Here is a 54,962-nt window from a genome sequence, read left to right on the forward strand (position 1 = left end):
AGGCAACGGCGGTAACGGCGGCAGCGGCGGTGCCGGTGGCAGCGCAACCGGCGGCGGCAACGGCGGCAACGGCGGCAACGCCACCGCGGGCGGCATTGGCGGCAACGGTGGTACAGGTGGCACTGGCTTCGACGATGGCGCGGGCGGTAACGGCGGCGATGGCGGTGACGGCGGAAACGGAGGCGCACCGGGCGGTAGCGGCGGCGACGGCGCCGATGGCGCCGATGGCGGTACCGGCGTCCCCGTAGGAAGCACCGGAGACCCGGGTAGCCCCGGATCACCAGGGTGATACGCCCGCTATTTCGTGTCGCCGAACGTGGGCCCCACGCACGAAAACCACGCCACCGGCGTCCCTAGCCCCCACCCTCGCCGCGCCCCCCTGCCGAACGTGGGGCTTATGGACGGACAACGTTGGACGGCAAGCACATCAGCCCCACGTTCAACGTCCCTAGGCTGCGGCCGCGACGCGTTTCAGCATTCGCCGCACCACCAGCCGATGTGCCCGCGTTCCGATGACCAGCGCGCGGTACACCTTGCCGTGCCAACCGGGAAACTTCGCGTAGGTAAGTGCGCGCAACCGGACACGATGCGCGGGCACGCCGGGTGCATCAACCTCGAAAACCAAGCGGTAGACGGCAAATAGGTGCCTACCCTTCATGACCAGGCGCCGCGGCGGCGTCGCCTCATCGAGCTTGAAGCCGATCGGGACCGTGGCCGGATTCTCGGGATCGCGACATACGGTCCTCAGCAACGCCGACCAGGCTTCGGGTGCCGAAGCATCGATAGAGATGGCATGCTCATCGATATAGGGTATTTGTTCCATATAGAAGGATCGTACTAGATCATGGCCCCTCCGCGAAAGCACGAAACCGACGCGATTCTGGACGCGACCCGTGCGCTGGTGCTCGCCGACGGTCCGCGGGCGGCAAGCGTGGCGGCGATCGCCAAAGCCAGTGGCGCGCCGGCCGGAACGCTCTATCACCGGTTCGGCAATCGCGACGGTGTGGTGATCGCGGCCTGGTTGCGAGCACTCGAGAGGTTCCAGACGCGGGCGCTGGCGGCCGCCTCGGAAACCGGCCCCGCTTTGGACACGGCGACATCGATCGCGGTGGCGGCCATTGGCTTCGCTCGTGAATTTTGCGACGACGCGCGTCTGCTGTTGACGATGCGGCCAGGCGATCTGGTCGACGGCCCCTCCGACGCGGAGTTCCAGCAACAGGTCGCCGCGATGAATGCGCCGCTGCTCGTCCGGGTGCGCGACTTGGCGACACAGCTGTATGGCAATAGCGAACCGCGCGCGGTCGCCGCGGTCAATCGTGCCGTAGCGGACCTGCCGTACGCCGTAGTGCGGCGACACGCGTACGACGATCCACTGCCCGAATGGCTGGAGGCCGATGTCGCGGCCGCTGTTCGCGCGGTGCTGCAGAGCTATGCTGGGTCCGTCTAAGGGGAAGACATGGAACACCGACCGGTGGAATTGGGGATGTTCCCGCTCGAGTCAGTGCTGCTGCCGGGCGAAATCCTGCCGCTGCGCATCTTTGAGCCGCGCTACTCGGCGTTGGTTCGGGATTGTCTGCGCGATGACGAGCCACGCTTCGGCGTGGTGCTGATCTCGCGTGGTCGCGAGGTCGGGGGCGGAGACGCGCGTTGCGATGTCGCAACGCTGGCCACGATCATCGACTGCGTCGCCGCCGGGGCCGGGCGGTACGCACTGCGCTGCCGGATGGCTGAACGCATCCGGGTCACCGAGTGGCTGCCCGACGATCCCTATCCTCGTGCGCGGGTTGAACCCTGGCCTGATGAGCCGGGATCGGCGGTGACCACCGCGCGGTTCCGCGACGTCGAGGATCGGGTGTTCGCGCTGTTCGAGCGGATGGCAGCGGCGCGCGACGTGGAGTTGCCCGATCGTGAAGCGCTGCTCGACTACCCGTCCGAAGCGGCCGATGATTACGCGAAGTTGCTGTTCGCGTTGGCATCTCGTGTTCCGATGGGGCCGGCGGACCGCTATGCGGTGTTGTCAGCGCCGTCGCCCGCGGATCGGCTGGTTGCGTTGCTCGAGGCGGTGGACTCGGTGGCGGCGATGATCGAGTTTCAACTGTCGGAGTAGTCCGGCCTCGGGCAAATGGACCGGCCGCGAGTGTGACGGCGTTGCGAGATTTCGCGCGCAAGCAGCCTGGTTACGGCGCGTCGACGCAGCCTAAATGTCAAGCTCGGCGACCAGCGCATCGACCACCGCGCGCAGGTCGCCGTCGTGCTCCTCGGCCACCCGCCGCTGACGCTGATACGACGCGCCCCGGCGCGGGATATCGGCCACCGCGGCCAACTCGTCGGAGCAGTGCAGAGACTTGGCTATCGGCTCCAGCCGGTTCAGCACGTCGTCGAGATCCTCAGTCACCAGTCGTTCGTTGCTCTCGGCGTCCAGAATGATTACCGCATCCAGCCCGTACCGGGCGGCGCGCCACTTGTTTTCCTGAACATGCCAGGGCGGCATGGTCGGCAGCGGGTCTTCGGCGTCGAGGCGACGGTCCAAGTCGACGATCAGGCAGTGCGTCAACGCAACCAAGGCACCAAGCTCACGCAAATTGGAGACACCGTCGCAGATCCGTACCTCGAGCGTACCGAGACGCGGGGAAGGCCTGATGTCCCAACGCACTTCGTCGACTTCGTCGATGATGCCGGTCTTCTTCTGGTCGTAGACGAAGCCTTCGAACTCCGACCATTTCTGAAAGTGAAAGGGCAACCCGGCGGTCGGCAACTGCTGAAACATCATCGACCGGTTGCTCGCATACCCGGTGTCATCGCCACCCCACCACGGTGACGAGGCTGACAACGCAAGCAGATGCGGGTAGTGGTTGAGCAGCGACGACATGATCGGCATGACCTTGTTGGCCGACGAGATCCCGACGTGCACGTGCACACCCCAGATCAGCATCTGCCGCCCCCACCACTGGGTGCGCTTGATCAACTCGGCGTAACGCGGTGCGTCAGTGAGCTTTTGGCTGGACCACTGAGCGAACGGGTGCGTCCCGGCGCAGAACAGTTCCATGCCGCGGTCCCGCACGATCCGCCGGGCCGGGCCCAGGGTGTCGCGCAGGTCCTGCATGGCTTCGGCAGAGTTCTCGCAGATGCCGCTGACGACTTCGACGGTGTTGCGCAGCAATTCCTTATGCACGCGCGGGTTTTCGCCGATCTCGGCGATAACCGCGGTCGCCTCGTTACTCAGGTCGCGGGTGTCCGCGTCGACGAGAGCGAATTCCCACTCCACACCCACGGTCGGGCGTGGAGACCGGGCGAAATCGATGTGGCTACGCGCCCGACTTGCCGGCAGATCCTTAACCGGATCCGATGACACCGCACGCCACCCGCTTACCAGCGTCACCGGTGGTCATCGTCGTCTCGTCCGGACCGGGTGTCCCGTCGTTCTGCTTGTAGCGCTCCGCCGGAACGTTGCCGAAATTGTCTACACCCGCGTGGATGACGATCGCGGTCTTGCTGCCACCCAGCAGATCGTCGGCGGTGAAACCGTCCGTCGTCGTGACCAGCATGCCCGAGCCGTCCTTGCGGACCTGCAGCGAGGTCAGGTCGCCGCTGGAGTGTCCCGTCGCCCCGGGGGCCGTGAAGTGGCCTCCGGCGGAGAGGAAGTCGCCGGGCGCCCCGCCTGTCGGAGCGACGGAGTTGGCCTCACACTTACCCACCTTGTGGATGTGCAAGCCGTGGAAGCCGGGCGAGAGTACCGGGGTACCGGACGTCGTGACCGTGACGGTTGCGAAGCCGTTGCTGAACTCGAACTTGGCCGTTGCGACGGTGTTTCCGTCCGGCCCTTTGAGAACGGTCTCCAGCGTCTGCGCCGCGGACCCCGCTTGCGGACTCGGAGTCGCCTCCTCGTGGCCTGACGTCTTCGGCGCCGGGGTACCACTCCAGATTGACGGTGTGGTGCCGGGAGTCGTGGCCGGTTGCTGCGGCGACGAGCACGCGGTCATAAATGCGACGGAAGCGGCGGACAGAGTGAAGGCTGCGACTTTCAGACCGGCAGGCTTAGGCATAGCGGAGAGCCTAGCTTGGCCGCGATCCAAACTCAGCCTCAACCCATCACCAAAACGATGACACCCGCCGGCTGGTCGGCCAGCGCGGAGATGCGCTTTTCCACTGGCGCGTTCAGCTTCTTGCCCACTGCTTCCGCGGTGGCCTTCTCGCTGTCCTCGGCGTAATAGACGGTGGTGGCCGAGACGCCTTCAACCGAGAGGTTGGTGACCTCGGTGACCTTGAACCCGGCCGCCTTGAGTTCATCGCCGGTGGTTTTGGCGATGCCCTCCCTCGACGAGATGTTGTACACCCGCACCTCAGCGGCCTCGTTCGGCGCCGGAGGCTTGCCACTGGTCGACGATGTCGGCGACGCGGTGGAGGACACCGTGGTGACCGGCGCCGACTCGTCGTCGGACTTCCCGGACGATCCCAGCGCCTGCCAACCGAGCAGCAGGAAAATGACACCGAGGAACAACAGCACCATCACCATGGCCCGCAGTGGAAGCCCCGAAGAATCGGGTACGCGCTCGTTCATCGAGCCAACTGTAGCCAGAGGAGGGCCAGAACCTGCAAAGGCGCCTCTCGCTCCCGGGGGGCCTGCACGGGGTCCGTCAGGTCACCTCGAAGCCGAGGCGCCGCGCTGCCCGGGCCTTTTGCCGGCTAGCGCGAAGCCGCCGCAATCGCTTCACCAGCATCGGGTCGGCAGCCAGCGCCTCCGGCCGGTCGACCAGTGCATTGAGCACCTGGTAGTAGCGCGTCGCCGACATCGCGAATAGCTCTTTGATGGCGTCTTCCTTGACGCCGGCGAACTTCCACCATTGACGTTCGAAGGCCAGAATGTCGTGCTCGCGACGGGTTAGCCCCTCGGCGATCTCCGAGTCGTCCCCCGCTCGATGTGCCCGCGCCATGGCGCTGTCCATATCGCTTCCCCTGGACCCTTCTGGCGAATACTCGACTTGTGGCTCGAATGACTTGACCTAAATAGGGGCGTCTTCCGGCGATTATTGAAACACGCCCAGATGGGCCGAACCGTAAAGCGGACCCGCGAGTCGGCCGACTTGCTTTAGATTGCCTGGCCTCGGCGAACACAGAGGCCTGGCAGAGGTGTGTGGTCGCCCGAACTTCGCCGTCTTGGTCACACTTGGCAGCCCGTGTTTCGGCCCGTTCCGGGCCGCTCGCCTAGATCTCAGATCGCCCCGCATAAGCTAGCCGACCATGGCAGTCGTTCCGATCCGTATCGTGGGAGATCCGGTTTTGCACACCCCGACCAAGCCGGTCCTAGTCGGCGCCGACGGATCGTTGCCCGCCGATCTGCCCGAACTCATCAAGACCATGTACGACACCATGGACGCGGCTCACGGCGTCGGCTTGGCCGCCAACCAGATCGGCTACTCGTTGCGGTTGTTCGTCTATGACTGCTCCGACGACCGCGGATCGACCGAGCGCCGCCGCGGGGTGATCATCAATCCGGTGCTCGAGACCTCCGAGATTCCCGAGACCATGCCGTCCGCCGGGCATGACGACGACGAAGGTTGCCTCTCGGTTCCTGGCGAGTCCTTCCCAACCGGCCGAGCAGACTGGGCACGCGTCACCGGACTCGACGCCGAAGGCAAGCAATTCAGCATCGAGGGATCCGGGCTGTTCGCACGAATGCTGCAACACGAAACGGGACATCTGGACGGATTCCTCTACTTGGACCGCCTGATCGGCCGGCACGCCCGCGCCGCGAAGCGAGCGGTCAAGTCGCAAGGCTGGGGCGTTCCCGGCCTGTCGTGGTTGCCGGGCGAGGGGCCCGACCCGTTCGGTCACTGATGGTCTCGTGGCCTGACCTCGGCACGCGGGTGACGCTTCGATTCCGTCTGCCCCCGGCCTCGGTCCCACCGCTGACCGACGCGATCGGGCAGCTGCTGTCGGTGCATCCGATGGTGCGGGTGCGGACCAAAACCGGCGCGATAGTCGAGGTGTCGCCTGATGATGTGGTGGCGCTACGAACGCTCACCGACAAGCCGGTTCGTACCGCCGACATTCGGAATCTCGAGCAAGCCGCCGCCGCTGCCTGGCCGAGCGCTGAACAGTCCTGGCTGGACGGATGGCTACTCCGCATCGAGCCCGGACCCGAATCGTTTTCCAATTCAGCTGTGCCCCTCGATATTTCGGCGAATTCGCAGACCATCCCCGCGATCACCGGCTGGTATTTGGACCGCGGGCTGACGCCGCGCCTGGCCCTCCCCGACAGACTGTTGACGCTGCCGGCCGGCCTGGCTGCTGACCGGACCGAGCGAATCCTGGTGCGCGAGGTGGCTTCCCGCACATCCGACCCGTCGGTGGTCGTGTTGACCGACGGCGAACGCGCATCGGCCGGCGCAGTGCGGGCGGCGGTCACCGATGCTCCCGACGGCACCCGTTGGGTAGGCCTGTCGTCGGCCGGACCGGAAAGCGACGCACTGCTTGCCTGGGGCGCGAGTCGCGGCGCGACGCGGGCACACCTCTGCATCGCCGACACCGACTCGACTGAGTCGGCGAACTCGCTCGGTTTCCGACTCCACCACCGCCGCCGATACTTCGTCCCACCCTCGACATAGGAGAAGCCCATGCCCGACGGCTCTGGCATCAACCCGCGACCGCTGCGGATCGCCACCTGGAATGTGAATTCGATCCGAAGCCGGCTGGACCGGGTGGTGGATTGGCTCGCACGCGCCGACGTCGACGTTCTGGCCATGCAGGAGACGAAATGCTCCGACACCCAGTTTCCCGCCCTGCCCTTCTACGAAATCGGCTATGAGGTAGCCCATGTGGGCTTCAACCAGTGGAACGGTGTGGCCGTCGCGTCTCGTGTCGGCCTCGACGACGTGCAGGTCGGCTTCGACGGCCAGCCGAGCTGGAGCAGCAAACCCGACGTGGCGGCGGCCGCCGAAGCCCGCGCCGTAGGTGCCACCTGCGGGGGCGTTCGGGTGTGGAGCCTGTACGTGCCCAACGGCCGTACCCTCACGGATCCGCACTACACCTATAAGTTGGATTGGCTTGCCGCGCTGCGTGATACAGCCGAGGGATGGTTGCGCGACGATCCCTCGGCCCCGATTGCATTAGTCGGCGACTGGAACATCGCGCCCACCGACGAGGACGTCTGGAGCCCAGAGTTCTTCGTCGGCAGCACGCACGTCTCCGAACCAGAGCGCAAGGCATTCAATGCCATCGTCGATACCCAATTCACAGACTTGGTAAGGCCTTTCACACCTGGCCCGGGGGTCTACACCTACTGGGACTACACCCAACTTCGCTTTCCGAAGAAGCAAGGGATGCGCATCGACTTCATCCTCGGCTCGCCCGCATTGGCCGGCCGGGTGGTGGACGCCCAGATTGTCCGGGAGGAACGCAAGGGCAAGGCGCCCAGCGATCACGCCCCGGTTCTCATCGATGTGAGAGCCGTTGACGCAGCGATCTGATTGTTCACGCGTTACGAAAGTGGCAGGCTTTCGCTTAGTACGTGCTGGGAACAACGTTCGGACTTGCTGTTAACCCGGTGTTCAACGGGTATACATCCGTGGCCACGGGTATGCAGCACGGACGGTTTATGAGGTCAGGGAGCCACTATGAGTGTCATCGACGGAGCGGTCCGCACTGTAGGTCGAACGGTGAGTCGAGCCGCAAACGCGACGACAACCGCCGCGGGCGCTGTCGGTGGCGCAGTTGTCAACGGCTTCGTCGGCGGCGTCAAGGGCGCCGCGGACGGTGTCCAGCAGGGAATCAGTACCGGCAGCAAGTCGACACCGGCGGCGGCATTGGCGCTCGGCGCGGTAGGCGCCGCCGGTCTTGTCGAATGGCCGATTCTGTTGGCCGTCGGCGGCGGGGCCCTGCTGCTGCGCAGATTGAGTCACTCGCAGGCGCAGACCGCACCGGCAACGAAGGCGAGGCTCAGTTCGGTACCCAGCGCGCCGCCCCCGCAGCAGCCCACACCCACCAAGGCCGCACCCGCGAAGGCCACACCCGCGAAGGCCGCAGCCCAGAAGGCACCGAGCAAGACGGCCGCGAAGAAGACGGCCGGTCGACGGGCGGGCGCCACCGATCTGCGCAGCACCAATTAGCCCGCGGCGTCGATAACGCCTTGCGCACCGTCAGCCAGCTTCGGCTGTTGCCAGATGACTCGGACGGGTGTGTTCAGGCCCCGCGTGCCGCCACCGCGAGCTGTCGGGTTGGCGGTTCAGAACGGGGTACAGGAAGATTCGGAGTACGAGGTGCCGGTTCACCCGACACGATTTCCAGCACCCCGGCACGCCACAACAGCGCATATAGCTCCGTCAGAGGCCACTTCAGCAAAACCGCCAGCGACGAGGCCAGCGGATCGGACGGGACGTTTGTCGTCGTCATGTACCCGACGGTGACGGCACCATCCGGCGAGACGGCAAATCTGACGTTACCGAAAGGCAAATGATGGCCGAAAAGAAAACTCGCCGGGAAGCGTCGCAGCGCGATGCGGTCGAGCAGATCCGGGAGGGGCAGACGTTCGCGTTGAATCTGCCGGTAGTCGGCCAGGTTTCGATTCCGCGACCCGAGCAGTTGGCGTACTACGGCGGATTGGCGGCACTCGCTGCCCTCGAACTCATCGACTGGCCGGTCGCACTGGTCATCGCAACTGGACATCTTTTGGCCAGCAATCACCGCAATCAACTTCTCGAGGAACTCGGCGAGGCGCTGGAAGAGGTCTAGCGGGCGCGGCCGCGTCCCAATGCGTCGGTCACTGTCGGATAAATGTCGAGAATTTTATTCAGTTCGGTGACCCGCAGCGGCTGCAGCACCGAGCCGTGGTCAGCCACCACTCGCACCGCTATTCGGCGGCCTCCCCGCTGTGATGACTGTCAAGGACCGCATTAAGGCCGGCGCTGCCGAAGAAAATCACCTTCTGCAGGTCGACGATCAGCAACCCGGCTGGATGCGCCTCGGCCAACTTCAACGCGGCAGTCAAATGCGCGATGAGTTCGTCCACGGTGCTCGTGTCGACTTCGCCTTCGGCCTGCACAACGATCGCTTCTGCACCGGACTGATGTCCGACCGTCAGGAGTGCCATCGCGATACCCACCTGAATGTGTCAGATTTCAGCGGGTGGCAAGAGTGCGGAAGCCCGATTCCGCGACCCATCCCGTCCCAGATTGCTTGCAGCCTAGCGGCGGGTTAACGGACAGATTCGTCTGGGATGCGCTCGTGCACGGTCAGCAGCAGGTGGTCGAACTGGCTCTGCATCGTCGCCGACGCTGGGACGAGTGTGGTGGACTCGTCCAGCAGTTGCTTGGCCAGCGCCCGCAGCTTGGTGTTCGTCTCCTGCGACCGCCATTGCAGCACCCGGAATGCCTGCTCGGCACTGACCCGGTAGACGTACATCAACACGCCCTTGGCCTGCTCGATGGTGGCGCGATTCTCAAACAAGTCTGGTAGAGCCTCGTCGAGTACCTCCTGGCGCGCCTCGTCCAGGGTCTCCGTCAGGTCGATGTAGTGCCCCTCGGTGCCTAACACCACGCCCGCGTCGTCCAGCATCCGGTCGGCCACAACGATCGCATCGTGCACCACGCCCGCGGTGTCGATGAACCGGTGGCGACTCGAAAACGGTTCGCCAGATTGCAGCGCATAGTCAAGGACGTCCTGCACGTGCTTTCGATCGTCCGGATGTTTGTGCGACAGCAGTAGTTTGGTCGTGGGCTGCACTGATCCTGGTTCATACCCGTGCATGCGGGCTACCTCGTCAGACCATTCCCAGCGCTGCCCGACGAACCAGAATCGGAAACTGCCCACGTTGAGATATCGACCGGCCTGCGCTGAGGTCACTGGATTGGTCGATTGCTCGCGATCCTCGGTCACCGAGTTTTCATTCTGGGCGGAGTGCTGCACGCATGAATTATTCCATCCACCGGATGGGCCGGCCACCGTCGCGAATATCGCCAAAGCAGCGTGCGCACCCAACCGACAGGGCTAACGTTGGCTTTGAGGAGTGCGCAGCGTTTGGGGGTGTGGCATCTCGTTCATCTATTCGGCTCCGGCGAAGGTCGCTGCCGCTGCAACTGACTTGGCCGGTATCGGGACCGAGATCAGCGACGCAAACGACTCCGCGGCGGCACCTACCACCGCCGCACTGGCAGCCGGGGCCGATCAGGTGTCCGCCGCCGTCTCTGCCGTTTTCACCACTTACGCCCAGCACTACCAGTCGTTCGGCGCCCAGATGGCCTCGTTTCACGAGCAGTTCGTCGCGGCCCTACTGGGCAGCGCGTCGTCGTACGCCGGCGCGGAGGCCTCGAACGTTCAGTCGCTTCTCGGTCACGCCTGACCGGCACTGCCCGCTGCAATCGGTGACTCACCTGCGCTAGCGTGGGAGGCGCCCAATTAAAACCACGCGGGAGCGCACGCCCGGTGCGCTGAGAGGACGGCTCGGGGCCGTCGACCGTACGAACCTGACCGGGTAATGCCGGCGTAGGGAGATCCAGGATGACCGACGTTCTTTCGAAAACCGTTGACCCCTCGGTGACCACCGGACCGATCTTCAACAGCAGCAAGGTCTATCGCGAGATAGAGGTCCCCGGCACCGGAGCCAGTCTCAAGGTGCCGTTCCGGCGGGTGCACCTGACCAACGGGGACCACTTCGACCTGTACGACACCTCCGGGCCGTACACCGACGACAACGCCGTCATCGACCTGACGGCCGGTCTGCCGGCGCGGCCCGGGGTGGTCCGCGACCGCGGCACCCAATTGCAGCGCGCCCGCGCGGGCGAAATCACCGCCGAGATGGCTTTCATCGCGGTCCGCGAAGGTCTGCCCGCCGAGTTGGTGCGCGACGAGGTGGCCCGCGGTCGCGCGGTGATCCCGGCCAACCACAACCACCCCGAGAGCGAGCCGATGATCATCGGCAAGGCGTTCAAGGTCAAGGTCAACGCGAACATCGGCAACTCGGCAGTGACATCGTCGATCGGCGAGGAGGTCGACAAGATGGTGTGGGCCACCCGCTGGGGTGCCGACAACATCATGGACCTGTCCACCGGCAAGAACATTCACGAAACCCGCGAGTGGATCATGCGCAACTCGCCGGTTCCGGTCGGCACCGTGCCCATCTATCAAGCGCTGGAGAAGGTCAAGGGTGACCCGACCGAGCTCACTTGGGAGCTCTACCGCGACACCGTGATCGAGCAGGCCGAGCAGGGTGTGGACTACATGACGGTGCACGCCGGCGTGCTGCTGCGCTATGTGCCGCTCACTGCAAAGCGCGTCACCGGAATCGTCAGCCGCGGCGGCTCGATCATGGCGGCATGGTGTCTGGCACATCATCAAGAGTCGTTCCTGTACACAAACTTTGAAGAACTCTGCGACATCCTGGCGCAGTACGACGTCACCTTCTCCCTCGGCGACGGGCTGCGTCCCGGGTCGATCGCCGACGCCAACGACGCCGCGCAGTTCGCCGAGTTGCGCACCCTGGGCGAGCTGACCAAGATCGCGAAAGCCCATGGTGTTCAGGTGATGATCGAAGGTCCAGGGCACGTCCCGATGCACAAGATCGTCGAGAACGTGCGACTGGAAGAGGAGCTGTGCGAGGAGGCTCCGTTCTACACACTGGGGCCACTGGCCACCGACATCGCTCCGGCCTATGACCACATCACCTCGGCCATCGGCGCGGCCATCATCGCCCAGGCCGGCACCGCGATGCTGTGCTATGTCACTCCCAAGGAGCACCTCGGTCTGCCGGACCGCAACGACGTCAAGGTCGGGGTCATCGCCTACAAGATCGCCGCGCACGCAGGCGACCTGGCCAAGGGGCACCCGCACGCGCAGGACCGCGACAACGCGCTCTCCAAGGCGCGCTTCGAGTTTCGCTGGAACGACCAGTTCGCGCTGTCGCTGGACCCCGACACCGCGCGGGAGTATCACGACGAGACACTGCCTGCCGAGCCCGCCAAGACCGCGCACTTCTGTTCGATGTGCGGGCCGAAGTTCTGCTCGATGCGGATCACGCAGGATGTCCGCGACTTCGCCGCCAAACACGGACTGGAGACCGAGGAAGACATCGACGCCATGTTCGCCGTCGGCATGGCCGAAAAGTCGGCCGAGTTCGCCGAGCACGGTAACCGGGTGTATCTCCCTATTACCCAATGACCTTTCTGCCGTTGCCGGCCCCCGGAGCGACGCCGCTGCGGGTGCTCACGATCGCTGGGTCGGACTCCGGGGGCGGCGCAGGCATCCAGGCCGACATGCGCACACTGGCGCTGCTGGGTGCGCACGCCTGCGTCGCCGTCACCGCAGTCACGGTGCAGAACACACTGGGCGTCAAGCGTTTTCACGAGATTCCTGACGACGTGGTGGCCGACCAGATTGAGGCGGTGGTCACCGACATCGGCATTGCGGCCGCCAAGACCGGAATGCTGGCTTCCTCCTCCATCATTGACGCGGTGGCCGATACCTGGCGACGGCTCGCACTGACGGTGCCTCTGGTCGTAGACCCGGTGTGCGCATCCATGCACGGGGACCCGCTACTGGCCACCTCGGCGCTGGATTCGCTTCGCACTCAACTGTTTCCGTTGGCCACGCTGGTGACACCCAACCTCGACGAGGTGGGCTTGCTGGTCGACATCGAAGTCGTCGACACCGACTCGCAGCGCGCGGCAGCCAAGGCTCTGCACGCGCTAGGGCCGGACTGGGTACTGGTCAAAGGAGGGCACTTGCGCTCTTCGGACCGCAGTTGCGACCTGCTCTATAACGGCGCCGACTTCTATGAGTTCGACGCGCAACGATTGCCCACCGGCAACGACCACGGCGGCGGCGACACCCTCGCAGCCGCTGTCGCATGTGCGCTGGCGCACGGCTATGCAATGCCCGATGCGGTGGGTTTCGGCAAGCGCTGGGTGACCGAATGTCTGCGTGCCGCCTACCCATTGGGCGGAGGACACGGCCCCGTCTCTCCGCTGTTCCGGCTCAGCCTATGAACCTCGACCAGATCGAAGGTGTTGCGCACCAACCGGAGAACACACCGCAAGGGATCGCCGTGCTCACCCACGGCGCCGGCGGCAATCGGGATGCCAAACTGCTGCAACAGATTTGCGACGAGTGGGCGCGGCGCGGCTGGCTGGCGGTGCGCTACAACCTGCCCTACCGACGGCGCCGCCCCAAGGGGCCGCCATCTGGATCCGCGGCCGCCGACCAGGCCGGGATCGTCGAGGCAATCGAGCTTTGCCGCGGCCTGGCAGCCGGTCCCCTGGTCGCCGGCGGTCATTCCTACGGCGGCCGGCAGACATCCATGGTGGTCGCGGCCGGCCAAGCCCAGGTGGACGTCCTCACGCTGACCTCCTACCCGGTCCATCCGCCCGGCAAGCCGGAACGCGCGCGCACCGAGCATCTCCCCGACATCACCACGCCCACCGTGTTCACCCACGGCACCTCGGACCCGTTCGGCACCCCCACCGAGTTACGCGATGCAGCGAAGCTGATCCCGGCACCGACGGAGATCGTCGAGATCACCGGCGCGCGACACGACCTCGGCTCGAAGACGTTCGACGTCGCCGCCCTCGCGGTCGACGCGACGCTTCGCCTTCTCGCGCATCCGGCGGGCCGAAAAGCGTGATTTCCATCAGGTTTCGCACGCACGCCTGCAAATAAGCCGACTCGTCTCCCGGCGTACCTGACTCCACCATCCGCCCCAGATCGACCACCAGCGCCATCGCGGCGTGCACGAGGAACCTCGCCTGCATCGCGGTGAGCGACGGCCGGGCATCCTTCAACAGCCGCACCCACGAATCGATGGTCGACAGCTGCACGTTGTGCAACAGCATCTGGTCAGCGGGTGTCAGATTGGCCCGCTCCGTGTAATAGACGGCGGCCAGCTCGGGATTCGCGAATGACGTTGCCACGTAAGCATCGATCAGCAGAGTCAACGCTTGCCGCGGTTCGGTGAGGGCACCCACAACCGGTGACAGCTGACCGGAGACCCGGTCGGCGGCACGGCGTAATCCGGTCGCCAGGATCTCGCCCTTGCCGGAGAAGTACCGATAGATCCCCGACACCGGCACTCCAGCAGCCTTCGCGATCTGCGCCATGCTGGTCTCGGAGTACCCCCGGTCCCTGAAAAGTGCCATCGACGCTCGCAGCAAGGCCTCGTAAACCCCAGCGTCTTCGACAAAGATCCGCCAAGCCGCGGGACGCGGAAAGACCTCGTCCGGTGACGGAAGTTTGGCGGCCAGAATCGCCGAAGCCGACTCACCGAGCAACGCCCGGATCTGGTCGGCGGGCAGCCGACCCGGATGGTCAACCATGCTGCCGATCACGCTCAGCACGGCCGCTGACAACATCCAGCGCTGCGGGGACAACAATGACGGCCGAATTGCCATGAGCGGCTTCTGAATCCGGCGGTTCACCAGCTTCAGTTGCTCGGCGAGTGTGGCCTGGTCCTCGGCACGCAGGTAGCGGCCCTGCCAGCGGTACAGTCCCCCAGACTCGCGGTTGTCCAGAGTGGCGTCGACCAGCGCGTCGATGAGTCGATCCAGCTTCTCCCCCGGATCCGCACCGTCTTGATCAGTTTCGACGTCGAACTCCGTAGCGTCGACCAATTGCTGGCTCAGGGTCAGCACGGCGCCGCGAAAGAGGTCGTACTTACCGGAGTAATGCCGGTACAGCGCCGGGGCGGACACCCCGACCTTGGCTGCAATGGTCTCCATGCTCACCGCGTGGTACCCCTGCGCACTGAACGCCTCCGCGGAGGCGCGGGCAATCTGCGCCTTCCGGTCCTTCGGCCGCCTTTTGACGCCGGACACAGCCTGCGCCGCATTCGGACCGGACGGGCTGGACACCGCACCACTGTAGCCGGAATAACACTAAAAGACCCCGATCGGGCTGCGAAGAACCAGGAATCTGTATTAACATAGCGGGTGCTTGAGGGGTAGTCCGATGGTTAGCAGGTCGCATGTTGGTGATGATTCGCCGAGCGCTGAGCTATCAGCTCACAGTCGGCCGACTGCTGGCCATCGGGCTTATTATCGGAACTCCATATTTGCTGGTAGGAACACTATGGTCGACGTCGCACACCGAGCACTTGCAGCACCTGGAGGGTGTCGACCTGGCGGTGTCCTTCCTGGGTTCGATCGCCTCCTGGCCGGTACTGCTGTTCGCGAACGTCTGCATGACGTGAGCGTCAAATCCCAAATCAATCGTTCACATCGTCGGGAGACACCGTGAGCCGCCGTCACATCTACATCGGAATATTTGGCCTGATCATCGGGTTGATCGGCCTCGCGGCCATGTGGATTCCGGTGTACCTCGACCAGTTCGACCAGTACGGCATCCAGGTCAGCTGTGGGAACGGATTCAGTTCCCACCTGCACGGTGAGGGCACGGCGGCCATCATGTCCCAGTGCGACACCGGATTGCTGGTCCGCCGTCTGTGGGCCATACCAACCGTGGCCGCCGGATGGGTCATCGTCACCTGGTTCGTGATCATGTGGGCACGCGCGCAGCACGAAGACAACGCGGAATCCGAGTACAAGGTCCCCGATCGCGTCAGCCGCTGAACGGGTACCGCTCCCCTACCCCGGGTAGCGCGAGAAGCAGCCGTCCATCTCGCCGCCACCAACGCCCGCGCGGAACGCGGCGATTCGGGTGAAGCCGGCGGGCACGCTGACACCGTCGGCGTCGCTGGCCACCATGTGGTTGGTGAGCAGCCCGGAAACGGCCTCGTCGAGGTCGCCGGCAGTCAGCACGAGCGAGTTTCCGGACGGCAGCTCGATGTTCTCGGCCATCTTGCGGTGCGCAAAACCGGTGAGGCATGCCGTGCGGAGCGCTGTCCACGGGCTTTGCATCGCCAGCTTTCGCTCATGCTGCACCGCCAGCGCGTACCTCGACATCACGACCGACAGCGCGGTGTCATCGCCCTGCGGCAGGCTGTGCTGCTTGGAGCCGGCGACCTTGCCCATGGTCGCCAAGGCCGGCAGGTCAACCGCGATGGTGTTGGTGGCTGGGCAGTAGGAGGCCGGCGGGCTCGGCTTGGCGTCGGAGCAACCACCGGTCTTCATGGACAAGGTAGGCGGATTCTTGGGCGAGAAAATCTTGCCCATCAATTCCATCAGCGTCTTCAGGGTGTCCTCGGTGATCTCGACCTCGCCCGTTTCCCCGGTATCCGTCCGCAGGGTTTTCGGCAGGTCGCCGCGACGTTGCTCGACCTCGGCCTGGTTGATCCCCGCACATGCCTGGGTGCCGGTGATGAAGCCCATCTGGAAAGCGCTGACCCGGTCCAGAGCCGATCCGTGCTCGTCGTCGTTCTGGTCGTCAGACTCCATCACCGGGTCACGGGTGGTGATGATCCCGGCGAGCACATGGTCGAGGCCGTCGGCAGTGCTGATCGTGAAGCGCGGCGACTTTCCGGCCGCCACGTAGTACATGTAGACACCGGCAAAGCAGTCGGCTTGCTGCTCACGGACGATGGTGGGGTCCTTGCGTGTCACCAGCTTGGCCATCGTCTGCAGCGCGTGCCCGAATTCGTGTGCCAGCACACCGTTTACCGACATGTCGCCGAAGTACTTCTGCGCGACCGGCATGAAAACCCCACGGTCCCAGGCGATCATGTTGCAGCGTGATGTGAAGAAGGCGTTGACCAATTCGTAGGTCTCGCTGTGGCAGACGATCGGACTGTTCGGGTCGTTCGAGTCGTAGGACACCAGCTTGTCGACGGCCTTGAACGAGCCCTGTAGGGGCGCGCCGTAGTTCGCCTTCCAGTACTCCTCGATGTCGTTGATCGACAACAACGACAGCTTGTCGATCGGACCGTTATTGGTGTTGAGCACCGTCCCCGTGGGAGCGGGTCCGTTCGGCCGGGCGCCACTCGGCCCGTCAGTCGCCGGCAGGCCACCTACGCGGAACGGATCGTTGAGAATCGACACCGCGCGGCCCGGGACCGTGGTGGCACAACCCGCCACCACCAGTACTGCCCCCAAACAAGCCGTGACAGCCCGCAAAGACGCATTAACCCTGCGCGAGCGCAGCTTCATTTAACCAACCCCATCCCGACCGACCTGCTCTCAAGGAACCACCAGTTTAGATGGCGCGGTTGGGCTCAATACGCAAACGCGCAGTGCTACCAGCTTCAACGATTCACGAGCACCGCAGCGGCCGAATGATCCCCATTCGAGGCCGCGAGCATGATCGCAAAGACCAGGTAGACGGCGAAGAGCGCAATCGAAAGACCGCCGATGATTATTCCGGCGAGTGCGAGACCACGGCCACCCTGCCCAGATTGTTTGATCTGGTTCAAAGCAATGAAGCCGAGGACCACAGCCACGATGGGCCCGATACCGCAGATCAATCCGAGGAGCGAGCTGACCAGTGACGCGATCGCCAAGCCGTTGGTGCCGACGTTTTGCGGTGGCGGATAACCGTAAGGGCTGGGCGGCGGATACCCAGGACCGTATCCCTGCGGTTGTGGCGGTGGATAGGGCGGTTGGTCTGTCACGAGACCTCCTTGGAAAATTCGCAACCCACCTGCTGCAATGATCAGCCGATCAGGCGCCCACACTCTACGTCGGGGGCTCGCGTCGTGACCAGCACCGATTTAAGACACCCGGGTGCGGTGGCGCTTGTCATGCGGCGTCACGCCATTGACGCCGCCGATCGACACGGCATAGGTGCCCACCGCGAACGCCACCCCAGATCCCATGACCGCCAGTGCGTCCCGATTGATGGCGTCGACGGTATCGCGCGGACTCTGGTAGTTCGGATCGAGCGGAACCCCGGGCTGACCGCCCCAGAGCTTGGCCTGCGCGGCGGTTTTCGCCTGCGACGCACCGGTATTCATGCCTCCGACCGGTATGCCCGCAACCAGGAACGGGTGATAGTCGGTCCTGGTGTTCAGCGGTTCGTCGGCCGGTCGCTTGCCGGCGAGGTTCAGGTAGCCGGCCAGCGTGCGCTTGATGCCCGCCGAACCTTCCGGCACCTCCGCCGACGGCTCAGCCGGTCCGGTGGGTCCCGACTCGTCGCCGTCGTCGGTGAAGAAACCCGGGTTCGGTGATCCGAGCATGTCGAAGTTCAGATACAGCGCGATGTTGTTGAGTTGTTCGTTGTCCAGCCCGAATACGTAGTCCATGGAGCCGTTGAGACCGTTCTCTTCTGCTCCCCAGAATGCGAACCGTACCGCATTGGCCACCGTCGGCAACGGACCCAGTTGCAGCGCGGTTTCCAGCACCGCGGCCACCCCGGACCCGGCATTGTTGATACCCGGACTACCCGCCGGGCTATCCAGGTGGGTACCGACCATCACCACGTTGTCGGCCGCCCCGGTCTTGGTCTGTGCCAGCACGTTTCGCGATGTGATCTTGATGTTCTCGGCGTCGAGAACCAGGCGCACCGGCGCGGTGGAACCACCCAGCGCGGCGGCTCCGTTGGCACCGACCACCGCGACCGGCACCGTTAACTGGTTGTAGTAACCGGGGCTCAGCAAGGTCGGCGGCGTCTGACCGGCGGGCCGACCGAGCACCATCAGCGCCGCCGCTCCCTTGGCGACCGCGCTGTTCTGCTTGTCGACCACCGAGCACCGACTGTCGTCCACCACGGCGATCGCACCCTTGGGCAACGCGGCCGGGTAGTCACCCGCAGCACAGCCGGCCGGTTGCGTCGGCCGGACCACCGGCCCGGTCAGACCGCCTGGCGGCGTCCGGACCAGCAGCGAGGCCTGGTCGACGGGGAGGCTACGTCCGGCCACTGTCAGGTTCGGCTTTCCCTGCGACACGTTGCGCAACCTCTCGAACTGCGGCGTCGATACCTCAAACCCCTTGTTGCGCAATATCTTAGCCACATATTCCAGACTCGCATCGTAGCCCGGTGTGCCGGATGCCCGACTGCCTTTGTTGGCATTTGCGATCTGCTGCAGCGCCCGCAGATGGGTGAACATCCCGTCGGCGGTCACCTTCGCGGACAGCGAGCGGGCCGGGTCAGGGGCCGCCGCCCGCTGCACCGACGAAGGCGTCGTCGAACACGCCGCGAGCAAGAGGGTCAGGAGGAGGGCAGCGAGCCGACCAATCATGGCTTGGAGAGCACGTGCCGGGTGCGGTCTCCCATGATTGGAACGCCATTGTGGCCGCTGAGGTCCTGTGCGTACAAGGCGACCGCGTACGCGACGCCGCCACCCTGAATGCCCATTGAGGTCCGGTCGATGTGCTCGAGGTTGTCACCCTTTTGGTGATAGTTCGGGTCGAACGGCTCGTTGGCCTGGCCACCCCACAGCTTGGCCTGTTCGTCGGACTTCTTGACCTCCGCGCCGGAGAACAACCCGCCGGACGGAACGCCCGCCAGGGTGAATCCGTCGTAGTCGGAGCGACCGTCGAACGAGGTGTCCTGCGCGGTCTTGCCGGCCGCCTTCAGATACTCGACCAGAGTGCGCTCGATCCCGGCCGAGCCTTCGGGTACCACCGGCTGACCACGGTCATTCAACGGCAGCGACTGGTCGCCGTCATAGGTGAAGTAGCCGGGGTTCGGCGACGCCAGCATGTCGAAGTTCAGATACAGCGCAATGTTCTTGAGGCTGTCCAGGTCAAGCGACTCCACGTAGTTGCGCGAGCCGATCAGGCCGAGTTCCTCGGCGCCCCAGAAGCCGAACCGTACCGCGTTGTGCACCTGTGGCGAATTCCCAAGTTGCACAGCGGTTTCCAGAATTGCAGCCACACCGGAACCGTTGTCGTTGATACCCGGCCCCTCCGGCACGCTGTCCAGGTGCGCTCCGGCCATCACCACGTCGGTTTGGGATCCGGTTTTGGTTTGCGCGATGATGTTGCGGGCCTTGAAACTCTGCGTTTCGGCGTTGAGCTTGATGGTCACCGGCCCGGACTTCGAGCGCAGCTGGAAGCCGACGGACTTGGTGACACTGACCACCGGAATCTTCACTTCGGTGTTTGCTCCGAGGGTGCCGCCCATGGACTGCTCGTCGACGTTGTCGACGACGATCAGAGCCACCGCACCGCGCTGGGCCGCGGCATCTTCCTTCTGCGCGAACTGGCAGTTGCCACGGTCCACCACCACTACCGCACCCTTTACCGGCAGCTTGTCGTAATCGGCGGGGGCACAACCCGGACTGTCACCGGTGGGCGTGAACAACAGCGGCCCTGTCACTCCTTCGGCCGGCGTCGCGAGGCTGTACTCCAGCGCGCGGGCATCCGCGGTCAGGTCGCCTGCGACCAAGGACCCCTTCTCGGAGTGGAACACCCGTGCCGAGAACTCGGGAGTCTGCACGTCAAAACCGGCCTTACGCAAGGTTTCGACGACATAGTCGACACTGGCTTCATAGCCGGGCGTGCCGACCGCCCGGGTGCCGTTGTTGGCGTTGGCGATGTCCTGCAGCTTCGACAGGTGCGCCATCATCGCGTCGGTGGTGACCTTGTTGCGGATCGTGCCGGCGAAATCGGCGGCGGCCGGGTTGCTGCCGGCGGACTTCGAATCCCCCGACCCATGGCCACAACTCATTACCAGGAGCGTGAGGATCGCGACCAGCGCCGCCCACGTGGTCCTTGACGTTCTCAATTTTTTGACCATTGCGCCCAGATTAGACCAGTTCAGTTCGGGTTCATTTACCGACGCGAAAGCCGCACCCGCACTGGGCGGATGCGGCTTCCGCACTACCGTCGCGATCGCCGGCGCGGGTTGGGCCGCGTGCAGCGGGTCGCGATCATGGGTTCAGTCAGACGAACAGCGCGCTAAATGGCGCAAATGGCAAGTTGCGCACCACGAACCAGAACAACACCAGCGACAGTGTCACCATGGATGCCCAGCGATTGTGCTGCCAACTCCCGAACCTTCGCCCCACCACCCGGCCATACGTCCAGGCCAGGTAGGCCCACACCAGCAGCACCAGCGCCACCAGGCCAAGCGCGTTGAACCTGGCGGCCGCCAGCACGTTGCCATGCATCAGGCTGTACAGCATGCGCAGGCTGCCACACCCTGGGCAGTCGATACCCAGTAGAGCCTTGGTGGGGCAGGTCGGCAGCGGGCCGTTCGGGGTCGTCGGGTCGCCCACCCAAATAGCGGCACACACCATGGTCGAAGCGGCCGCCACCAGCAGTGGCGAAACCAACCTCACACCAGGAGGTACCGACCCTTGGGGGGTCACCATCGGGATCAACCCAAGTTCAGGGCATCAAACGCGATCATCGCCGTGTTCACGTCGGTGTTCATCGCACCGATGGCGATCAGGATGCCGTAGATGACGCCCGCGATGACGCCGGCGATGGCGCCCCACGTCACGAACTTCTTCGCGCTGGCTGCGGCAGCCTGCGCCTCGGCGTACTGCCCCTGCGCCCACAAACCATTGACCTGGGTGGACTTGACGATCGCGACAATGCCGAAGGGGAGACAGCAGAACAACGTCACCAGAATGGACCACACCAGGTAGTTGTCGGGTGCTTGACCGGCCGGCGGCTGCTGCGGCGGGTACCCGGGCGGTGGTGGTTGTGTCATGAATTCTCCCGAATCAAATGAAGTTAGCTGGCGTGAAGCGAGGCTTACCATACCGGAGACCCGTCCGCGTGGCATCACCAATCTGGAATTCCTTTTCAGGGGTATCTCGGGGCCCGTGACAGCACCCGCGGACACCGGTCGGCGACCCACCCGCTGCACCGTCAAATCGATTGGCGCCGTTGGTAATTAAGGGACAATGCACCGCAACGAACAAGCCGCCCGGCAGCCTCGCTCGAAATCGGTGCCAAGACAGACAATTTCCGCCGGAATCTATCGCACAGACGGCCGCGCAGCGATGCGTGAAGTGGACCGCAAAAGCCCTGTTTTCCGGTGCGCTGTAGAAATACACTCCGGAAGTCAGCGAAGCCGCTAGGTCGGCCCAAAGACCTGAAGGAGCCAAGGGATGCCCCACCTCAACACCGCGCTCAGGGCCGCAACGGCTGCAGCTCTTCTGAGCAGCGTCGCCTACCTGGGTTCCGCCACCGCGAATGCCGACCCGAGCGACACGCTTACCGCTTCGCTGTCAAAGGGATACTCCACGAGCAACTGCACCACCACCAACGAGCCGCCCGCGGGTGTGGCGGCAGCGATTAACTGCGGGCAGAACGCGGACGCGACCGGCCCCGTCAAGGCCACCTACCTGCTGTACAACAACGGCGGCGACCTGGCCGGCGGATTCAAGGCCAGCATCAAGGACGAGAGCCTGACCCAGTGCGGTGACAGCGGCCAGTCGCCGACCACCTGGCACCAAGGCGCCGCCGGCGCAACCGCCGGACAGGTGGCTTGCGGGACTTATCAGGGCGCGGCCGAGGTCATTTGGACCACCGACGCCAAGAACGTACTCAGCTACATCCGGGGATCCACCACCGACGTGCAGGCGCTATACCAGTGGTGGCGGACCAACGGCTGACAGCTATCCGGAAGTGCTGCAGGCTTTTCGATTGACACTTGTAACAACTGTCCTGTAATTGACGATTAAGCATTGATACACACCTCCATATCGACGTCGTAAAACCACAGGTCCGACAACCAAAGGAAATGAAAACATGGGTCATCTCACCAACTCGCTGCGGTGCGCCGCAGCCGCTGCGCTCGTCGGCAGCTTCGCCTACCTGGGTGCTGCCACCGCGAACGCCGACCCCAATGACACGCTTAACGGCGCGCTGTCCAAGGGCTACTCCTCCAGCAACTGCTCCCCACAACCAGTTTCGGAGGTGAAGGACGCGTTCCCGACGGTACAAGCCGTACTCATGTGCGGGCAGAGCACCGACAGCCTCGGCCCGTCGGGCGGGAAGTATTTCCTGTTCCCGAGCAGCGCGGATGTGGGCAGCGCCTTCACCAAACTCATTACCAGCGACCAACTCACGAATTGCGGTGACGCCAAGTCGCCGACCACCTGGCACCAGGGCAGTTCCACTGACTCGGCCGGGCAGGTGGCTTGCGGAACGGATGAGGGCAAGGCTGAGGTCATCTGGACCACCGACGCCAAGAACATTCTTTCGTTCGTCCGTGCGTCAAACGGTGACACGGCTGCGCTGTACCAGTGGTGGCGGACCAACGGCTGACGCCTTCATAGTTGGGCTGTAACGAGTCCAATTATGAGTTCTGCGACGGCGCGCATCCCTGCGCCATTCGGGTGCAGGGGAGCGGGCCGGCCAGGCAGCGGCACAACGGATTTCGCGGGCGTTGTGGTCCACGGCTCGGTAGACCATGCGTGATGATCCCGGCTGGCCGCCGCGGCGGACACGACTTCACAGTCGGTCGCTGCGGCGGCCTTTGCCGTCAGTCCCTCCAAGGTCGCGGCTACATGGCGGCCCAACTCGGCGTGCTCGTCGGCGAGCGGCGGCGCGGGCCGGCCCACCGGTGGCAGCAGCGTCAGGTAGTCGACGAAGAAGACCCGGGCGCCCGGGGCACGCTCTCGCACCGTGCGACCCACCCGGCAGAGCGAATCGAACACCGCGGCCAGAGCTTGGTCGCGCGACTCGCGGTCCAACAGTTCATCGATGCGCCCACGCAGTAAAGGCATGTGCCGCAAGATCTTTGGCAATGCCGCGGCCGCCAGCAATGGAACGTAGCCGACGTCGTTTCCCCCGATCGTGACCGTCACCAGCGCCTCCGAGCCGTCCAGTGCATCGATCTGCGGCGCGGCGCCGTTCTGCCGATCGGTGAGCACGTGCGCGGTGGTCGCACCGGAATAGGTGACGTCGACCAGGTGCAGTCCGGCGCACTCGGCAACCAGGTGCGCATAGTTCCGGCCCGATCGCCCCGCCAGCCAGGGCGCGCCCGACGCACGAGGTCGGATCCCGGGGCCGGCCGCCATCGAACTACCCAGCGCTACATAGCGTTTCATTCTGCCGGACTAGACGCCTGCGCCCAAAAACGTTTCGGGATCCGACCGGCCCGCCGGGCCAGGTAGCCGGCGGTGACCCCGGCGGCCATTGCTGCCGCCATGGTCGCCGGATCGGCCGCGCGTGTCACCGCGGTGGCCAACAGCACAGCGTCGCAACCCAACTCCATCGCCAACGCCGCGTCACTGGCTGTCCCGATGCCCGCATCCAGCACTACCGGAATACCGGCGCGGGCGACGATCATCTCGATGTTGTGCGGGTTCATGATGCCCAGACCGGTACCGATCGGCGAACCCAGCGGCATCACCGCCGCGCAACCGATGTCCTCCAAGCGTCGGGCCAAGGCCGGGTCGTCGTTGGTGTAGGGCAGCACCACGAATCCGTCGTCAACCAATTGTTCTGCCGCCCTGACCAATTCGACCGCATCGGGCAGCAATGTGCGCTCGTCGGCGATCACCTCGAGCTTGACCCAGTTGGTGTCGAGCGCCTCGCGGGCCAGTTGAGCGGTCAGCACCGCCTCGGCGGCACCACGACAGCCCGCAGTGTTGGGTAGCGGCGTGATGCCGAGCCGATTGAGCAGGTCGAGCAGGCCTGTGCCGCCCTCTGCGTCGACGCGCCGCATCGCGACGGTGGTCAGTTCGGTGCCGGCTGCGACCAGCGCCTCCTGAAGCACCGACAGGTTGTTCGCTCCCCCGGTGCCCATGATGAGCCGAGAGGAGAAACTGCGGTCCGCGATCGTCAGCTTGGCTAGTGGTGGTTGCGAGGGCGCCGAAGGCGGGCGAAGCAGGCCACCACCATCGGACCTGGACTCAGCCGGCTTACCAACTGGCTCAGCCACCCTGCACCGCCGTCACCACCTCGAGCCGAACCGGCTCTTGAGATCCACTGTGTCTACCAAGCTCGGTAAGCCTCGTCGCCCAGTCCGATCTCCGCAATACCGAGGAGTCGACCGCCACAGCCACACCGCGGTCCGGAAAGCCCATCAGCTGCAGCAGGGATGCCACCGTGGTGCGCTCGTCGACCTCCATCTGCTGGTCGTTGACCACAACGATCATGAGTGAGCTCCTATATGCATTACGGCGCCGAGTTCGGACATGACCTGTTCGGCGGTCCACGGTGCCAGCAAGAATCCCGACCGGCCGTGACCGACGGCGACCAAGGTCCGCTCGTCCAGTCGTTGCACGATGGGCAGGTTATCCGGCGTCATCGGACGCAGGCCAGCGGCACACTCGGCAAGTTCGTATTCGCCCAGACCGGGCAGCACCGCACACGCGTCGTCAAGGAGGTCACGTACGCCGGACACCACCGGCGCGGTGTCGCGGCCGTGTTCGTACTGGGTAGCGCCAACTACCACGCCGTCCGCCCGCGGCACCAGGTACACCTGGCGTCCATGCACGCGTGCCCGAACAACTCTCTGCAGTAACGGCATACAGCCCTTTCGCCACCGCAACCGCAACACCTCGCCCTTCACCGGGCGCACCGGCAGGCCGGGCCACAGGGCGGGAGCATCGATGCCGTTGGCGATCACCACCGTGTCACCCTGGGCGGCCCGCAGGTCGGTCACCGGCGCGGCCCATTCGACACCGTGCCGCTCGCAGTCGCGGCTCAGCGCATCGAGGACGACGCGGTTGTCCACGGCCAGTTCGGTCGGCGCGCGGAACCCGTGCCGAATACCTTGCGCCAGTAGCGGTTCAACGTCGCGGGCGGACGATTCCCAGACGACCGGGTGCCCCTGTTCGGACAACCAGTCCGCAACGGTGTGCAGGTCGGCGACATCAGCGCGGTCGATCGCCACCACCAGCGACTCACGTGCGGTCACCACTGCGTCGCCGAGCCCGTCCAGGAAGCCGCCCTCGTGCCACAACCGCAGCGATTCCAGGCCCAGCCGCAGCAGCCGTTCCTCGCCCGGCCAGCCTTCGCTGTGCGGGGCCAGCATGCCGCCCGCGACCCAGGAGGCGCCCTGCTCCTCGGTGCGGTGCACCGTAACCGACCACCCGGCTTGGGCCGCCCGGCGTGCCACCGACAGCCCGATGACGCCGCCACCAATCACGGCGAGCGCGTTGGACATCCTTCGCTCCCTTCGCCGGCATGATCCGGATCAGGTGTGACGGTAAGGGCAAGTCCACGTACTGCTGGTTGTGCCCACTCTCAGCCCCGCTGGCTACCCGGGACTCCCGTGTCTCTTCAGGGTCCACGCTAGCGCGCTAACGTCGCGGTGTGCACCAGCCCCGTCTCACCGCCCTACTCGCCAAGGCTCGCCTGTACCTGTGTACCGACGCCCGCCGGGAGCGGGGGGACCTGGCCGAATTCGCGGATGCGGCCCTGGCCGGTGGCGTCGATATCATCCAACTACGCGACAAAGGTTCGGCCGGTGAGCGCCAATTCGGCCCGCTCGAGGCGCTCGACGAGCTGGCTGCCTGCGAGATCCTGCATGACGCGGCCCGCAGACACGGCGCGCTGTTCGCGGTCAACGATCGCGCCGACATCGCCCGCGCCGCCGGCGCCGACGTGCTGCACCTGGGTCAACGCGACCTGCCCGCGCACATCGCCCGCGGGATTCTGGGCGAGGACTCACTGCTCGGTCTTTCCAGCCACGCGCCCGGCGAAGCTGCCGCGGCGGCGGATTCGGAGTTCGACTATTTCTGCGTGGGGCCGTGCTGGCCCACCCCCACCAAGCCGGGGCGCGCCGCGCCGGGTCTGGATCTGGTGCGATTCGCTGCCGGGCTGGTCACCGACAAACCCTGGTTCGCGATCGGCGGCATCGACGCGCAGCGGCTGCCCGAGGTGCTGGACGCGGGCGCCCGCCGGGTCGTGGTGGTGCGCGCCATCACCGCCGCCGACGATCCCGAGGCCGCGGCGCGAGAACTCAGCTCGGCACTTGCAGCAGCGCGCTGATCGCGCGGCTGAGATGCGAGGGCACGTGGTCGGCGTCGCCCGGCATGCACCAGTAGAACTTCGCGTCATGTTCGACCGTTCGGGGCACGTTGCTGTGGTGCGGTGCCACTGTGACCGAGATGGCGCGCAGTTGTTGCCAGCTGGCCGCGAATCCCGGGTGCAGCGGCAGTTCGGCCACCTCGTCCTCAGCGACCCAACGCAATTCCGCGCTCTCCCGGTTGGGCACCGTCTCCAGCATCGACTCTGCATCGGCGATCACGGTGGTGTAGTGCCACTGCGTGCCGCCCCTTCCTGCGATCTCGGCGGTCACCACCGTCCCCCGCACCGTCAGCCGCTCGCCGTCCAGCCCCGCCTCCTCGTGCGCCTCGCGCTTTGCGGTCTTTTCAGCGCTTTCGTGGCTGTCCCGGGCCCCGCCGGGCAAGGCCCAGGTGCCGCCCTGATGACTCCAGACCGCTCGATGCTGCAGCAGCACCGCCGGGGTGCCGTCGGGTCGGGGAGCGCGCAGCAGCAGGCCGGCCGCGCCGTACCTACCCCAGTAATGGGCGCCGCGCTCGGATATCACCCAGCCGTCACCGTCACCCTGCACCAACTCAGGATATGCAGCGATTTGGACCCGCCTCCCCCCATCCGCCGCAAGATGCTCTTAGAATTCGCTTATACGGGTTCGTACGATGGCCGAAGGATGAGGTCTGAGCAAACGTGACGGTTGAGCTGGCGCACCCGTCGACAGAGCCGCAGGGATCGCGCTCGCCTGCCGAACCCGCGCATCCCCGCTGGTGGTTCGTATCCACCACGCCCGGTCGCATCCTGACCATCGGTCTCGTACTGGCGACTTTGGGCGTCGCGAGCGCGTTCGCCACCTCGACGACCATCAACCACCGGCAGCAAGTGCTGACCACGGTGCTCGACCACACCGAGCCACTGTCGTTCGCCGCAGGTCGGCTCTACACGGCGCTGTCAGTGGCCGACGCCGCCGCAGCCACCGCTTTCATCGCACAGACCGAACCGCGCGGGGTGCGACTGCGCTACGAACAGGCAATCACCGACGCCGCGGTTGCGGTGACCCGGTCGTCCAGCGGGTTGACCGACGAGAATCTGGTGCAACTGCTGGGACGGATCAACGCCGAACTAGCGGTCTATACCGGGCTGGTGGAGATCGCCCGCACCAACAATCGGGTCGGTAAACCGGTGGGTTCGTCGTATCTGTCGGAGGCGTCGGGGCTGATGCAGTCTCGGATCCTCCCGGACGCCCAACAGCTGTACCGGGCGACAACCGAACGCGTGGACAGCGAGACCACGGCATCTACACAGATTCCGGCACCGGTGATCCTGGTCGTCAGCTTCACCGTCGTCTTCGGCGCGCTCTCCCATCGCTGGCTGGCCCGGGCCACCAGGCGGCGGGTAAATCCAGGGCTGGTCGTCGGCGCGCTCGGTATCCTCGTCATGGTGGTCTGGGTCGGAACAGCACTGGTCATCTCCACTGCGGCGAGCCGGAGTGCCAAAGACACCGCGGCCGAGTCGCTCAAGACCGTGACCAACGTGGCCATCACCGCCCAGCAGGCCCGGGCCGACGAAACCCTGTCCTTGATCCGGCGCGGCGACGAAGAGGTCCGCAAGCAGTCCTTCTACCAGCGCATCGACGCGATGCAACACCAACTCGAGGCGTACATGGCCCGCCGTGACGCCGTCGACAAGCCGGACCTGCAGGGGGCCGAGCAGTTGCTGGTCCGCTGGAAACAGGCGAACGACCGGATCAACGCCTACATCTCGATCGGCAACTATCGGGCCGCCACCGAAGTCGCGATCGGCCCGGAAGACAACGGCTCGAGCCCGGCATTCGACAAGCTCGATGAGGCACTCACCAAAGCGATGGAGCAGAGCCGCAACCATTTGCGCAATGACGTGCTCAACGCAAAGCGTGGACTGGCCGGCGCGCAGGTGGGGGCGATCGTGCTGAGTCTCGGTGCAGCCATCGCAGTTGCGCTGGGCCTGTGGCCGCGGCTCAAGGAATACCGATGATGACCCGCCTGCCCCGGCTCCGGCAGGCCGCCGCGCTGACCGCCGTCGCCGTGTTGCTGGCCGGTTGCGGTCACTCCGAAGCACTCAAGGTCGAGGCGAGCCCAACCTTGCCTCTGCCGACCCCGGTCGGAATGCAGGAAATGCCGTTGGAGGCCCCGCTGCCGCCGGACAACACCAGCGAGGACTGCAACCCCACCGCCAGCCTGCGTCCGTTTCCCAACAAGGCCGAGGCCGACGCGGCGGTGGCCAACATCCGCACCCGCGGCCGGCTGATCATCGGCCTCGACATCGGCAGCAATCTGTTCAGCTTCCGCGACCCGATCAGCGGCGAGATCACCGGCTTCGATGTCGACATCGCCGGCGAGGTGGCCCGCGACATCTTCGGCAGCCCCAACCACGTCGAGTACCGGATCCTGTCTGCCGACGAACGCATCACCGCACTGCAGCGCTCGCAGGTCGACGCTGTGGTCAAGACCATGACCATTACCTGCGAGCGCCGCAAGCTGGTGAACTTCTCCACCGTCTACCTCGACGCCAACCAGCGCATCCTGGCCCCGCGTGACTCGCTGATCGCCAAGGTGGCCGACCTGTCCGGCAAGCGGGTCTGTGTGGCCAGGGGCACCACCTCCCTGCGCCGGGTGCGGGAGATCGCGCCTCCGGCCATCATCGTGTCGGTGGTGAACTGGGCCGACTGCCTGGTGGCAATGCAGCAGCGTCAGATCGATGCGGTCAGCACAGACGACTCGATCCTGGCGGGACTGGTGGGCGAGGATCCCTACCTGCACATCATCGGGCCGAACATGGCCAACCAGCCCTACGGTATCGGGATCAACCTGAACAACACCGGGCTGGTCCGGTTCGTCAACGGCACGCTCGAGCGCATCCGCGGCGATGGCACCTGGAACACGTTGTACCGCAAGTGGTTAACGGTTCTCGGGCCCGCGCCGATGCCACCCCAGCCGAGGTACGTGGACTGATGGGCACGGCTTCCGAAGGGGTTCAGCAGGAAGACCAGCGGGCGCACGACGATTCCCCCGGTACCCAGCCCGCCGACGCACAGACGGGTGCCACCGCGACCACGGGAAACCGGCCGCCGGCCACTCAGGCACTGTTCCGGCCCGACTTCGACGACGATGACGACGACGATTTCCTGCTGGGCAGCATAGATACCCAGCCACAGGACCGGATGACGGCCGCGACGCGCGCGCTGCCGCCGGTCCGCCAGCTGGTGGGTGGCCTGGTGGAGATTCCGCGGGTTCCCGACATCGACCCGCTCAAAGCCCTGATGAAGAACCCGGTCGTCCCGGAATCCAAGCGGTTCTGCTGGAACTGCGGGCGCCCCGTCGGCCGGTCCGGATCGGAGGGCAAGGGCTCGTCCGAGGGCTGGTGCCCGTATTGCGGAAGCCCGTATTCGTTTCTGCCGCAACTGAATAAGGGCGACACCATCGCCGGGCAGTACGAGGTCAAGGGCTGCATCGCGCACGGCGGACTGGGCTGGGTGTACCTGGCCGTCGACCATAACGTCAACGACCGCCCGGTGGTGCTCAAAGGCCTGGTGCATTCCGGAGACGCTGAGGCGCAGGCGATCGCGATGGCCGAACGGCAGTTCCTGGCCGAGGTCGTGCACCCGTCCATCGTGCAGATCTTCAACTTCGTCGAGCACAGCGACAAGCACGGCGACCCGGTCGGCTACATCGTGATGGAGTACATCGGCGGGCAGTCGCTCAAGCGTGGCAAGGGCGAGAAGTTGCGGGTCGCCGAGGCGATCGCCTACCTGCTGGAAATCCTTCCGGCGCTGAGCTATCTGCACTCCATCGGCCTGGTCTACAACGACCTGAAGCCGGAAAACATCATGCTCACCGAGGAACAGCTCAAGCTGATCGACCTGGGTGCGGTGTCGCGGATCAACTCGTTCGGCTACCTCTACGGCACTCCCGGTTTCCAGGCACCCGAGATCGTGCGGACCGGGCCGACCATTGCCACCGACATCTACACGGTGGGACGGACGCTCGCCGCACTGACACTGAGCTTGCGCACCCGCAACGGCCGCTACGTCGACGGACTGCCCGACGACGAACCCGTGCTGGCCAAGTACGACTCGTTCGGCCGATTGCTGCGCCGCGCAATCGATCCCGATCCGAGGCGACGTTTCACCAGTGCCGAGGAGATGTCCGGGCAGTTGATGGGCGTGTTGCGCGAGGTGGTCGCGCAGGACACCGGGGTGGCCCGCTCCGGGCTGTCCACAATCTTCAGCCCCAGCCGCTCGACGTTCGGGGTGGACCTGCTGGTCGCGCACACGGATGTGTATCTGGACGGTCAGGTGCATTCGGAGAAGCTGACCGCCAAGGAGATCGTGACCGCGCTGTCGGTGCCGCTGGTGGATCCGGCCGACGTCGCCGCCCCGGTGCTGCAGGCGACGGTGCTTTCCCAACCGGTGCAGACCCTGGACTCGTTGCGGGCCGCGCGCCACGGCTCGCTGGACGCCGAGGGTCTGGACCTCACCGAGTCGGTGGAACTGCCGCTGATGGAAGTCCGGGCGCTGTTGGACCTCGGCGACGTCAGCAAGGCCACCCGCAAACTCGACGACCTCGCCGAACGGGTGGGCTGGCAGTGGCGCCTGGTTTGGTACAAGGCCGTCGCCGAATTACTCACCGGCGACTTCGATTCGGCCATCAAACATTTCACCGAAGTGCTGGACACCTTCCCGGGTGAACTTGCGCCCAAATTGGCGCTGGCGGCGACAGCCGAGCTGGCCGGCCATCCCGACGTGAACAAGTACTACAGGACGGTGTGGGGCACCAGCGACGGCGTCATCTCGGCTGCCTTCGGACTGGCCAGATCTCTTTCGGCCGAAGGCGACCGGAGCGGGGCGGTGCAGACCCTCGACGCGGTGCCGCCCACATCAAGGCATTTCACCACCGCCAGACTGACCAGCGCGGTGACATTGTTGTCCGGACGGTCGCAGAGCGAGATCACCGAGGAACAGATCCGCGACGCCGCACGCCGGGTGGAAGCGCTGCCGCCGACCGAGCCGCGTGTACTGCAGATCCGCGCGCTGGTACTCGGTGGCGCGATGGACTGGCTGCAGGACAACGAGGCCAGCACTAACCACATCCTGGGTTTCCCCTTCACCGACCACGGGCTGCGCCTGGGTGTCGAAGCGTCGCTGCGCAATCTCGCGCGAGTAGCTCCCACCCAGCGCCACCGTTACACCCTGGTGGACATGGCCAACAAAGTGCGGCCCGTCAGCACGTTCTGAATTGGGGCTACTCGGGCGGAGCAGCGCCGTTGCAGCCACCGGGCGGCGGTGGGCCCGGCAGAGGTTCGTCGCCACTGACGCAGTCGTAATAAAACTGGGGGCCCGCCATCCAGGTCTTCATCCACTGGTGCCAATACGACCCATCCGGGTACTTGTCACCGTCGCACACGGCCAAACTGCCGTAACCCCATCGGCCGCCCGGGCAATAGCCCTTTGTCATGTCCGGTTGGTGGGGGTCAGGCGGATCGGCGCTGGCCATAACGGTGGGAAAAATCAGCGCCGCCGTACACCCGAATATCGCAGCGCCATGGCGACCGAGCTTGAACTTCATTTCGACTCCTTTGAGGGCATGCACTGCTGCCGAGGCCGAAGCGGACGGGACCTCCAGAAGACAATCTCAAATTCGGGTCTGTCCGATCAAGAGCATCCTTTGTGATGTCTAGGTCAGACTTTTCAGCAGTGTGGTGATGCCGAATAGGCCGATGAAGCCGTTTCCTGAGTTGAACAAGCCGCTACCGAGTCCGCTGTACACACCGGCCGGGATATTCACGCCGTTGAGATTGTTCGCGACCGCCAGGCCGCTGTTGAAGAAGCCCGAAATCTGGCCGTTGGCGACTGAACCGCCGCTGGCCGTGTTGAAGAAGCCTGACCCATTGTTGTTGCCGTTTCCGGTGAAGACGTTGTTGAAGCCTGAAATTTCGTTGCCGATATTGTTGAAGCCCGATTTGAAGACACCGCTGACATCTGTCGTGGATCCGATTGTCGTGTTGTAGTTGCCCGAGTTGAAGAAGCCGGTATTCACCTTGCCCGAATTGCCGAAGAAGGTGTTGACGCTGCCCGAATTCTCAAAGCCCGTGTTGACCGCACCCGAGTTCCCGAAGCCGGTATTGAATCCGCCGGAGTTCCCGAAGCCGGTGTTACCTTCGGCGCCGCCATTTCCGAAGCCGAAGTTTCCTACGCCCGAGTTCCCGAAGCCAATGTTGTTCAAGCCGGCATTGCCGATGCCGAAGCTTTGGATCTTGCCGAAGTCGGCAGAGTTGGGGGCGTGGCCGCCGGAACTGAAGAGGCCAACGTTGCCGTCGCCGGAGTTGAAGAAACCGATGTTGTTGGTGCCCGAGTTGAACAGGCCGATGTTGCCGCTGCCGGAGTTCAGGCCGTTGAATACGAATTGGCCGTTCGCCGTGTTGTAGTACGCATTGCCGAGCCCGATCAAACCGTTCCCGGTGAGGCCGAAGCCGATGTTGTTGTTACCTCTGTTCCCCCAACCCTGATTTCCGCTGCCGGTGTTGCCCCAACCCTGGTTGTGGTTGCCGGTGTTGCCCCAGCCGACGTTGTGCCCGGGGTCGGAGCCAGTGCCGGCGTTTCCGAGGCCGATGTTTCCGTTGCCGCGATTCCCCAGACCGATGTTGCTGTTGCCCGTGTTGCCGCTGCCGAAGTTGCTGCTGCCGCGATTGCCGCCGCCGAAGTTGCCGGCGCCGAGGTTGCCGTTGCCGACGTTGCCGCCGTCGCCCACCGAGTAAATCGTGGGGTTGTTGTTGTTGCCGTTACCGACGTTGCCGCCGCCCCTGTTGCCGACACCGACGTTCGGGAGGGTGTTCGCAGCCGGCGCAGGCGCCGGAGTACCGAACAGCCCGCCGATGCCCGGCAGGCCTTGCAGCGTCTGCTGCCAGGACGACAACTGCGCTGCCGCTGCCGACGCGCCGCCGTGGTAGCTGAACATCGCTGAGACGTCGGCGGCCCAGAACTCCTCATAGAGGCCTTCGACGGCGGCGATGGCCGGCGCATTGAGGCCGAGGAAGTTGCTGCGGACCAAATTCACAAATACTTGGCGGTTGGCTGCGACTGCCGCCGGGTGCACCGTCGCCGCCTTCGCTGCTTCGAACACGGCAGCCACGGCACTGGCCTGGCTGGACGCAGTCAGGGCGCGCGCCGAGGCGGCCTGCAGGAACTCTGAGTACGGGGCCGCGGCCGCGGACATGGCCTCGGCGGCAGGTCCCTGCCAGGCCTGGCCGGCCAAGTCGGTAGTCACCGACGAAAATGAGGTCGCCGCCGAATTCAATTCCTCCGCAAGGCCTGACCAGGCCGCAGAGGCCTGAAGCAGTGGCGTCGAACCCGCCCCGAGATACATCCGCAAAGAGTTGATCTCTGGTGGAAGTACCGAAAAATTCACCGCGCCGACCTCCCTTGACCCAGGTGCCCGTCCCCCGAGTGCGTCTGAACGTGGAGAACCTTACGATGCCTCGACCTTTGAGATCTAGCGTTTGCCAATACCTCGACGCGAGCGTCAATTCGGCTGCCCCCTACGTCACGGGAAGCCCTTGGAACCTCGTTTCGAACACGCGGCATCAGGTAGCCAGGATCCCTGTGCGCGACGTATGACTAACGCGTGTGATTCCTTTGAGTATTCGTGGTACTGAGGCACAGTTTAGTTTGCTGATGGTGCGACGGGCGCACGCTCAGGAAAAATATAAGTTCACCGGCGACAGTTGGACACTATGGCCGGGCAGTCCTCGCGGTGGATCATGACGGCCCGCGTCTTGCGCCGGACCGGGTTCGGCGCCACTGGCGCCGAAGTCGACGCGGTGGTCAGCCAGGACTGGCCGTCCTATGTTGACACCGCGTTGGCCGCGAATCCGGATGCTGACCGCGGCGCCGTCGCGACCCCGATGCCGACGCTGACCCCACCGCAGCCACCCGGGCGCGGGGCCACCGCCGCGGCCCGAAGCCAGTACCGTCGCCAACTATCTGAACAGAACGACGAATTGGCGCGGTGGTGGTTGCGCCGCATGATCGCTGCAGAACTGCCGCTGCACGAGAAACTCACTCTGTTGTGGCACAACCACTTCGCCACCTCCGCCCAGAAGGTGCGGATCGCCGCCTATATGGCCGCGCAGAATCAGAAGCTGCGCACCCTGGCACTGGGCGACTTCCGCACGCTGGCCTACACGATGCTCACCGACGCGGCGTTGCTGCGCTGGCTGGATGGACAGCTCAATACCGCCAAAGCCGCCAACGAGAACTTGTCCCGCGAATTCATGGAGCTGTTCACGCTCGGCCATAACAACGGCTACACCGAGGACGACGTCCGGGAGGGCGCCCGGGCGCTGACCGGGTGGACGATCAGCGACGGTACGGCGGCGCTGGTCCCGCGCCGTCACGACCCGCGCCCGAAGACGCTGTTCGGCGCCACCGGGAACTTCGATGCGGCGGGGTTCTGCGACGCAGTGCTGGCTCAGCCGTCCTCAGCGGCCTACGTGGCCGGTCGATTGTGGCAACAGCTGGCCTCCGACGATCCGGCGTCGCCGCAAGTGCTCGATCGCCTGGTCGCCGCCTACGGCGCGAAACGCGATCTCAAAGCGCTCACCCGCACCATCCTGACCGACGCCGATTTCACCGGCGGCAGGGCAACCGTCGTCAACACCCCAGTTGAGTGGCTGGTCGGCGTTGTCAGAGCGCTCGGGACTTCCGCATCCGAACACAGCAAGCTGCTGGACGGCACCCTCAAAGTTCTGGGCCAGCGGCCGTTCTTCCCGACCGACGTCAACGGTTGGCCCCGCGGCCCGGTCTGGCTGTCCACCGCAGCCGCACGAACGCGATTGCGCGCCGCGATCCAACTTGCCCGTGCAGCAGACCTGTCCGCGCTGGAAGGCACCGCGCCGAGCGACCGCATCGACGCCGTCGGGTACCTGATCGGTGTGGGCGCCTGGACGGATCGCACCGCATCAGCGCTGCACCCGTTGGTGCGCAAGCCACCGCAACTGGTCGCCGCCGCCGTCAACACGCCCGAATACCTCACCTCATGAGCCGCTGATGCCCCAGTTCAATCGTCGCAAGTTCCTGATCGCCGGTGCCGGTGTCGGTGCGGCCAGCCTCGCCGGCACCGTGGCGCTCGGGTGGGACGACCTGATGCGTGCGGCGCAGGAGCGCCCGTTGACCGGCAACCCGGGCATCCTGGTGATCGTCACGCTCTACGGGGGCAACGACGGCATCAACACCGTGATCCCGTACGCCGACAACGCCTATCACGACGCCCGACCAGAACTGGCCTACGCGCCGCAGGACGTCCTGCACCTCGACGCCCAACTGGGACTCAACCCCGCGATGCGGGGTATGGCGCAACTGTGGAACCAGCGGCAACTCGCGATTGTGCGGGGAGTCAGCTATCCCAAGCCCGATCACAGTCACTTCCGGTCCATGGACATCTGGCAGACCGCATCGCCTGCCGAACCGGTTTCGACCGGATGGATCGGTCGCTGGCTGGACGCCAACGGCGACGACCCGCTGCGCGCGGTCAGCGTCGGCAGCGTCCTGCCGCTAATTGCTGTCGGTGAAAAACAAACGGCTGCAGCACTTTCGACGTCGACGCTGCCGGCCGGACGTGCCGACCGGGCCGACATCTTCGAATCGACCATCCAAGCCCTCGGAGTCGACGAGCCCAATGACACACCCGCCATGGCCGCCGTCTGTCGGTCCTATCGCGCCACCCGAACCGCCGAAACGACTTTCGCGTCGGTGGCCGCGAAGGAATCGGAGAACAATGCGCTGGCAAGCCGGTTGAGCATTGTTGCCAGCGCCATCCTGGCCCGCGTACCGACGCGGGTGTACATGGTGCACCTCGGCGGCTTCGACACGCACGCCGACGAGCGCGGAACCCAGCAACGCCTCCTGCAGACATTCGACGACGCACTGGCGCCGTTCCTGCAACAGATGGCGGCCGATCCCGCCGGCCGCAATGTGGTGGTGCTCGCGCATTCAGAGTTCGGCCGGCGGGTGGCCGCCAATGCGTCGCAAGGCACCGACCACGGCACTGCGGGACCGGTCTTCGTCGCCGGGGTACCGGTCAAGGGCGGTTTCTACGGCGACGCGCCCAGCCTGACCGACCTCGATCACGGAGATCTGAAGCACACCACGGATTTTCGCGACGTATATCACGAACTGCTGGTGCGCACCCTCGGTTCCGATCCGACGCCATCGGTTGGGCCGGGCCGCAGCAGCCTAGGTTTCCTATAGGACGCTGGCACAGTCGCGCGCGATGGCCAGTTCCTCGTTGGTGGGAATCACCAGGACAGTGATCCGCGAACCGTCGGAAGAGACGCGCCGCGCGCCACTTCCCGAAACATTGCGTTCCTCGTCGAGCTCAATCCCCAACTCTCCCAAACCCGCCAACGCATCCCGGCGCACTCCCGCGTCGTGCTCCCCGATACCGGCGGTGAAGGTCAGGATGTCGGTGTGGCCCAACACGGCCAGGTAAGCACCGACATATTTACGTAGTCGGTGGATGAATACGTCATACGCGAGTTTCGCTGCGTCATCGCCGGATTCGATCATCGCCTTTAACCGGCGGAAGTCTCGCTCACCGGCCAGGCCCTGCACGCCGGACTTCTTGTTGAGCATCGACTCGATATCGTCTACGTCCATCTTCGCGGTGCGCCACAGGTAGCTGAATACGCCCGCGTCGATGTCACCGCTGCGGGTGCCCATCACCAAGCCTTCCAATGGGGTTAGGCCCATTGAAGTTTCGACCGGACGGCCACCGGCGACGGCAGATGCCGATGCTCCGTTGCCCAGATGCAGCACGATTTGGTTCACACTGTCGAGTGGCCTGCCCAGAAATGCCGCGGCCTGCTCGCTGACATATTCGTGCGACGTGCCGTGAAATCCGTATCGGCGGATCTGCCAGGCATCAGCCAGATCCCGGTCGATGGCATAGGTGGCGGCTGCGGCGGGCAGGTCATGAAAGAACGCCGTGTCGAACACCGCGATGTGCGGAACATCGGGCAGCAGTTTGCGGGCTACCTCGATGCCTGCCAGGGCGGGCGGATTGTGCAACGGGGCCAGCGGCGAAAGCTTCTCGAGTTCGCCGATTACCGCGTCGTCCAGCAGCGTCGGCCGGTAAAACCGGTTGCCGCCGTGCACCATCCGATGCCCGACAGCCACCAGGCCGCAGTTCTTCAGGTCGACCCCGTCGTCTGCCAGCATGTCGAACGCGCGACGCAAGGCCGCTTCATGGTCAGGGACCTTTGATGATGCTTCCCCGATCTGTTCCACCGCGCCGGCCGCCTTTGAGGCACCGGTGTCCGGATCGACCAGCTGAAATTTCAACGACGACGAACCGGAGTTGATGACCAGCACCAGGTGGTCACTCATCGTTGTGGTCCTGCGCCTGAATCGCGGTAATGGCAACGGTATTGACGATGTCCTCGATCAGCGCTCCCCGGGAGAGGTCGTTGACCGGCTTGCGCAGACCCTGCAGCACCGGGCCGACGGCGATCGCGCCCGCAGAGCGTTGCACAGCTTTGTAGGTGTTGTTGCCGGTGTTCAGGTCAGGGAAGATCAGCACCGTGGCCCGGCCAGCGACTGGCGAATCCTTCATTTTGGTTGCCGCGACTGAGGGGTCCACCGCGGCGTCGTACTGGATCGGTCCTTCGACCAGCAGCTCCGGCGCCCGGGTTCGGACCAATTCCGTTGCAGTTCTCACCTTTTCGACGTCGGCACCCGCACCCGAAGTCCCCGTGGAGTAGGACAGCATGGCCACCCGCGGCTCGATCCCGAACTGGGCGGCGGTGCGCGCGGAGGAGATCGCGATGTCGGCGAGTTGCTCGGGCGTCGGGTTCGGGACGATGGCGCAGTCGCCGTAGGCCAGCACTTTGTCCGGCAGGCACATCAGGAAGATGCTGGACACCGTGGACACGTCAGGAACCGTGCGGATGATCTCCAGCGCCGGGCGGACGGTGTGCGCAGTGGTGTGGACCGCGCCAGACACCATTCCGTCGACCATCCCGTTGTACACCAGCATGGTGCCGAAATACGTTGCGTCATTCAGGACTTCACGGGCCCGCTCCAGGGTCACGCCCTTGGCCTTGCGCATTTCGGCATACTGCTCGGCGAACTGATCGTGCAACTCGCTGGTGCGCGGGTCGATCACCGTAGCGCCTTCCAGGCTGACACCGAGTTCCGCTGCGCGCAAACGGACTTGGGCCTCGTCACCCAGAATCGTCAGGTCGGCAACGGACCGTTGCAGCAGGCGCCCAGCGGATTTCAGGATTCGGTCGTCGTCGCCTTCTGGGAGCACGATGCGTCGACGATCTGACCTGGCCCGCTCCTGTAACTGGTGGGTGAACATCTGTGGCGTCGTGACGGTCGGTATCGGGATGGTGAGTTGCTCGAGCAGATCCGAAATGTCGACGTGGCGGTTCATCAGTTGCAGCGCAGTGTCGATCTTGCGTTGTGACGACGCCGTCAGGCGACCGCGTGCCGAGCCTGCCGCGCTGGCGGTGTCGTAAGTGCCCAGCGGTGTGGCGATGATCGGCAACCGTAGATGTAGCCCCGCGACCAGGGCCGCGATCGACGGGTGCAGGTCGAACCCGCCGTTGAGGATGATGCACGACAGCGACGGAAACCCTTCCGCCGCATGAGCACTGGCCAGCGCGAGCACGACGTCCGAGCGGTCGCCGGGGGTAATCACCGCCACTCCGTCGCGCAGCCGCTCCAGCACGTGGTCGGCCGTCATCCCGGCGACCATTACGCCCATCACCTCGCGTTGGGCCAGCTGTTCGTCGCCGCGGACCGGTGTCCCGCGCACCGCTTTGGTCAGTTCAGCAACCGTGGGCGCGGCTAACAGCGGTTCCTCGGGCAGCACATAGCCGTGCGGGGTGAACTTCTGCAGCGCTGCACTGACAGCTTGCAGCTCGGCCGGGTCGCAGCGATTTGCCACGACCGCCGCGGTGTGCGCCCGCTGCGCAGACAGTTCGGCCAGACACACCTCGACGACATTCGCGATTTCGTCGGGCGTGCGCCCCTTGGCACGCAGGGTAAGCAGCACGGGCGCACCGAGATTGACCGCAATCCGGGCATTGGCCGAGAGCTCAGCGGGACTGGCGACGTCGGTGTAGTCGCTGCCGACGATCACCACCGCATCGCAGGATTGCGCCATCGCGTGATACGACTCGACGATGCTCGCGATCGCGGCGTCGCTGTCGTCGTGCAACTGCTGATAGGTCGCGCCCACGCACTGCTCGTACTTCTGGCCTGCGGTGGCGTGCTCCAACAGCATTTCCAGCACGTAGTCCCGCCGCTCGTCGCCCACCTGCATACGGGTAATCGGCCGGAACACACCCACTTTGGCGACCGTCGCGGCCAGCCGGTGTAACAGCCCGAGCGCGATCGTCGACTTACCGGTCTCGGATTCGGGCGCCGCGATGTAGATGCTCGCGGGCACGGCCTGTTTGTCAGCCAAGTCGGCGCAACCTGGGTGCCAGGTCCTTCTCGAAGAGCTCCAGGAACCGTCGCTGGTCGTGTCCGGGGGCGTGGAACACCAGGTGGTTCAGGCCCCAGTTCACGTACTGGCCGACCTTTTCGACGGCTTCGTCGGGGTCTGACGCCACGATCCAGCGCTTAGTGATCTGCTCGATCGGCAGCGCGTCGGCGGCCTTCTCCATCTCGATCGGGTCGTCGATGCTGTGCTTCTGCTCGGCGGACAACGACAACGGCGCCCAGAACCGAGTGTTCTCTCGGGCCAGTTCGGGGTCGGTGTCGTAAGAGATCTTGATCTCGATCATCCGGTCGATGACGTCCGGGTCCTTGCCCGCCGCCTCGGCGCCCTCGCGCATCGCGGGGATCAGCTTGTCCTTGTACAGCTCCTCGCCCTTGCCCGAGGTGCAGATGAACCCGTCGCCGGCGCGCCCGGCGTACTTCGCCACCTGCGGTCCGCCGGCGGCGATGTAGATCGGGATGCCCCCCTCGGGCACGTCGTAGATAGAGGCACCTTTGGTCTTGTAGTACTCGCCCTCGAAGTCGACACGGTCGCCGAGCCACAGCTCGCGCATCAGCCGCACCGACTCGCGCAGCCGGGCATAGCGCTCCTTGAACTCCGGCCACTCGCCCTCATAGCCGGTGGCGATCTCGTTAAGCGCCTCACCGGTACCCACCCCGAGGAAGATGCGGTTGGGGTATAGACAACCCATCGTGGCGAACGCCTGCGCGATGACCGCCGGGTTGTACCGGAAGGTGGGGGTGAGCACCGAAGTGCCCAGCTGCAGCCGCTCGGTGCGTTCACCGACAGCGGTCATCCAGGCCAGCGAAAACGGGGCGTGCCCGCCCTTGTGCCGCCAGGGCTGGAAGTGGTCGCTGACGGTGGCGCTTTCCATGCCGTGCGCTTCGGCAAGAACGGCCAGTTCGACGAGCTCACGCGGTGCGAATTGTTCGGCGGAAGCCTTGTATCCGAGTTTCAGTTCAGCCACCTGTCTTTTCTACTCCCCCGCAGTCGGGGGGGTGGCGACAGGATCTGGCAGCCCTCGCGGGGCCCTTGACCACATCAGTCACATTGGCATCTGCGAGACGGCTGGCAGTCGCTTCGTAAATGCGATATCGCCGGCGATATCACTACCTTGAGTGGCGAAACATCGAGCCGCCCAACGTCGTTGGCGATATCGCTGGTGATATCGCAATTGACGATCGACTAACGGTCCGCTGGCAGTGACGCGTGTGACTCCTGTGGCCGGTGGGCGCTGTCCTTGCGCAGACCGCGGACGCGCCGCGCATGCGATCGCTCCTACACTCGCGGCATGGCCGGGCAGACGGAGCTCATTCAGATCACCGACAACGTTCACCTCGCGCACGGGCCCGCGGTCAACTGGGTGCTGGTGACCGACGACACCGGCGTCATGCTGATCGACGCCGGCTACCCCGGCGATCGCCAGGAGGTGCTGACCTCGCTGCGCAAGCTGGGCTACGGCCCCGGCGACCTGCGCGCCATCCTGCTCACCCACGCCCACATCGACCACTTCGGCACCGCGATCTGGTTCGCGCGTGAACACCGCACCCCGGTGTACTGCCACTCCGACGAAGTGGGCCACGCCAAGCGTGAATACCTGGAGCAGGTGAAGATCGGCGATCTGGCGCGGCGCCTTTGGCGGCCACGCTGGGCTAAATGGACCGCGCATGTGGTGCGCAGTGGCGGCCTCATTCGCGAAGGCATACCGACCGCCCAGCCACTGACACCCGAGATCGCCGCCCGGTTACCCGGCCAACCTCGGCCCGTCTTCAGCCCGGGACACACCAACGGCCACTGCTCATATCTGGTCGACGGAGTGCTGGCCAGCGGGGACGCGCTGGTCACCGGCCATCCCCTGATCCCCCAGGACGGGCCGCAGCTGTTGCCGGCGATCTTCAGCTACAGCCAGGACACCTGCATCCGGACCCTGTCGGAACTAGCAGGGGTGGACTCCCAAATCTTGGCACCGGGCCACGGGCCGCTGTGGCGCGGCCCGATCAGCGAGGCGACGGATGCCGCTCTAAGAAAGGCCGGCGCTCGCTAAGCCGACAACCCCAGATTCTCGCGCAACGTCTCGCCGGGGTACTCGGCGCGATACAGACCACGCTCCTGCAGTAGCGGCACCACCCGGTCGACGAACTCGTCGAGGCCGTGCGGCGTCAGATGCGGCACCAGGATGAACCCGTCGCAGGCATCGGCTTGGACGTAGCGGTCGATCTCGCCGGCAATGTGGGCGGCAGTGCCGACGAACTGCTCACGACTCGTCACCGCGATGATCAACTCACGGATCGACAAATTGTCCGCAGCGGCTCGTTCCCGCCACCGCCGCGCCACCGCGACCGGGTCACCGTGCCGAACCCGACCCTGGGTGATGTTGCTGTCGACGACGGGATCGAAATCCGGCAGCGAGCCGTCCGGGTCGTAGTCGGACAGCTCACGGCCCCATACCTGTTCCAGCATCGTGATCGCGGTGGCACCACTGACTTGCTGAGAGCGGATGTGGCGCGCCTTGTCCTGAGCTTCGTCGTCGGTGTCGCCGAGGACGAAGGTTGCCGCGGGAAAGACCTTGAGCTGGTCTGGGTCTCGGCCATAGGACCGAGCCCGGCCTTTCACGTCGGCGTAGTACCGCTGACCGTCTTCCAGTGAGCCGTGCAGAGTGAACAACGCATCGGCGTATCGGGCGCCGAATGCCCGTCCTTCGTCGGAATCGCCGGCCTGCAACAGGATCGGATGGCCCTGCGGCCCCGCGGGCAAGGTCGCGAAACCGCGCACGTCGAACTGCGCACCCGAATACTCGACGCGGCGGATTCCCACCGGGTCGACGTACACGCCGGCATCAACGTCGGCCACCACCGCATCCGGCGCCCAGCTGTCCCAGAATTTCCGTGCCACGGTGACGAATTCCTCGGCCCGCAGATACCGGTCCGTGTGGCCTAGAAAGCCGCCGCGACGAAAGTTCTCGCCGGTGAACGCGTCCGACGAGGTGACGATGTTCCATCCGGCACGGCCGTCTGAAAGGTGGTCGAGCGTCGCGAATTGTCTTGCCACTTCGAAAGGTTCGTTGAAAGTGGTGTTGATGGTCCCGGTCAGACCGATCCGGTCGGTGGCCCCGGCCAGCGCGGCCAGCACGGTGAAGGTGTCCGGGCGACCCACTACATCCAGGTCGTGAATACGGCCGCGGTGCTCCCGCAGTCGCAGACCCTCGGCGAGGAAGAGAAAGTCGAACAGACCTCGTTCGGCAGTGCGGGCAAGGTGCACGAACGACTCGAACTCGATCTGACTACCGGCGGTGGGATCGGTCCACACGGTCGTGTTGTTGACCCCGGGAAAATGCGCTGCCAGATGAATTGGCTTGCGAGTCAAGAGGTTATCCCCCATCGACGGGCGATCAGTTCATGCGAGCGTAGCCGGTCCGCATGCCGGTGCGTGACCGAGGTGACGACCAATTCGTCGGCCCCGGTAACCCGCTGCAGAGCCTCCAACCGATCGGCAACCTCGTCTGGGTTGCCGACGAATTGCGTCTCGAGTCGGTCGCTGACCACCGCCAACTGTTCGTCGGTCAGCGGCGCGCAGTCGGCTGGATCGGGATAAGGCATGGCGCCCACGCCGGTTCGAATCGAATACACCCAATGCCCGTAGCTGGCGGCAAGGTGCCGGGCGGTGTCGGTGTCGTCGGCGACAACGATGTCGGCGGACACCACCACGTAGGGCTGCTGCAAGGCTGCCGGGCCTGTTGATGGGACGAAGGAATCGCGGTAGGCGTCGACGGCTTCGAGGGCGGTGGCCGGCGTGATGTGATAGCTGGCGACGAACGGCAGGCCCAGTGCGCCGGCAACGCGCGCGCTTTGTCCCCTGCTGCTGCCGAAGATCCACGGCCTCAATCCGGAACCTTCGCCGGGCACGGCGTGCACCTCGACGTCACCAGCGCTGTAGCGGCCCTCTAACAGCGCAACGATGTCGCGGAGTTGCTCGGAGAAGTCTGGCGAAACCGCTTCTGGCTGCTGCAGTATCGCCATGGTCGCCTGCAGGTTTGCCAGGTCCAGCAGCCCGCGTAAATCAAACGGCGCGGGGACCACCACGCCGTCAACCTCATGGCGCACCCGGGGCGGACGAGGCTCTCTGGGCGGTCTGGGCTTGTTCGCGTCGGAACGACGCTGTCCGGAGCGGCCGACACCGAGGTCGATGCGTCCGGGATAAAACGCATCGAGCATCCCGAAGTTCTCGACGACCGCGACCGCAGTGGTGTAGCCCAGCTGAACCGCGGCCGCGCCGACCCGAATGCTGTTGGTAGCGGCCGCTATCTGGCCGATCAGCACTGCCGGTGACGAACTGGCGACGCCGACGAAGTGGTGCTCGGCCACCCAGTAACGGCGGAAGCCCCAACGCTCGGCACTCTGGGCCAGTTCAATCGTGTTGTGCAGCGCGGTGGCTGCGTCACTACCGGCGCTGATCGGCGACAAGTCCAGGATCGACAGTGGAATCACCGGTTCGCCTCCGCATACCTGTTGAGCGCGACCGGCAGCTCCAACCGTTCTCGCAACGTTTCCGAATCCCGGTAGGCAGCACGGAATTCATTGGCGCGCTGCAGCAGTGGAACCACTTCGTCGACGATGAGCGGCAGATCGGTGGCGTTCACCGCCGGACGCAACCGCACGCCGTCGATACCCAACCGCCGCCAGCCCAGCAGGAGATCGACCAACTCGGTTGCGGTGCCGGCCCAGACCAGCGTGTCCGAGGTGAAGTCGCCGTCACCATGAAACGAAACAACGATGTCGGCAAAGACTTTCAGCGTCGCGCTGAAGCCACGCACCTCGTCGAGGATGCGGTGCAAGGACGCATCGTCGGTAGGTGTGATGAAGACCAGATCCCCAGCATCGGCCGCGAACTCGTAGACGGGTGTGGAGTGGGCCAGCACGGCCACCACCGGCTGACCTTGCGGCGGGCGGGGCGTGATCGATGCCCCCTTGACCGAGAAGAACTTTCCGGTGAAGTCGATGTAATGCAATTTGTCCCGGTCGATGTAGCGCCCGGTGGACACGTCGCGGATTATCGCGTCATCCTCCCAGCTGTCCCAGAGCCTGCGCGCCACCTCGACGAAGTCGCGGGCCTCATCGAAGAGTCCTTCGCCGTCCGCCGACCGACGGCCGAACAACGCCGCCTCGTGCGCGGTCGAGGTGACCCGCGGCTGCCAGCCGGCCCGGCCATGCGACACATAGTCAAGGGTGGCAATGGATTTGGAGACGTGGAAAGGCTCGGTATGCGTGACGGTGGCTACCGGGATCAACCCGATGTGCCGCGTCACCGGGGCGATGCGCGCCGCGACCAGCACGGCATCGCCGCGGCCGGCCAGACGCTCGGGACGAATCCGTTCGCCCCGTCCGATCTGCGGCATGAGGGTGTCATCAATGGTGAGGAAGTCGAGTAGTCCGCGTTCGGCGGTGATCGCCAGGTCAGCCCAGTAGCGTCCGCCGAGCACCGAGCGTCGCCGTTCGGAAGGCGCGACCCGCGCCCACGCTTGCGGATGCCAGCCATACCCGTCCAGCCCAACCCCGAGATGCAAAGTCATGGTTGTCCCTTTTTCAGGCCCTTCAGGAAGGCGATCGGAAAGACCGGCCCCCGGGCCGGCAACGGTTCTGACAGCCGGGTGTACCCGGTCGAGCGATATAACTCCTCAGCCTCGGGTTGGCGATCACCGGTGATCAGGTACACCTTGCTGTACCCGCGGGTCGCGATCTCACGTTCCAGTTCGGCCAAAAGTGCCTTCGCGTAACCGCGCCGACGATGGTCGCGATGTGTCCAGACGCGCTTGAGCTCGGCTGTCTCCGAGTCGTATCGGCAGAAAGCGCCGCCGGTCACCGATTGACCGTCGACTACGCCGATCAGCATGCCGCCGTGCGGCGCCGCAAACTCACCCTCGGGACCAGAGACGAGCCACTCCGCATATCGCGCCGGTTCGCCGCCGTATCGCAGCGCGTACTCGTCCGCCAACTCGACGAGCAGGGGCTGGGCCAGCGGGTCAGCTAGGCCGGCTGCGACGAATTGCGGACTGGGCATGACTACTACTAACGCGCGTCACCGAGAAGCATTCCGGTCACGAGCCTCACCAGAAATGCCGGTGATGTACCTGGGGGTGATTGCGAGGTCATGCGAACTGACTCGACGACCTCCGGGCAGACCCATACTGGTGAGCAACTCAGCCAGGCTTCGGTCGGTCGTCTGCCAGTTTCGGGCCGCCAAGTTCTCAGGCACAGAACGGAATTCGGCTGTGTAGGTCAACTTGGTCAGGTCGGTGTCCAGGCCCTGCTGCCGCCAGCCTTCGATGAAAGCCCGCCCTTCCCGTAGCTGCAGCGGGGTCCAGGGCATGTGGTCCGCCGCGAACCAGCTACCGGGCGCGCTTACCGTGCTGAGGTCCAACAGCAGCCGGTCCTGGGCTTCCGGCGGCAAAAAGCCAAGCAGCAGGTTCTCGGCGATCCACACCGTGCGTTGAGTGGGGTCGAATCCGACTCGGCGAAGCGCAGTGAGCCAGTCGCCGCGGAGATCGATGCCCAGCGCACGGCGATGGGTGGCGAGTTTGGCGCCCAGTTCGCGCAGCACCTTCTCCTTGAACTCGATCACACCCGGCTGGTCGAGCTCGTACACCGTCGTTCCGGGCGGCCACCAGAGCCGATACGGCCGCGTGTCCAGACCACATCCGAGGTTGACCACCTGGCGAATGCCCGCCCGTGCGGCGCTGGTCAGGAACCCGTCCAGGAACCGCCCGTGCACTGCCAGGATGCTGAGCATGCCGGCCATCTGTGGGTCCTCGCTGCCGTCAGCCGCGTAGCGTTGGTCTCCGATCAACCGGATAAAGTAATCCAGCCCGGCGGCGCGGACCAAGGGCTCGGCGAACGGATCGTCGAGCACGCCCTTGTTGGTGCCCACCGCCCTGGCCAGCGCACCGAAAGTCGCCGTGACACCGACGCCAGTGCCCGGATCCCAAGTGTCGCCGTCCTCGCGAACCAATAGGGCCCCCCGCCCGTCAACCATCCGATCGGCGCCGTGCGAGCTGGCTGAACGCCGCCCGCCATCCGAGCAAGAACACTGCAGTAACCGTCGACGCGACCACGATGAATGCTCCCGCGACGCTGGCCGAGCTGGCTTTGCGCAGCAGCATGCCGACCACCACGGTCGATACCCAGATGATCACCCCCGTGGGTGCCACCTCCGTAGGTCGCCGCCAACCGCGGGACAACAGCCAGCCCAGCACCGTCCCGGTGAGAAACGGCCATGCCGTACTGGCGATGCCGGTGACGTTGAGACCCTCGTCATGGCTGCGGCGCCCGAGGGCGCAGAAGACCAAGATGGCGACGACATCGGCGGCAATCCCGCCCAGGAATGCAGTCCCCCGCCCCAATTGCATGCAGCGAGACTACCGGCCCAGGGCAGGATTGAGTGATGAGCACCGCTGGTACGCCGCCCTTTGACCGCTATGACCCGCTCGGCCTGGACGCGTCGCTGTCCGATGATGAGATCGCCGTGCGCGACACGGTTCGCGCTTTCTGCGCAGAGCACGTGATCCCGCACGTTGGCCAATGGTTCGAAGACGGCGACCTGCCAGTGGCGCGCGAATTGGCCAAGCAGTTCGGCGAACTGGGACTACTGGGAATGCACCTGGAGGGCTACGGCTGCGGGGGCGCATCCGCGGTCCACTACGGGCTTGCGTGCCTGGAACTGGAGGCCGCCGACTCCGGCATCCGTTCGCTGGTGTCGGTGCAGGGCTCGTTGGCCATGTTCGCGATCTGGAATAACGGCTCCGAGGAGCAGAAGCAGCAGTGGCTGCCGGGTATGGCATCCGGCGAACTGCTCGGCTGTTTCGGACTGACCGAACCCGACGCCGGATCCGATCCGGCCGCGATGACAACTCGGGCCAAGCGCGACGGTTCGGATTGGGTACTCGACGGCCGCAAGATGTGGATCACCAACGGTTCGATCGCCGACGTCGCCGTGGTGTGGGCGGTGACAGAGGACGGTGTTCGGGGCTTCATCGTTCCCACCGACACACCCGGCTTCACGGCGAACACCATCCATCACAAGCTGTCTTTGCGCGCGTCGATCACCAGCGAGTTGGTACTCGACGACGTGCGGTTGCCCGACGAAGCCCTGCTGCCCGGCGCCGCCGGCCTCAAAGGACCGCTGGGCTGCCTGTCAGAGGCCCGCTACGGAATCATCTGGGGGTCGATGGGTGCGGCCCGCTCCGCCTGGCAGTCCGCATTGGACTACGCAACTGAGCGCACCCAATTCGGCCGACCGATCGCGGGATTCCAATTGACCCAGGCGAAGCTCGTCGACATGGCGGTCGAGCTACACAAGGGTCAGTTGCTTTCGCTGCACCTGGGCCGCCTCAAGGACGGCGTGGGCCTACGCCCCGACCAGGTCAGCTTCGGCAAGCTCAACAACACCCGGGAGGCGATCGAGATCTGCCGGACCGCCCGAACCATCCTGGGCGGCAACGGGATATCGCTGGAATATTCGGTCATCAGACACATGGTCAACCTGGAATCGGTGCTGACCTATGAGGGCACGCCGGAAATGCACCAGCTGGTGTTGGGTCAAGCATTCACCGGTTTGTCCGCATTCCGGTAGAACACACCTATGTTGCCTACGCTCCGAAGGATCGCCGGTCTGGCTTTTGCGCTGGCTTTAGCGCTGGTCCTTGTGGCTGGCTGCGGGGTGCCGAGGGTGGGGACGGCATCGTCTCCGCCGCCGTCGGGTAGCCCGGCGAGCAAGGCCGACGGAGTCATGCGGGTTGTCCGCGACTTCATGGGGCAGGCACATTTGCGGGCGGTGATCGTGCGGGTGACGGTCGATGGCAAGGAGGTGGTGACGCAGGCGGTCGGCGATTCGATGACCGGGGTGCCCGCCGCCACCAACATGCACTTCCGCAACGGCGCGGTCGCGATCTCCTACGTGTCGACGTTGTTGCTCAAACTGGTCGACGAGAAGAAGGTCAGCCTCGAGGACAAATTGTCCAAGTGGTTGCCCGACTTTCCGCACGCCGATCGCGTCACGCTGGGCCAGCTGGCCCAGATGACCTCCGGCTACCCCGACTACGTCATCGGCAACGATCCCTTCAACAACGCGCTCTACGCTAACCCGTTCCGGCAGTGGACGACTCAGGAGATACTCGGCCAGATCTCAGCACGGCCGCTGTTGTACGAGCCGGGGACGAACTGGAACTATTCACATACCAACTACGTCTTGTTGGGCCTGGCGCTGGAGAAGGCCACCAACGACAACATGCCGTCCCTGCTGCAATCCAAAGTGCTTGCGCCGCTGGGGCTGACGGCCACCGCTAACTCCGAGACACCCGAGATTCCGCAGCCACCCCTGCACGCCTTCAGTTCTGAGCGCCGCGAGTTTCTGAAAATCCCTGCCGGAACGCCGTTTTACGAGGAGTCGACCTACTGGAACCCGTCCTGGACCATTACGCATGGGGCGATTCAGACAACCAACATCTACGACCTGGAGGCCACCGCGGTCGGGATCGGTTCGGGCAGGTTGCTGACGACCGATTCGTACAAGAAGATGGTGTCGACCGATCTGCGCGGCAAGACGCGCACCCAACCTGGTTGCCCCACCTGCATGGAGCAAAGCGATGGATACACTTACGGCCTCGGCATCGTGACCTCGGGCAAATGGCTGATGCAGAATCCGCTGTTCTCCGGGGAGGCGGCCGTCGAGGCGTACCTGCCGTCGCAGCGGGTCGCGATCGCGGTGGCGGTCACCTACGCGCCCGAGGCGTTCGATGACCAGGGCAACTACACCAACCAGGCCGACATTCTGTTTCGCAAGATCGGCGCCGAGGTAGTCCCCGAGGACGCCCCACCTATGCCGCCCGGAAGGTAAGGCCATGAAACTCGTTGCGCGCGTTGTCGCTATTGCCGCGGTGTCCCTGACTGCGTTGTCGTTGACGCCCTCCGCCGCAGCCGATCCGGCCGCCACGTTGCCGCCGATGACGCCCACCGGCAGCGGGCCCGTCGTCGGCGGCGGTAGCTCCGCTGCGGTGTCGCAGCAGCTGTACAGCTTTAAGGACCCCAACGTTCAAGAGGTCGACGGCAACGACGCCGTCGGATTCATCAACGCCGCAGCAGGTCTCGCGGATCGCAACCTTGCCACCGTCTTTCAGCCGTTGCAGCGGGCCCTGGGATGTCAGACGAACGGGGCCGGCTTCGGGGCACGCGCGTATCGACGCGCCGACGGCCAGTGGGGCGGCGGCATGCTGGTGATCGTCAAGGCCAACGTTTCTAATGTGGACGCCCTGCGAGAGTGCGTGAAGGGCAGTTGGCGCCGCGCGACCGTGGGCACGCCCACCTCGATGTGCAACAGCGGCTGGAGCTATCCGCCCTACACCGGCCGCAAAACCGATGGCTATTTCGTCCTGCTGTCCGGAACCAACTCGGACTTCTGCACCGGCCCCAATGCGAACTACCGGACCAACGCGAGTTCCTGGCCCACGTAGAGCGCGGGGGCAACGCAGCGGCCGCACCCAATGTGAAGCTGGCTTCACGCTCGACGAGCACCTAGGCCCAGTACGCTTTCGCCGCATGAAAGCTGTTGTGGTCGGCATCCGCTGTCCCTCATCGAAACACGCCTTGGTCCAGCTCAACCGGGACATGTCGTCGAACGTGGGCAGCGCGCCGCCGAGCGCATCGACCTCCTCATACAGCTTGGCCAACTGGTCGGGGTTGCCCAGCAACAGAGCGACCGTCCAGGTCAGCGCCGCCCCGGTGGGGTCGTATGCGCCGCCGAGCAGGCCGACGATCTCGGCCGCCAAATCCGCCCTGGAGATGGCAGAGCCATCCTCGTAGCGGGCATCGAGCAGAGTGTCGAGAAAGTCCGGCGTTTCCAGCGGGTTGGCTTTGCGGTCCTTGATCATCCGTCCGACCAACCGGTAGATCCGCGCCAGTGCCGACAGCAGACTCGATTTCCCTTGTCGCGGAAGGAGATTAGGAAAAGGAACCATCAAGGTGGTGAGGCCGAGCAGACCGGTGATCGCCCGCATGTCGGCATCCAACCGGCGGAGTTCCCGCTCACCGATCGACGCGGAGAACAGGGTCCGTAGATACACCTTCAACGTCGTCAGGGAGATCTCATATTGCAGATCCACCTGCTGCCCCGCCACTGCCCAGGACGACCACCGGCTCAATCGTTCGTCGAACTCACTGCAGAAGATGTCGGCCATCGTCACCATGTGCCGACGGGTGAACATCGGCATCAGCATCTTGCGGCGTTCCCGCAGTTTCGGGCCTTCCAGCATGATGCTGTTGGCTCCGATGAGCTTCAGCAGCGGGCCGAGCAGGTCGTACCGGCTGTACAGCCCGTCGGAATCATCCATGAATTCGTGCAGCAGGTCGGGGTGGGTCACCGCGACCATGTCCAGGACCGGCATCGGAATGCGGAAGATGTCACCGTAAGTGGCGGCACCGCGGCTGATCAGCGCGAAGGGGTCGCGCCGCAGTTCGAAGAAAGAGCCGACGACCGGCAGCCCCTTAGGCCCCGGCGGTAGCGGCGCAGGACGTCCGTACCCTCGTGCGGCGCCCAGCAAAGTCGGCACCGACAACCGGGTCGGCCACAGCGGGTCTTCCCCGAGCGCGCCGACCACACTGAGCCGGTACATCGGCTCATCGGCTGCGTCAACGCGTCTTCAACCTTTCCTTAGGCATGCCTAAGTTACACATACTAAGCGGGCCGACCGGAACGCCGTCGGACTAAGGTCTGCCCCGTGATCGTGCTGCTGCCGCCATCGGAGACCAAACGAGGTGGGGGCGACGGACCCGCACTGCGACTGGATCATCTCGGCAACCCGGAACTGGGCTCGCTGCGGTCTGCGCTGGTAGACGAACTCGTCGATCTCGCGTCCAATCCCGCGGCATGCCGATCGGCACTGGGCATCTCTCCTTCGCAAGACGCGGAGATTGAGCGCAACGCCACGCTGCGAACCGCGCCGACCCTGCCGGCCATCCGTCGCTACACGGGAGTTCTTTATGACGCACTGGATTTCGATTCGCTGCGCGGCGCGGCGGCAGGGCGTGCGCGTACTCGGCTGGCCATCGGATCGGCATTGTTCGGTCTGCTTCGGGCGGACGATCAGGTGCCCGCCTATCGGCTCTCCGCCACTTCGAAATTGCCCGGGAAACCTTCGCTGGCGACCCGGTGGCGGCCGCTGCTCGAGCCGGTGCTCACCGAACTGGCCGCCAACGACTTGATCGTCGATCTGCGCTCGGGCTCGTATGTGGGGCTGGGCCGGCTCGCCACCGCCGTCAGCGTCGACGTACTGGCCGAGCATCCCGACGGCCGTCGGACCGTGGTCACGCATTTCAACAAGGCCCACAAGGGCCACCTGGCCCGCGCTCTGGCCACAACGCGAGCCGAGCCCGACAGTGCCGCCGCAGTCGCTGCCGTCGGTCGCAGAGCCGGCATGAACGTCGAGCGCCGTGGGAACGACCTGACGGTGATCGTTCCTGCGATAGCCCGCTAGCCGCCAGCCTCGAACCGCGGGACCATAGTGAGGCGGAAGCCGTCCGGCAGCGCGGGCCGCCAACCCGCACTGCTGGCGGAATTTTCGCCGCGGGTGGCAGCGGTGATCGGCAGCCCGCCCATCATGTTCGCCGCCGCACCGGTACCCGCTTCCGGCACAGTCGCTGCACCGAATCCCGACCCCTGCCCGCCAATTACGCTCGCCGGCGCCGCCGCCCAACTCGTCGGTACCGACAACTGGCCGAGCGACGTCGCTCTGCCAACCTCGGCGACAACGCCCGGTCCAGCCGCGCCCGGCCCGACAGCGATCGGCGCCGACACCGCGGCCAGTTCCGACGAAGCGACAGTTGAAGACCCGAGCGCATCAGCCACCGAACTCAGTGACGACATCGCCGACGTCAACGAACTCACCATCGAGGTGCCGGTGCTGGCCGGCGAGATCACCGAGCTCACCGCGTCCATGGGATCCGCGAGCTGTCGCAATGCCTGGGGCACCGCAGCCGTCAGGCGTGCCAGCGCCGATGCCTGATCGACGGCCAGCGCCTGGTTGGCCGGCCCAGCCGCGTTGGCCACCTCGGGCGGCGGCGCGAACTCCGGCAAGGTCGCCGCGACCGCGGACGAAGCCGCATAGCCGTACATGGCTGCCGCATCCTGGGCCCACATTTCGCCGTAGTCCGCTTCGGCGGCCGCGATCGCGGGCGTATTGACACCCAGCACGTTGGTTGCGGTCAGCACCAGCACCAACGCACGATTGGCCGCTATCAAAGGCGGGGGGACGGTAGCCGCAAACGCCGATTCGAAGGCCCCCGCGGCAGCCAGCAGTTGGCGGGCCGTCTGTTGCGCTTGGGCCGCTGTGGAACTCAACCAGGCAAAGTACGACGTCGCAGCTGCCGTCATCAACATCGATGCCTGGCTGAGCCAGCCGTCACTTGCCAGCGCGGCGACAACGGTGTTGCCTCCGCTGGCCGCGGCGTAGAGCTCGTCGGCCAGGGCGTCCCAAGCTGACGCGGCGGCTAGCATCGACCCAGCGCCGGGGCCTGTGTACATCCGTGCGGAGTTCATTTCTGGTGGAAGAGCTCCGAAATCCATTGTCCTGTCACCTCAAAGTCGGTTGCTGTCTGCGTGGTCGCTGAGGAGCGCGCCGAGGCGCGCCGAATGATCAGCGGCGAGATACGCAGAACCGGGCCAAGCGGGCTTGACCACTTAGAGGTGCGAAGTAGCGACCGGGCGGACCCCGGACTGCCGCGGCAACCAGACCGACAAGCGCGGTGACAACAGCCGCCGGTGTCACGATCGTCGCGCCGAGCAGGGCCGGTCCTACTGCGTGCTCGACTGCCGCCGCCAACAATTTCGCCGGGCATGCCGATGTCGTGTCGTCGTCGGGCAGGTGCGCGGAACCGGAATCGGGTGTGATCACCGATTGGCGTGCGACGGCAGAAGACTCGTCGAGCGCGTGCAGCGCAAAACGCGGCAGCCCGCAGTGGCCGCTGGCGGCTCCGAGCAGCAGCAAAGCGACGACGGTGACCGCGAGCGCGGATGTCCGGCACGACGTGGGTCGCCCAAGCGACCCACGTCCGGCATCCATCGTCCCAATATATACCCCATAGGGGTATATAGACAGGCTTTGGCCACGTAAACATTCACCTTTGCCCGGTGGAGCCGTACGGTGTACATGCGCCGCACTGGCCAGACCAAAGGAGGACCATGACGCCCCCATCCAGCGAACTGTCGACCGGCGGCCAACGCCACCGTGTCGTCATCATCGGAAGTGGGTTCGGCGGCTTGAATGCGGCCAAGAAACTCAAGCGGGCTGACGTCGACATCACCCTGATCTCGAAGACGACCACCCACCTGTTCCAGCCGCTGCTGTACCAAGTGGCCACCGGGATCTTGTCCGAGGGCGACATCGCCCCGACGACCCGGCTGATCCTGCGCAGGCAGAAGAACGTGCGGGTGCTGCTGGGCGACGTCATCGCCATCGATCTGAAGGCCAAGACGGTCACATCGAAATTGATGGACATGGACACGGTGATCCCGTTCGACAGTCTGATCGTGGCATCCGGCGCGCAACAGTCCTACTTCGGCAACGATCATTTCGCCACCTATGCACCCGGCATGAAGACCATCGACGACGCCTTGGAGTTGCGTGGCCGCATCCTGGGCGCATTCGAGGCCGCGGAGG

At 65.2% G+C, this 54,962-nt stretch carries 61 protein-coding genes and 1 pseudogene (1 of these 62 running past the window's edge); 28 read left to right on the forward strand and 34 right to left on the reverse strand.

Going from position 1 to position 54,962, the window contains the following annotated elements:
* Nucleotides 1–289 (forward strand): hypothetical protein (locus ACZY1I_RS10750; RefSeq protein WP_463754385.1); only part of this gene is annotated, 289 nt, incomplete at its 5' end.
* A gap of 159 nt (nucleotides 290–448) precedes the next feature.
* Here ACZY1I_RS10750 and ACZY1I_RS10755 read toward each other — a convergent pair.
* Nucleotides 449–823, reverse strand: coding sequence for a hypothetical protein (locus ACZY1I_RS10755; protein ID WP_463754386.1), 375 nt, complete (start codon nucleotides 821–823; stop codon nucleotides 449–451).
* Between the two features lie 21 nt (nucleotides 824–844).
* On the opposite strand from ACZY1I_RS10755, the gene ACZY1I_RS10760 reads away from it, so the two are divergent.
* Nucleotides 845–1,447: a TetR/AcrR family transcriptional regulator gene (locus tag ACZY1I_RS10760; protein WP_463754387.1), complete on the forward strand. Its 603-nt coding sequence runs from the start codon at nucleotides 845–847 to the stop codon at nucleotides 1,445–1,447.
* A 9-nt stretch (nucleotides 1,448–1,456) separates the two neighbouring features.
* Nucleotides 1,457–2,107: an LON peptidase substrate-binding domain-containing protein gene (locus tag ACZY1I_RS10765; RefSeq protein WP_463754388.1), complete on the forward strand. Its 651-nt coding sequence runs from the start codon at nucleotides 1,457–1,459 to the stop codon at nucleotides 2,105–2,107.
* A 90-nt stretch (nucleotides 2,108–2,197) separates the two neighbouring features.
* On the opposite strand, the gene ACZY1I_RS10770 is transcribed toward ACZY1I_RS10765, so the two are convergent.
* The 4 genes from ACZY1I_RS10770 to ACZY1I_RS10785 form a co-directional block, all read right to left on the reverse strand.
* Nucleotides 2,198–3,328: a glutamate--cysteine ligase gene (locus ACZY1I_RS10770; RefSeq protein ID WP_463755076.1), complete on the reverse strand. Its 1,131-nt coding sequence runs from the start codon at nucleotides 3,326–3,328 to the stop codon at nucleotides 2,198–2,200.
* Nucleotides 3,329–3,332: 4 nt separating this feature from the next.
* Nucleotides 3,333–4,043 carry a superoxide dismutase[Cu-Zn] gene (gene sodC / locus ACZY1I_RS10775; protein WP_463754389.1) on the reverse strand — a complete coding sequence of 237 codons (711 nt, stop codon included), beginning with the start codon at nucleotides 4,041–4,043 and terminating at the stop codon, nucleotides 3,333–3,335.
* A gap of 38 nt (nucleotides 4,044–4,081) precedes the next feature.
* Nucleotides 4,082–4,558, reverse strand: coding sequence for a LytR C-terminal domain-containing protein (locus ACZY1I_RS10780; RefSeq protein ID WP_463754390.1), 477 nt, complete (start codon nucleotides 4,556–4,558; stop codon nucleotides 4,082–4,084).
* Between the two features lie 76 nt (nucleotides 4,559–4,634).
* Nucleotides 4,635–4,943, reverse strand: a complete 309-nt coding sequence (locus tag ACZY1I_RS10785) for a DUF3263 domain-containing protein (protein WP_463754391.1) — start codon at nucleotides 4,941–4,943, stop codon at nucleotides 4,635–4,637.
* Nucleotides 4,944–5,238: 295 nt separating this feature from the next.
* On the opposite strand from ACZY1I_RS10785, the gene ACZY1I_RS10790 reads away from it, so the two are divergent.
* The 4 genes from ACZY1I_RS10790 (at nucleotide 5,239) to ACZY1I_RS10805 (ending at nucleotide 8,105) form a co-directional block, all read left to right on the forward strand.
* Nucleotides 5,239–5,835: a peptide deformylase gene (locus ACZY1I_RS10790; protein WP_463754393.1), complete on the forward strand. Its 597-nt coding sequence runs from the start codon at nucleotides 5,239–5,241 to the stop codon at nucleotides 5,833–5,835.
* Nucleotides 5,835–6,605: a GNAT family N-acetyltransferase, cg3035/Rv0428c family gene (locus ACZY1I_RS10795; RefSeq protein WP_463754394.1), complete on the forward strand. Its 771-nt coding sequence runs from the start codon at nucleotides 5,835–5,837 to the stop codon at nucleotides 6,603–6,605. The genes ACZY1I_RS10790 and ACZY1I_RS10795 overlap by 1 nt, the downstream gene beginning before the upstream one ends.
* A 42-nt stretch (nucleotides 6,606–6,647) precedes the next feature.
* Nucleotides 6,648–7,466, forward strand: coding sequence for an exodeoxyribonuclease III (locus ACZY1I_RS10800; protein WP_463755077.1), 819 nt, complete (start codon nucleotides 6,648–6,650; stop codon nucleotides 7,464–7,466).
* A gap of 147 nt (nucleotides 7,467–7,613) precedes the next feature.
* On the forward strand, nucleotides 7,614–8,105 hold the full coding sequence (locus tag ACZY1I_RS10805; RefSeq protein WP_463754395.1) for a hypothetical protein: 492 nt from the start codon (nucleotides 7,614–7,616) through the stop codon (nucleotides 8,103–8,105).
* A gap of 73 nt (nucleotides 8,106–8,178) precedes the next feature.
* Here the strand turns inward: ACZY1I_RS10805 and ACZY1I_RS10810 are convergent, their stop codons facing one another.
* On the reverse strand, nucleotides 8,179–8,388 hold the full coding sequence (locus ACZY1I_RS10810; protein WP_463754396.1) for an Rv1535 domain-containing protein: 210 nt from the start codon (nucleotides 8,386–8,388) through the stop codon (nucleotides 8,179–8,181).
* 63 nt (nucleotides 8,389–8,451) lie between these two features.
* Between ACZY1I_RS10810 and ACZY1I_RS10815 the strand changes: the two genes are divergently transcribed.
* Nucleotides 8,452–8,727, forward strand: coding sequence for a hypothetical protein (locus ACZY1I_RS10815; protein WP_463754397.1), 276 nt, complete (start codon nucleotides 8,452–8,454; stop codon nucleotides 8,725–8,727).
* 118 nt (nucleotides 8,728–8,845) lie between these two features.
* Here ACZY1I_RS10815 and ACZY1I_RS10820 read toward each other — a convergent pair whose 3' ends face one another.
* Entirely contained in the window at nucleotides 8,846–9,085 is a 240-nt protein-coding gene (locus ACZY1I_RS10820) for an STAS domain-containing protein (RefSeq protein WP_463754398.1), read from the reverse strand.
* Between the two features lie 104 nt (nucleotides 9,086–9,189).
* Nucleotides 9,190–9,870, reverse strand: a complete 681-nt coding sequence (locus ACZY1I_RS10825; RefSeq protein ID WP_463754399.1) for a PAS and ANTAR domain-containing protein — start codon at nucleotides 9,868–9,870, stop codon at nucleotides 9,190–9,192.
* 130 nt (nucleotides 9,871–10,000) lie between these two features.
* Between ACZY1I_RS10825 and ACZY1I_RS10830 the strand changes: the two genes are divergently transcribed.
* The 4 genes from ACZY1I_RS10830 (at nucleotide 10,001) to ACZY1I_RS10845 (ending at nucleotide 13,609) form a co-directional block, all read left to right on the forward strand.
* A complete protein-coding gene (locus ACZY1I_RS10830) occupies nucleotides 10,001–10,333 on the forward strand; it encodes a PE family protein (protein ID WP_463754400.1) in 333 nt (110 codons plus the stop codon).
* A 158-nt stretch (nucleotides 10,334–10,491) separates the two neighbouring features.
* A complete protein-coding gene (thiC, locus tag ACZY1I_RS10835; protein WP_463754401.1) occupies nucleotides 10,492–12,147 on the forward strand; it encodes a phosphomethylpyrimidine synthase ThiC in 1,656 nt (551 codons plus the stop codon).
* Complete coding sequence (gene thiD / locus ACZY1I_RS10840; protein WP_463754402.1) at nucleotides 12,144–12,974, forward strand: bifunctional hydroxymethylpyrimidine kinase/phosphomethylpyrimidine kinase; 831 nt, start codon at nucleotides 12,144–12,146, stop codon at nucleotides 12,972–12,974. The genes thiC and thiD overlap by 4 nt, the downstream gene beginning before the upstream one ends.
* Nucleotides 12,971–13,609, forward strand: coding sequence for an alpha/beta hydrolase family protein (locus ACZY1I_RS10845; RefSeq protein ID WP_463754403.1), 639 nt, complete (start codon nucleotides 12,971–12,973; stop codon nucleotides 13,607–13,609). Before thiD ends, ACZY1I_RS10845 begins: the two co-directional genes overlap by 4 nt.
* On the opposite strand, the gene ACZY1I_RS10850 is transcribed toward ACZY1I_RS10845, so the two are convergent.
* Nucleotides 13,503–14,831 (reverse strand): TetR/AcrR family transcriptional regulator, encoded by a 1,329-nt coding sequence (locus ACZY1I_RS10850; protein ID WP_463754404.1) that lies wholly within the window; start codon nucleotides 14,829–14,831, stop codon nucleotides 13,503–13,505. The two genes, ACZY1I_RS10845 and ACZY1I_RS10850, sit on opposite strands and share 107 nt — an antisense overlap.
* A 113-nt stretch (nucleotides 14,832–14,944) precedes the next feature.
* On the opposite strand from ACZY1I_RS10850, the gene ACZY1I_RS10855 reads away from it, so the two are divergent.
* A complete protein-coding gene (locus ACZY1I_RS10855) occupies nucleotides 14,945–15,169 on the forward strand; it encodes a hypothetical protein (RefSeq protein ID WP_463754405.1) in 225 nt (74 codons plus the stop codon).
* Nucleotides 15,170–15,212: 43 nt separating this feature from the next.
* A complete protein-coding gene (locus ACZY1I_RS10860) occupies nucleotides 15,213–15,548 on the forward strand; it encodes a hypothetical protein (protein WP_463754406.1) in 336 nt (111 codons plus the stop codon).
* Between the two features lie 15 nt (nucleotides 15,549–15,563).
* On the opposite strand, the gene ACZY1I_RS10865 is transcribed toward ACZY1I_RS10860, so the two are convergent.
* The 6 genes from ACZY1I_RS10865 to ACZY1I_RS10890 all read right to left on the reverse strand — a co-directional run bounded on the left by ACZY1I_RS10865 (nucleotide 15,564) and on the right by ACZY1I_RS10890 (nucleotide 21,471).
* Nucleotides 15,564–17,021: a neutral zinc metallopeptidase gene (locus ACZY1I_RS10865; protein ID WP_463754407.1), complete on the reverse strand. Its 1,458-nt coding sequence runs from the start codon at nucleotides 17,019–17,021 to the stop codon at nucleotides 15,564–15,566.
* A 95-nt stretch (nucleotides 17,022–17,116) separates the two neighbouring features.
* Complete coding sequence (locus tag ACZY1I_RS10870) at nucleotides 17,117–17,482, reverse strand: DUF4190 domain-containing protein (RefSeq protein WP_463754408.1); 366 nt, start codon at nucleotides 17,480–17,482, stop codon at nucleotides 17,117–17,119.
* 99 nt (nucleotides 17,483–17,581) lie between these two features.
* Nucleotides 17,582–19,048 (reverse strand): M28 family peptidase, encoded by a 1,467-nt coding sequence (locus ACZY1I_RS10875; RefSeq protein ID WP_463754409.1) that lies wholly within the window; start codon nucleotides 19,046–19,048, stop codon nucleotides 17,582–17,584.
* On the reverse strand, nucleotides 19,045–20,481 hold the full coding sequence (locus tag ACZY1I_RS10880; protein WP_463755078.1) for a M28 family metallopeptidase: 1,437 nt from the start codon (nucleotides 20,479–20,481) through the stop codon (nucleotides 19,045–19,047). Before ACZY1I_RS10880 ends, ACZY1I_RS10875 begins: the two co-directional genes overlap by 4 nt.
* Before the next feature lie 214 nt (nucleotides 20,482–20,695).
* Nucleotides 20,696–21,127 carry a DUF2752 domain-containing protein gene (locus ACZY1I_RS10885; RefSeq protein WP_463754410.1) on the reverse strand — a complete coding sequence of 144 codons (432 nt, stop codon included), beginning with the start codon at nucleotides 21,125–21,127 and terminating at the stop codon, nucleotides 20,696–20,698.
* Nucleotides 21,128–21,132: 5 nt separating this feature from the next.
* Nucleotides 21,133–21,471, reverse strand: coding sequence for a CD225/dispanin family protein (locus ACZY1I_RS10890; RefSeq protein WP_463754411.1), 339 nt, complete (start codon nucleotides 21,469–21,471; stop codon nucleotides 21,133–21,135).
* A 403-nt stretch (nucleotides 21,472–21,874) separates the two neighbouring features.
* Here ACZY1I_RS10890 and ACZY1I_RS10895 point away from each other — a divergent pair, with 403 nt between their 5' ends.
* Entirely contained in the window at nucleotides 21,875–22,381 is a 507-nt protein-coding gene (locus ACZY1I_RS10895) for a serine/threonine protein kinase (protein ID WP_463754412.1), read from the forward strand.
* Between the two features lie 136 nt (nucleotides 22,382–22,517).
* Complete coding sequence (locus tag ACZY1I_RS10900) at nucleotides 22,518–23,036, forward strand: serine/threonine protein kinase (protein WP_463754413.1); 519 nt, start codon at nucleotides 22,518–22,520, stop codon at nucleotides 23,034–23,036.
* Nucleotides 23,037–23,041: 5 nt separating this feature from the next.
* On the opposite strand, the gene ACZY1I_RS10905 is transcribed toward ACZY1I_RS10900, so the two are convergent.
* From ACZY1I_RS10905 to thiO, 4 genes are read right to left on the reverse strand one after another with little or no spacing between them, the layout of a single operon-like run.
* Nucleotides 23,042–23,821 carry an SGNH/GDSL hydrolase family protein gene (locus ACZY1I_RS10905; RefSeq protein ID WP_463754414.1) on the reverse strand — a complete coding sequence of 260 codons (780 nt, stop codon included), beginning with the start codon at nucleotides 23,819–23,821 and terminating at the stop codon, nucleotides 23,042–23,044.
* On the reverse strand, nucleotides 23,818–24,606 hold the full coding sequence (thiG, locus tag ACZY1I_RS10910) for a thiazole synthase (RefSeq protein ID WP_463755079.1): 789 nt from the start codon (nucleotides 24,604–24,606) through the stop codon (nucleotides 23,818–23,820). Before thiG ends, ACZY1I_RS10905 begins: the two co-directional genes overlap by 4 nt.
* Nucleotides 24,607–24,649: 43 nt before the next feature.
* The gene (thiS, locus tag ACZY1I_RS10915; RefSeq protein WP_463754415.1) at nucleotides 24,650–24,874 is read right to left on the reverse strand and encodes a sulfur carrier protein ThiS; all 225 of its coding nucleotides are present in this window, start codon (nucleotides 24,872–24,874) and stop codon (nucleotides 24,650–24,652) included.
* Nucleotides 24,871–25,887, reverse strand: a complete 1,017-nt coding sequence (thiO, locus tag ACZY1I_RS10920) for a glycine oxidase ThiO (RefSeq protein ID WP_463754416.1) — start codon at nucleotides 25,885–25,887, stop codon at nucleotides 24,871–24,873. Before thiO ends, thiS begins: the two co-directional genes overlap by 4 nt.
* A 149-nt stretch (nucleotides 25,888–26,036) precedes the next feature.
* Between thiO and thiE the strand changes: the two genes are divergently transcribed.
* Nucleotides 26,037–26,714, forward strand: a complete 678-nt coding sequence (gene thiE, locus ACZY1I_RS10925) for a thiamine phosphate synthase (protein ID WP_463754417.1) — start codon at nucleotides 26,037–26,039, stop codon at nucleotides 26,712–26,714.
* Here the strand turns inward: thiE and ACZY1I_RS10930 are convergent.
* Nucleotides 26,686–27,300 (reverse strand): NUDIX hydrolase, encoded by a 615-nt coding sequence (locus tag ACZY1I_RS10930; protein ID WP_463754418.1) that lies wholly within the window; start codon nucleotides 27,298–27,300, stop codon nucleotides 26,686–26,688. The genes thiE and ACZY1I_RS10930 overlap by 29 nt on opposite strands.
* Nucleotides 27,301–27,413: 113 nt before the next feature.
* On the opposite strand from ACZY1I_RS10930, the gene glnX reads away from it, so the two are divergent.
* Genes glnX through ACZY1I_RS10945 form a run of 3 tightly spaced genes read left to right on the forward strand, consistent with a single transcriptional unit; the run spans nucleotide 27,414 to nucleotide 31,992 of the window.
* Nucleotides 27,414–28,733: a protein kinase G-activating protein GlnX gene (gene glnX / locus ACZY1I_RS10935; RefSeq protein WP_463754419.1), complete on the forward strand. Its 1,320-nt coding sequence runs from the start codon at nucleotides 27,414–27,416 to the stop codon at nucleotides 28,731–28,733.
* The gene (locus ACZY1I_RS10940) at nucleotides 28,733–29,710 is read left to right on the forward strand and encodes a glutamate ABC transporter substrate-binding protein (RefSeq protein ID WP_463755080.1); all 978 of its coding nucleotides are present in this window, start codon (nucleotides 28,733–28,735) and stop codon (nucleotides 29,708–29,710) included. Before glnX ends, ACZY1I_RS10940 begins: the two co-directional genes overlap by 1 nt.
* Complete coding sequence (locus ACZY1I_RS10945) at nucleotides 29,710–31,992, forward strand: serine/threonine-protein kinase PknG (protein ID WP_463754420.1); 2,283 nt, start codon at nucleotides 29,710–29,712, stop codon at nucleotides 31,990–31,992. Before ACZY1I_RS10940 ends, ACZY1I_RS10945 begins: the two co-directional genes overlap by 1 nt.
* A gap of 7 nt (nucleotides 31,993–31,999) precedes the next feature.
* Here the strand turns inward: ACZY1I_RS10945 and ACZY1I_RS10950 are convergent, their stop codons facing one another.
* Both ACZY1I_RS10950 and ACZY1I_RS10955 read right to left on the reverse strand, forming a co-directional pair.
* Nucleotides 32,000–32,323, reverse strand: a complete 324-nt coding sequence (locus tag ACZY1I_RS10950) for a hypothetical protein (protein ID WP_463754421.1) — start codon at nucleotides 32,321–32,323, stop codon at nucleotides 32,000–32,002.
* Nucleotides 32,324–32,431: 108 nt separating this feature from the next.
* Entirely contained in the window at nucleotides 32,432–34,162 is a 1,731-nt protein-coding gene (locus tag ACZY1I_RS10955; protein WP_463754423.1) for a PPE domain-containing protein, read from the reverse strand.
* A gap of 325 nt (nucleotides 34,163–34,487) precedes the next feature.
* On the opposite strand from ACZY1I_RS10955, the gene ACZY1I_RS10960 reads away from it, so the two are divergent.
* Together ACZY1I_RS10960 and ACZY1I_RS10965 are read left to right on the forward strand one after the other, a co-directional pair.
* Complete coding sequence (locus ACZY1I_RS10960; RefSeq protein ID WP_463754424.1) at nucleotides 34,488–35,795, forward strand: DUF1800 domain-containing protein; 1,308 nt, start codon at nucleotides 34,488–34,490, stop codon at nucleotides 35,793–35,795.
* Between the two features lie 7 nt (nucleotides 35,796–35,802).
* Nucleotides 35,803–37,002 (forward strand): DUF1501 domain-containing protein, encoded by a 1,200-nt coding sequence (locus ACZY1I_RS10965; RefSeq protein WP_463754425.1) that lies wholly within the window; start codon nucleotides 35,803–35,805, stop codon nucleotides 37,000–37,002.
* Here the strand turns inward: ACZY1I_RS10965 and ACZY1I_RS10970 are convergent.
* The 3 genes from ACZY1I_RS10970 to fgd are packed head-to-tail and all read right to left on the reverse strand — an operon-like array spanning nucleotide 36,997 to nucleotide 41,231.
* Complete coding sequence (locus ACZY1I_RS10970; protein WP_463754426.1) at nucleotides 36,997–38,139, reverse strand: acetate kinase; 1,143 nt, start codon at nucleotides 38,137–38,139, stop codon at nucleotides 36,997–36,999. The two genes, ACZY1I_RS10965 and ACZY1I_RS10970, sit on opposite strands and share 6 nt — an antisense overlap.
* Complete coding sequence (gene pta / locus ACZY1I_RS10975; protein ID WP_463755081.1) at nucleotides 38,132–40,210, reverse strand: phosphate acetyltransferase; 2,079 nt, start codon at nucleotides 40,208–40,210, stop codon at nucleotides 38,132–38,134. The genes ACZY1I_RS10970 and pta overlap by 8 nt, the downstream gene beginning before the upstream one ends.
* Before the next feature lie 10 nt (nucleotides 40,211–40,220).
* Complete coding sequence (gene fgd, locus ACZY1I_RS10980; protein ID WP_463754427.1) at nucleotides 40,221–41,231, reverse strand: glucose-6-phosphate dehydrogenase (coenzyme-F420); 1,011 nt, start codon at nucleotides 41,229–41,231, stop codon at nucleotides 40,221–40,223.
* A 324-nt stretch (nucleotides 41,232–41,555) separates the two neighbouring features.
* Here fgd and ACZY1I_RS10985 point away from each other — a divergent pair, with 324 nt between their 5' ends.
* Nucleotides 41,556–42,308: an MBL fold metallo-hydrolase gene (locus tag ACZY1I_RS10985; protein WP_463754428.1), complete on the forward strand. Its 753-nt coding sequence runs from the start codon at nucleotides 41,556–41,558 to the stop codon at nucleotides 42,306–42,308.
* Here ACZY1I_RS10985 and ACZY1I_RS10990 read toward each other — a convergent pair.
* From ACZY1I_RS10990 to ACZY1I_RS11015, 6 genes are read right to left on the reverse strand one after another with little or no spacing between them, the layout of a single operon-like run.
* Complete coding sequence (locus ACZY1I_RS10990) at nucleotides 42,305–43,627, reverse strand: NtaA/DmoA family FMN-dependent monooxygenase (protein ID WP_463754429.1); 1,323 nt, start codon at nucleotides 43,625–43,627, stop codon at nucleotides 42,305–42,307. The genes ACZY1I_RS10985 and ACZY1I_RS10990 overlap by 4 nt on opposite strands.
* Nucleotides 43,624–44,748: an LLM class flavin-dependent oxidoreductase gene (locus tag ACZY1I_RS10995; protein WP_463754430.1), complete on the reverse strand. Its 1,125-nt coding sequence runs from the start codon at nucleotides 44,746–44,748 to the stop codon at nucleotides 43,624–43,626. The genes ACZY1I_RS10990 and ACZY1I_RS10995 overlap by 4 nt, the downstream gene beginning before the upstream one ends.
* A complete protein-coding gene (locus tag ACZY1I_RS11000) occupies nucleotides 44,745–45,830 on the reverse strand; it encodes an LLM class flavin-dependent oxidoreductase (protein ID WP_463754431.1) in 1,086 nt (361 codons plus the stop codon). The genes ACZY1I_RS10995 and ACZY1I_RS11000 overlap by 4 nt, the downstream gene beginning before the upstream one ends.
* Nucleotides 45,827–46,318, reverse strand: coding sequence for a GNAT family N-acetyltransferase (locus tag ACZY1I_RS11005; protein ID WP_463754432.1), 492 nt, complete (start codon nucleotides 46,316–46,318; stop codon nucleotides 45,827–45,829). Before ACZY1I_RS11005 ends, ACZY1I_RS11000 begins: the two co-directional genes overlap by 4 nt.
* Before the next feature lie 18 nt (nucleotides 46,319–46,336).
* A complete protein-coding gene (locus ACZY1I_RS11010) occupies nucleotides 46,337–47,290 on the reverse strand; it encodes an SAM-dependent methyltransferase (protein WP_463754433.1) in 954 nt (317 codons plus the stop codon).
* Nucleotides 47,283–47,663, reverse strand: a complete 381-nt coding sequence (locus ACZY1I_RS11015) for a DUF3054 domain-containing protein (RefSeq protein ID WP_463754434.1) — start codon at nucleotides 47,661–47,663, stop codon at nucleotides 47,283–47,285. The genes ACZY1I_RS11010 and ACZY1I_RS11015 overlap by 8 nt, the downstream gene beginning before the upstream one ends.
* A 35-nt stretch (nucleotides 47,664–47,698) precedes the next feature.
* Between ACZY1I_RS11015 and ACZY1I_RS11020 the strand changes: the two genes are divergently transcribed.
* From ACZY1I_RS11020 to ACZY1I_RS11030, 3 genes are read left to right on the forward strand one after another with little or no spacing between them, the layout of a single operon-like run.
* A complete protein-coding gene (locus ACZY1I_RS11020; RefSeq protein WP_463754435.1) occupies nucleotides 47,699–48,886 on the forward strand; it encodes an acyl-CoA dehydrogenase in 1,188 nt (395 codons plus the stop codon).
* A gap of 12 nt (nucleotides 48,887–48,898) precedes the next feature.
* Nucleotides 48,899–50,149: a serine hydrolase domain-containing protein gene (locus tag ACZY1I_RS11025; protein ID WP_463755082.1), complete on the forward strand. Its 1,251-nt coding sequence runs from the start codon at nucleotides 48,899–48,901 to the stop codon at nucleotides 50,147–50,149.
* Between the two features lie 4 nt (nucleotides 50,150–50,153).
* On the forward strand, nucleotides 50,154–50,762 hold the full coding sequence (locus ACZY1I_RS11030) for a hypothetical protein (protein WP_463755083.1): 609 nt from the start codon (nucleotides 50,154–50,156) through the stop codon (nucleotides 50,760–50,762).
* 90 nt (nucleotides 50,763–50,852) lie between these two features.
* On the opposite strand, the pseudogene ACZY1I_RS11035 reads toward ACZY1I_RS11030, so the two are convergent.
* Nucleotides 50,853–51,920 (reverse strand): annotated as a pseudogene (locus tag ACZY1I_RS11035) (cytochrome P450); the annotation flags it as partial.
* A gap of 105 nt (nucleotides 51,921–52,025) precedes the next feature.
* Between ACZY1I_RS11035 and yaaA the strand changes: the two are divergent.
* On the forward strand, nucleotides 52,026–52,781 hold the full coding sequence (gene yaaA, locus ACZY1I_RS11040; RefSeq protein WP_463754436.1) for a peroxide stress protein YaaA: 756 nt from the start codon (nucleotides 52,026–52,028) through the stop codon (nucleotides 52,779–52,781).
* Here the strand turns inward: yaaA and ACZY1I_RS11045 are convergent.
* Nucleotides 52,778–53,869 (reverse strand): PPE family protein, encoded by a 1,092-nt coding sequence (locus ACZY1I_RS11045; RefSeq protein WP_463754437.1) that lies wholly within the window; start codon nucleotides 53,867–53,869, stop codon nucleotides 52,778–52,780. The genes yaaA and ACZY1I_RS11045 overlap by 4 nt on opposite strands.
* Nucleotides 53,870–53,939: 70 nt before the next feature.
* Complete coding sequence (lpqS, locus tag ACZY1I_RS11050; protein WP_463754438.1) at nucleotides 53,940–54,365, reverse strand: putative copper homeostasis (lipo)protein LpqS; 426 nt, start codon at nucleotides 54,363–54,365, stop codon at nucleotides 53,940–53,942.
* Between the two features lie 119 nt (nucleotides 54,366–54,484).
* Between lpqS and ACZY1I_RS11055 the strand changes: the two genes are divergently transcribed.
* Nucleotides 54,485–54,962: the beginning of an NAD(P)/FAD-dependent oxidoreductase gene (locus ACZY1I_RS11055; RefSeq protein WP_463754439.1), read on the forward strand. It continues 965 nt past the right edge of the window; 478 of the gene's 1,443 nt are visible here — the first part of the coding sequence; its start codon is at nucleotides 54,485–54,487; its stop codon lies off the right edge, out of view.

The sequence above is a fragment of the Mycobacterium sp. IDUB_37 genome, from assembly GCF_055419245.1.

Coding starts and splice junctions, on each gene's coding strand:
- ACZY1I_RS10755 (WP_463754386.1), bottom strand. CDS start 823: ATGGAACAAATACCCTATATCGATGAGCATGCCATCTCTATCGATGCT.
- ACZY1I_RS10760 (WP_463754387.1), top strand. CDS start 845: ATGGCCCCTCCGCGAAAGCACGAAACCGACGCGATTCTGGACGCGACC.
- ACZY1I_RS10765 (WP_463754388.1), top strand. CDS start 1,457: ATGGAACACCGACCGGTGGAATTGGGGATGTTCCCGCTCGAGTCAGTG.
- sodC (WP_463754389.1), bottom strand. CDS start 4,043: ATGCCTAAGCCTGCCGGTCTGAAAGTCGCAGCCTTCACTCTGTCCGCC.
- ACZY1I_RS10780 (WP_463754390.1), bottom strand. CDS start 4,558: ATGAACGAGCGCGTACCCGATTCTTCGGGGCTTCCACTGCGGGCCATG.
- ACZY1I_RS10785 (WP_463754391.1), bottom strand. CDS start 4,943: ATGGACAGCGCCATGGCGCGGGCACATCGAGCGGGGGACGACTCGGAG.
- ACZY1I_RS10790 (WP_463754393.1), top strand. CDS start 5,239: ATGGCAGTCGTTCCGATCCGTATCGTGGGAGATCCGGTTTTGCACACC.
- ACZY1I_RS10795 (WP_463754394.1), top strand. CDS start 5,835: ATGGTCTCGTGGCCTGACCTCGGCACGCGGGTGACGCTTCGATTCCGT.
- ACZY1I_RS10805 (WP_463754395.1), top strand. CDS start 7,614: ATGAGTGTCATCGACGGAGCGGTCCGCACTGTAGGTCGAACGGTGAGT.
- ACZY1I_RS10810 (WP_463754396.1), bottom strand. CDS start 8,388: ATGACGACGACAAACGTCCCGTCCGATCCGCTGGCCTCGTCGCTGGCG.
- ACZY1I_RS10815 (WP_463754397.1), top strand. CDS start 8,452: ATGGCCGAAAAGAAAACTCGCCGGGAAGCGTCGCAGCGCGATGCGGTC.
- ACZY1I_RS10820 (WP_463754398.1), bottom strand. CDS start 9,085: ATGGCACTCCTGACGGTCGGACATCAGTCCGGTGCAGAAGCGATCGTT.
- thiC (WP_463754401.1), top strand. CDS start 10,492: ATGACCGACGTTCTTTCGAAAACCGTTGACCCCTCGGTGACCACCGGA.
- thiD (WP_463754402.1), top strand. CDS start 12,144: ATGACCTTTCTGCCGTTGCCGGCCCCCGGAGCGACGCCGCTGCGGGTG.
- ACZY1I_RS10845 (WP_463754403.1), top strand. CDS start 12,971: ATGAACCTCGACCAGATCGAAGGTGTTGCGCACCAACCGGAGAACACA.
- ACZY1I_RS10855 (WP_463754405.1), top strand. CDS start 14,945: ATGTTGGTGATGATTCGCCGAGCGCTGAGCTATCAGCTCACAGTCGGC.
- ACZY1I_RS10865 (WP_463754407.1), bottom strand. CDS start 17,021: ATGAAGCTGCGCTCGCGCAGGGTTAATGCGTCTTTGCGGGCTGTCACG.
- ACZY1I_RS10875 (WP_463754409.1), bottom strand. CDS start 19,048: ATGATTGGTCGGCTCGCTGCCCTCCTCCTGACCCTCTTGCTCGCGGCG.
- ACZY1I_RS10880 (WP_463755078.1), bottom strand. CDS start 20,481: ATGAGTTGTGGCCATGGGTCGGGGGATTCGAAGTCCGCCGGCAGCAAC.
- ACZY1I_RS10885 (WP_463754410.1), bottom strand. CDS start 21,127: ATGGTGACCCCCCAAGGGTCGGTACCTCCTGGTGTGAGGTTGGTTTCG.
- ACZY1I_RS10890 (WP_463754411.1), bottom strand. CDS start 21,471: ATGACACAACCACCACCGCCCGGGTACCCGCCGCAGCAGCCGCCGGCC.
- ACZY1I_RS10895 (WP_463754412.1), top strand. CDS start 21,875: ATGCCCCACCTCAACACCGCGCTCAGGGCCGCAACGGCTGCAGCTCTT.
- ACZY1I_RS10900 (WP_463754413.1), top strand. CDS start 22,518: ATGGGTCATCTCACCAACTCGCTGCGGTGCGCCGCAGCCGCTGCGCTC.
- ACZY1I_RS10905 (WP_463754414.1), bottom strand. CDS start 23,821: ATGAAACGCTATGTAGCGCTGGGTAGTTCGATGGCGGCCGGCCCCGGG.
- thiS (WP_463754415.1), bottom strand. CDS start 24,874: ATGATCGTTGTGGTCAACGACCAGCAGATGGAGGTCGACGAGCGCACC.
- thiO (WP_463754416.1), bottom strand. CDS start 25,887: ATGTCCAACGCGCTCGCCGTGATTGGTGGCGGCGTCATCGGGCTGTCG.
- ACZY1I_RS10940 (WP_463755080.1), top strand. CDS start 28,733: ATGACCCGCCTGCCCCGGCTCCGGCAGGCCGCCGCGCTGACCGCCGTC.
- ACZY1I_RS10945 (WP_463754420.1), top strand. CDS start 29,710: ATGGGCACGGCTTCCGAAGGGGTTCAGCAGGAAGACCAGCGGGCGCAC.
- ACZY1I_RS10950 (WP_463754421.1), bottom strand. CDS start 32,323: ATGAAGTTCAAGCTCGGTCGCCATGGCGCTGCGATATTCGGGTGTACG.
- ACZY1I_RS10960 (WP_463754424.1), top strand. CDS start 34,488: ATGGCCGGGCAGTCCTCGCGGTGGATCATGACGGCCCGCGTCTTGCGC.
- ACZY1I_RS10965 (WP_463754425.1), top strand. CDS start 35,803: ATGCCCCAGTTCAATCGTCGCAAGTTCCTGATCGCCGGTGCCGGTGTC.
- ACZY1I_RS10970 (WP_463754426.1), bottom strand. CDS start 38,139: ATGAGTGACCACCTGGTGCTGGTCATCAACTCCGGTTCGTCGTCGTTG.
- ACZY1I_RS10985 (WP_463754428.1), top strand. CDS start 41,556: ATGGCCGGGCAGACGGAGCTCATTCAGATCACCGACAACGTTCACCTC.
- ACZY1I_RS11000 (WP_463754431.1), bottom strand. CDS start 45,830: ATGACTTTGCATCTCGGGGTTGGGCTGGACGGGTATGGCTGGCATCCG.
- ACZY1I_RS11005 (WP_463754432.1), bottom strand. CDS start 46,318: ATGCCCAGTCCGCAATTCGTCGCAGCCGGCCTAGCTGACCCGCTGGCC.
- ACZY1I_RS11010 (WP_463754433.1), bottom strand. CDS start 47,290: ATGGTTGACGGGCGGGGGGCCCTATTGGTTCGCGAGGACGGCGACACT.
- ACZY1I_RS11015 (WP_463754434.1), bottom strand. CDS start 47,663: ATGCAATTGGGGCGGGGGACTGCATTCCTGGGCGGGATTGCCGCCGAT.
- ACZY1I_RS11020 (WP_463754435.1), top strand. CDS start 47,699: ATGAGCACCGCTGGTACGCCGCCCTTTGACCGCTATGACCCGCTCGGC.
- ACZY1I_RS11030 (WP_463755083.1), top strand. CDS start 50,154: ATGAAACTCGTTGCGCGCGTTGTCGCTATTGCCGCGGTGTCCCTGACT.
- ACZY1I_RS11045 (WP_463754437.1), bottom strand. CDS start 53,869: ATGGATTTCGGAGCTCTTCCACCAGAAATGAACTCCGCACGGATGTAC.
- lpqS (WP_463754438.1), bottom strand. CDS start 54,365: ATGGATGCCGGACGTGGGTCGCTTGGGCGACCCACGTCGTGCCGGACA.